47 protein-coding genes and 2 riboswitches (1 of these 49 only partly in view) are annotated in these 57,671 nt (G+C 75.7%); of the genes, 23 read left to right on the top strand and 24 right to left on the bottom strand.

All coding sequences use genetic code 11. The features are described 5' to 3' along the window. The 9 genes from ACF07S_RS21610 to ACF07S_RS21570 all read left to right on the top strand — a co-directional run. Positions 1 to 1,513: the 3' end of an amino acid adenylation domain-containing protein gene (locus tag ACF07S_RS21610; RefSeq protein WP_391974844.1), read on the top strand. 2,705 nt of this gene lie to the left of the window's left edge; the window shows 1,513 of its 4,218 coding nt (coding positions 2,706-4,218); its start codon lies off the left edge, out of view; the stop codon is at positions 1,511 to 1,513. Then, positions 1,510 to 8,208 carry an SDR family NAD(P)-dependent oxidoreductase gene (locus tag ACF07S_RS21605; RefSeq protein ID WP_391974843.1) on the top strand — a complete coding sequence of 2,233 codons (6,699 nt, stop codon included), beginning with the start codon at positions 1,510 to 1,512 and terminating at the stop codon, positions 8,206 to 8,208. Before ACF07S_RS21610 ends, ACF07S_RS21605 begins: the two co-directional genes overlap by 4 nt. Before the next feature lie 45 nt (positions 8,209 to 8,253). After that, complete coding sequence (locus ACF07S_RS21600) at positions 8,254 to 9,819, top strand: ABC transporter substrate-binding protein (protein WP_391963395.1); 1,566 nt, start codon at positions 8,254 to 8,256, stop codon at positions 9,817 to 9,819. Then, positions 9,816 to 10,799: an ABC transporter permease gene (locus ACF07S_RS21595; protein ID WP_391974842.1), complete on the top strand. Its 984-nt coding sequence runs from the start codon at positions 9,816 to 9,818 to the stop codon at positions 10,797 to 10,799. Before ACF07S_RS21600 ends, ACF07S_RS21595 begins: the two co-directional genes overlap by 4 nt. Positions 10,800 to 10,867: 68 nt before the next feature. Then, positions 10,868 to 11,653 (top strand): ABC transporter permease, encoded by a 786-nt coding sequence (locus tag ACF07S_RS21590; RefSeq protein WP_391974841.1) that lies wholly within the window; start codon positions 10,868 to 10,870, stop codon positions 11,651 to 11,653. After that, positions 11,650 to 13,299, top strand: coding sequence for an ABC transporter ATP-binding protein (locus tag ACF07S_RS21585; RefSeq protein WP_391974840.1), 1,650 nt, complete (start codon positions 11,650 to 11,652; stop codon positions 13,297 to 13,299). The genes ACF07S_RS21590 and ACF07S_RS21585 overlap by 4 nt, the downstream gene beginning before the upstream one ends. Further along, positions 13,277 to 14,671, top strand: a complete 1,395-nt coding sequence (locus tag ACF07S_RS21580; protein WP_391974839.1) for a class I SAM-dependent methyltransferase — start codon at positions 13,277 to 13,279, stop codon at positions 14,669 to 14,671. Before ACF07S_RS21585 ends, ACF07S_RS21580 begins: the two co-directional genes overlap by 23 nt. Then, complete coding sequence (locus ACF07S_RS21575; protein WP_391974838.1) at positions 14,668 to 16,080, top strand: methyltransferase; 1,413 nt, start codon at positions 14,668 to 14,670, stop codon at positions 16,078 to 16,080. Before ACF07S_RS21580 ends, ACF07S_RS21575 begins: the two co-directional genes overlap by 4 nt. After that, positions 16,077 to 18,188, top strand: a complete 2,112-nt coding sequence (locus ACF07S_RS21570) for a condensation domain-containing protein (protein WP_391974837.1) — start codon at positions 16,077 to 16,079, stop codon at positions 18,186 to 18,188. The genes ACF07S_RS21575 and ACF07S_RS21570 overlap by 4 nt, the downstream gene beginning before the upstream one ends. Positions 18,189 to 18,234: 46 nt before the next feature. Here the strand turns inward: ACF07S_RS21570 and ACF07S_RS21565 are convergent, their stop codons facing one another. Beyond that, positions 18,235 to 19,158, bottom strand: coding sequence for an NAD(P)/FAD-dependent oxidoreductase (locus tag ACF07S_RS21565; RefSeq protein WP_391963388.1), 924 nt, complete (start codon positions 19,156 to 19,158; stop codon positions 18,235 to 18,237). A gap of 113 nt (positions 19,159 to 19,271) precedes the next feature. Between ACF07S_RS21565 and ACF07S_RS21560 the strand changes: the two genes are divergently transcribed. Further along, positions 19,272 to 20,360, top strand: a complete 1,089-nt coding sequence (locus ACF07S_RS21560; RefSeq protein WP_391974836.1) for a saccharopine dehydrogenase NADP-binding domain-containing protein — start codon at positions 19,272 to 19,274, stop codon at positions 20,358 to 20,360. 50 nt (positions 20,361 to 20,410) lie between these two features. Here the strand turns inward: ACF07S_RS21560 and ACF07S_RS21555 are convergent, their stop codons facing one another. The 3 genes from ACF07S_RS21555 to aztA form a co-directional block, all read right to left on the bottom strand. Beyond that, complete coding sequence (locus ACF07S_RS21555; RefSeq protein ID WP_391963386.1) at positions 20,411 to 20,839, bottom strand: Fur family transcriptional regulator; 429 nt, start codon at positions 20,837 to 20,839, stop codon at positions 20,411 to 20,413. Between the two features lie 16 nt (positions 20,840 to 20,855). After that, complete coding sequence (rpmF, locus tag ACF07S_RS21550) at positions 20,856 to 21,026, bottom strand: 50S ribosomal protein L32 (protein ID WP_391963385.1); 171 nt, start codon at positions 21,024 to 21,026, stop codon at positions 20,856 to 20,858. A 224-nt stretch (positions 21,027 to 21,250) separates the two neighbouring features. Then, positions 21,251 to 21,994 (bottom strand): zinc ABC transporter ATP-binding protein AztA, encoded by a 744-nt coding sequence (aztA, locus tag ACF07S_RS21545; protein WP_391974835.1) that lies wholly within the window; start codon positions 21,992 to 21,994, stop codon positions 21,251 to 21,253. Positions 21,995 to 22,009: 15 nt separating this feature from the next. Here aztA and aztB point away from each other — a divergent pair, with 15 nt between their 5' ends. The 4 genes from aztB (at position 22,010) to aztD (ending at position 26,404) form a co-directional block, all read left to right on the top strand. Next, positions 22,010 to 22,867 carry a zinc ABC transporter permease AztB gene (aztB, locus tag ACF07S_RS21540; protein ID WP_391974834.1) on the top strand — a complete coding sequence of 286 codons (858 nt, stop codon included), beginning with the start codon at positions 22,010 to 22,012 and terminating at the stop codon, positions 22,865 to 22,867. Positions 22,868 to 22,887: 20 nt separating this feature from the next. After that, positions 22,888 to 24,156: a hypothetical protein gene (locus ACF07S_RS21535; protein WP_391963382.1), complete on the top strand. Its 1,269-nt coding sequence runs from the start codon at positions 22,888 to 22,890 to the stop codon at positions 24,154 to 24,156. Then, complete coding sequence (aztC, locus tag ACF07S_RS21530; protein WP_391963381.1) at positions 24,153 to 25,112, top strand: zinc ABC transporter substrate-binding protein AztC; 960 nt, start codon at positions 24,153 to 24,155, stop codon at positions 25,110 to 25,112. The genes ACF07S_RS21535 and aztC overlap by 4 nt, the downstream gene beginning before the upstream one ends. A gap of 89 nt (positions 25,113 to 25,201) precedes the next feature. Continuing rightward, positions 25,202 to 26,404, top strand: a complete 1,203-nt coding sequence (aztD, locus tag ACF07S_RS21525) for a zinc metallochaperone AztD (protein WP_391974833.1) — start codon at positions 25,202 to 25,204, stop codon at positions 26,402 to 26,404. A gap of 64 nt (positions 26,405 to 26,468) precedes the next feature. Here aztD and ACF07S_RS21520 read toward each other — a convergent pair whose 3' ends face one another. The 7 genes from ACF07S_RS21520 to ACF07S_RS21490 all read right to left on the bottom strand — a co-directional run bounded on the left by ACF07S_RS21520 (position 26,469) and on the right by ACF07S_RS21490 (position 33,107). Continuing rightward, on the bottom strand, positions 26,469 to 27,398 hold the full coding sequence (locus ACF07S_RS21520; protein WP_391974832.1) for an ABC transporter permease: 930 nt from the start codon (positions 27,396 to 27,398) through the stop codon (positions 26,469 to 26,471). Beyond that, complete coding sequence (locus tag ACF07S_RS21515) at positions 27,385 to 28,182, bottom strand: ABC transporter ATP-binding protein (protein WP_391963378.1); 798 nt, start codon at positions 28,180 to 28,182, stop codon at positions 27,385 to 27,387. The genes ACF07S_RS21520 and ACF07S_RS21515 overlap by 14 nt, the downstream gene beginning before the upstream one ends. Before the next feature lie 54 nt (positions 28,183 to 28,236). After that, positions 28,237 to 29,340, bottom strand: coding sequence for an aliphatic sulfonate ABC transporter substrate-binding protein (locus ACF07S_RS21510; RefSeq protein ID WP_391974831.1), 1,104 nt, complete (start codon positions 29,338 to 29,340; stop codon positions 28,237 to 28,239). Between the two features lie 411 nt (positions 29,341 to 29,751). Beyond that, positions 29,752 to 30,210 (bottom strand): RrF2 family transcriptional regulator, encoded by a 459-nt coding sequence (locus ACF07S_RS21505; RefSeq protein ID WP_391963376.1) that lies wholly within the window; start codon positions 30,208 to 30,210, stop codon positions 29,752 to 29,754. 132 nt (positions 30,211 to 30,342) lie between these two features. Then, complete coding sequence (locus tag ACF07S_RS21500; protein WP_391974830.1) at positions 30,343 to 31,575, bottom strand: acyl-CoA dehydrogenase family protein; 1,233 nt, start codon at positions 31,573 to 31,575, stop codon at positions 30,343 to 30,345. A 381-nt stretch (positions 31,576 to 31,956) separates the two neighbouring features. Beyond that, a complete protein-coding gene (locus ACF07S_RS21495; protein ID WP_391974829.1) occupies positions 31,957 to 32,376 on the bottom strand; it encodes a hypothetical protein in 420 nt (139 codons plus the stop codon). Between the two features lie 86 nt (positions 32,377 to 32,462). After that, positions 32,463 to 33,107 carry a sigma-70 family RNA polymerase sigma factor gene (locus tag ACF07S_RS21490; protein WP_391963373.1) on the bottom strand — a complete coding sequence of 215 codons (645 nt, stop codon included), beginning with the start codon at positions 33,105 to 33,107 and terminating at the stop codon, positions 32,463 to 32,465. A gap of 158 nt (positions 33,108 to 33,265) precedes the next feature. Here ACF07S_RS21490 and ACF07S_RS21485 point away from each other — a divergent pair, with 158 nt between their 5' ends. The 4 genes from ACF07S_RS21485 (at position 33,266) to ACF07S_RS21470 (ending at position 37,700) form a co-directional block, all read left to right on the top strand. Further along, the gene (locus ACF07S_RS21485; protein ID WP_391974828.1) at positions 33,266 to 34,255 is read left to right on the top strand and encodes a MerR family transcriptional regulator; all 990 of its coding nucleotides are present in this window, start codon (positions 33,266 to 33,268) and stop codon (positions 34,253 to 34,255) included. A gap of 144 nt (positions 34,256 to 34,399) precedes the next feature. Beyond that, the gene (locus ACF07S_RS21480) at positions 34,400 to 34,891 is read left to right on the top strand and encodes a hypothetical protein (RefSeq protein WP_391974827.1); all 492 of its coding nucleotides are present in this window, start codon (positions 34,400 to 34,402) and stop codon (positions 34,889 to 34,891) included. Then, positions 34,888 to 36,111 (top strand): lycopene cyclase family protein, encoded by a 1,224-nt coding sequence (locus ACF07S_RS21475; protein WP_391974826.1) that lies wholly within the window; start codon positions 34,888 to 34,890, stop codon positions 36,109 to 36,111. Before ACF07S_RS21480 ends, ACF07S_RS21475 begins: the two co-directional genes overlap by 4 nt. Further along, positions 36,108 to 37,700 carry an FAD-dependent oxidoreductase gene (locus tag ACF07S_RS21470; RefSeq protein WP_391974825.1) on the top strand — a complete coding sequence of 531 codons (1,593 nt, stop codon included), beginning with the start codon at positions 36,108 to 36,110 and terminating at the stop codon, positions 37,698 to 37,700. Before ACF07S_RS21475 ends, ACF07S_RS21470 begins: the two co-directional genes overlap by 4 nt. A 70-nt stretch (positions 37,701 to 37,770) precedes the next feature. Here the strand turns inward: ACF07S_RS21470 and ACF07S_RS21465 are convergent, their stop codons facing one another. From ACF07S_RS21465 to ACF07S_RS21450, 4 genes are read right to left on the bottom strand one after another with little or no spacing between them, the layout of a single operon-like run. Then, positions 37,771 to 38,775: a DUF5914 domain-containing protein gene (locus ACF07S_RS21465; protein ID WP_391963368.1), complete on the bottom strand. Its 1,005-nt coding sequence runs from the start codon at positions 38,773 to 38,775 to the stop codon at positions 37,771 to 37,773. Further along, a complete protein-coding gene (locus tag ACF07S_RS21460; protein WP_391974824.1) occupies positions 38,772 to 39,767 on the bottom strand; it encodes a phytoene/squalene synthase family protein in 996 nt (331 codons plus the stop codon). Before ACF07S_RS21460 ends, ACF07S_RS21465 begins: the two co-directional genes overlap by 4 nt. Then, positions 39,754 to 41,325, bottom strand: coding sequence for a phytoene desaturase family protein (crtI, locus tag ACF07S_RS21455; protein WP_391974823.1), 1,572 nt, complete (start codon positions 41,323 to 41,325; stop codon positions 39,754 to 39,756). The genes ACF07S_RS21460 and crtI overlap by 14 nt, the downstream gene beginning before the upstream one ends. After that, the gene (locus ACF07S_RS21450) at positions 41,322 to 42,464 is read right to left on the bottom strand and encodes a polyprenyl synthetase family protein (RefSeq protein WP_391963365.1); all 1,143 of its coding nucleotides are present in this window, start codon (positions 42,462 to 42,464) and stop codon (positions 41,322 to 41,324) included. The genes crtI and ACF07S_RS21450 overlap by 4 nt, the downstream gene beginning before the upstream one ends. Before the next feature lie 450 nt (positions 42,465 to 42,914). Here ACF07S_RS21450 and ACF07S_RS21445 point away from each other — a divergent pair, with 450 nt between their 5' ends. Beyond that, on the top strand, positions 42,915 to 43,352 hold the full coding sequence (locus ACF07S_RS21445) for a nuclear transport factor 2 family protein (protein ID WP_391963364.1): 438 nt from the start codon (positions 42,915 to 42,917) through the stop codon (positions 43,350 to 43,352). A 91-nt stretch (positions 43,353 to 43,443) separates the two neighbouring features. Here ACF07S_RS21445 and ACF07S_RS21440 read toward each other — a convergent pair whose 3' ends face one another. The 8 genes from ACF07S_RS21440 to ACF07S_RS21405 all read right to left on the bottom strand — a co-directional run bounded on the left by ACF07S_RS21440 (position 43,444) and on the right by ACF07S_RS21405 (position 51,802). Then, on the bottom strand, positions 43,444 to 44,265 hold the full coding sequence (locus ACF07S_RS21440) for an ABC transporter ATP-binding protein (RefSeq protein WP_391963363.1): 822 nt from the start codon (positions 44,263 to 44,265) through the stop codon (positions 43,444 to 43,446). After that, positions 44,262 to 45,380, bottom strand: a complete 1,119-nt coding sequence (locus ACF07S_RS21435) for a FecCD family ABC transporter permease (RefSeq protein ID WP_391963362.1) — start codon at positions 45,378 to 45,380, stop codon at positions 44,262 to 44,264. The genes ACF07S_RS21440 and ACF07S_RS21435 overlap by 4 nt, the downstream gene beginning before the upstream one ends. Then, a complete protein-coding gene (locus ACF07S_RS21430; protein WP_391974822.1) occupies positions 45,377 to 46,402 on the bottom strand; it encodes an ABC transporter substrate-binding protein in 1,026 nt (341 codons plus the stop codon). The genes ACF07S_RS21435 and ACF07S_RS21430 overlap by 4 nt, the downstream gene beginning before the upstream one ends. A 27-nt stretch (positions 46,403 to 46,429) precedes the next feature. Continuing rightward, positions 46,430 to 46,612: riboswitch (cobalamin riboswitch) on the bottom strand. 51 nt (positions 46,613 to 46,663) lie between these two features. Continuing rightward, entirely contained in the window at positions 46,664 to 47,413 is a 750-nt protein-coding gene (locus ACF07S_RS21425) for a class I SAM-dependent methyltransferase (RefSeq protein WP_391963360.1), read from the bottom strand. After that, complete coding sequence (locus ACF07S_RS21420) at positions 47,382 to 48,650, bottom strand: MFS transporter (protein WP_391963359.1); 1,269 nt, start codon at positions 48,648 to 48,650, stop codon at positions 47,382 to 47,384. The genes ACF07S_RS21425 and ACF07S_RS21420 overlap by 32 nt, the downstream gene beginning before the upstream one ends. Further along, the gene (locus ACF07S_RS21415; RefSeq protein WP_391963358.1) at positions 48,643 to 49,896 is read right to left on the bottom strand and encodes an ATP-grasp domain-containing protein; all 1,254 of its coding nucleotides are present in this window, start codon (positions 49,894 to 49,896) and stop codon (positions 48,643 to 48,645) included. The genes ACF07S_RS21420 and ACF07S_RS21415 overlap by 8 nt, the downstream gene beginning before the upstream one ends. Continuing rightward, entirely contained in the window at positions 49,893 to 50,915 is a 1,023-nt protein-coding gene (locus ACF07S_RS21410) for a cysteine synthase family protein (RefSeq protein ID WP_391963357.1), read from the bottom strand. The genes ACF07S_RS21415 and ACF07S_RS21410 overlap by 4 nt, the downstream gene beginning before the upstream one ends. Further along, the gene (locus ACF07S_RS21405; protein ID WP_391963356.1) at positions 50,912 to 51,802 is read right to left on the bottom strand and encodes a hypothetical protein; all 891 of its coding nucleotides are present in this window, start codon (positions 51,800 to 51,802) and stop codon (positions 50,912 to 50,914) included. The genes ACF07S_RS21410 and ACF07S_RS21405 overlap by 4 nt, the downstream gene beginning before the upstream one ends. A 138-nt stretch (positions 51,803 to 51,940) precedes the next feature. Further along, positions 51,941 to 52,093: riboswitch (cobalamin riboswitch) on the bottom strand. 355 nt (positions 52,094 to 52,448) lie between these two features. Between ACF07S_RS21405 and ACF07S_RS21400 the strand changes: the two genes are divergently transcribed. From ACF07S_RS21400 to ACF07S_RS21385, 4 genes are all read left to right on the top strand, one after another. Next, the gene (locus tag ACF07S_RS21400; RefSeq protein WP_391963496.1) at positions 52,449 to 53,435 is read left to right on the top strand and encodes a ferric reductase-like transmembrane domain-containing protein; all 987 of its coding nucleotides are present in this window, start codon (positions 52,449 to 52,451) and stop codon (positions 53,433 to 53,435) included. Between the two features lie 157 nt (positions 53,436 to 53,592). Further along, positions 53,593 to 53,793, top strand: a complete 201-nt coding sequence (locus ACF07S_RS21395) for a DUF2191 domain-containing protein (protein WP_391963355.1) — start codon at positions 53,593 to 53,595, stop codon at positions 53,791 to 53,793. Between the two features lie 307 nt (positions 53,794 to 54,100). Beyond that, complete coding sequence (locus ACF07S_RS21390; protein ID WP_391974821.1) at positions 54,101 to 54,922, top strand: HEAT repeat domain-containing protein; 822 nt, start codon at positions 54,101 to 54,103, stop codon at positions 54,920 to 54,922. Continuing rightward, complete coding sequence (locus tag ACF07S_RS21385; RefSeq protein ID WP_391974820.1) at positions 54,916 to 56,028, top strand: MerR family transcriptional regulator; 1,113 nt, start codon at positions 54,916 to 54,918, stop codon at positions 56,026 to 56,028. The genes ACF07S_RS21390 and ACF07S_RS21385 overlap by 7 nt, the downstream gene beginning before the upstream one ends. Positions 56,029 to 56,279: 251 nt before the next feature. Here the strand turns inward: ACF07S_RS21385 and ACF07S_RS21380 are convergent, their stop codons facing one another. Further along, positions 56,280 to 56,660, bottom strand: a complete 381-nt coding sequence (locus tag ACF07S_RS21380; protein WP_391963352.1) for a hypothetical protein — start codon at positions 56,658 to 56,660, stop codon at positions 56,280 to 56,282. Positions 56,661 to 57,671: the final 1,011 nt, after the last annotated feature.

Genomic DNA, 57,671 nt, shown 5'->3' with positions numbered 1-57,671 from the left:
GGGCCAGAGCTTCTTCGTGCTCGACGAGGACGGCGGGCCCTGTCCGGTCGGCGAGGCGGGCGAGCTGTTCATAGGCGGCGACGGACTGGCCCGCGGCTACACCGCCGACCCGGCGCAGACGGCCGAGCGGTTCGCCGTCCACCCCGTGCTGGGCCGCCGGCTGTACCGGACCGGCGACCTCGGCCGGTGGACCGCCGACGGCACCATCGAGTTCCTCGGCCGCGTCGACCGGCAGGTGAAGATCCGCGGGCACCGCATCGAACTCGGCGAGGTGGAGGCCGTGCTCGCCCGGCACCCCTCGGTGCGGCAGTGCGTGGTGTCGTCGGTGCGCGGGCCCGACGGGCGGCCCCGGCTGGTCGCCCACCTCTCGTCCCGGGGCGCCGGCGAGGCGCCCACGGCCGAGGAGCTGGCGGACAGTCTGCGCGAACGGCTGCCCGACTACATGGTGCCCGGCAGGTTCGTCATCCTGGACCAGCTCCCGGTCACGGCCAACGGCAAGATCGACCACGCGGCGCTGACCGCGGCGGCACCGGTCGCCGCGCCCGGTGCCGCACCGGCCGGGTCACCGGCCGCGGACGCCGGTGCGGCCGGGGACGCCGCCGCACCGGCGGGTGACGCCGCAGTGTCGTCCCCGCACGCCGATGTGCCGTTCCCGCGCGCCGACGGACCCTCCGCGGACGCCGGCTCCGATGCCGATGTCCATGCCGTCGGCGCCGGACGGAGCGGGCCCGCCGCGGCCCCGCGGGCGGAAGCGGCCCCCGCCGGCGGCCCGGTGTGGGTCGCCGCCGCGGTCGCCGAGGCGGCGGCACTGGGACTCGACACCGCGCTCGTGGTCCGGCCCGGCAGGCTCCGGCCGGACGACGCGCTGGAGGCGTCCGCCCGATGGCTGCGGCACGTCGCGCGTCTCACCGGCTCCGCCGTCGAGACGCGTCTGCCCGCCGGCGGACTCGCCGAAGTGGTCTGCGCCCCGTCCGGCAGCGGGACCACGGAGCCTGCTGCGGCCACCGTCACGGCACCCGCCACGCCGTCCGGCGTGCCCGGCCCGGAGCGCGGCGCCACGGACGGCGGCGCGCAGGCGCCCACGGAGCACCGTCGGCCCCCGCGAGGCCGCCGGGCCGGCGCGGACACGCCCGTGGACCCGGAGGTGCTGGACGCGCTCACCGCCGTCCTGGCCGACTTCACCGACGTCCCCGTCACGCCCGACAGCACCTTCGGCGCCCTGGGCGCGACCTCGCTCACCCTCGTCCTCACCCACCGCAGGCTCCGCGAGGGCATCGCGCCCCGCCTCGTGCTGGCCGACATGTTCGAACACCCCACCGTCGCCGCCCTGGCCGCCCGCATCACCGCGCAACGCGCCCCGGACACCCCCGTACCCGATGCCACCGGGGCCGTGAGCACCGGCGCACACACCACGGGCCCCGCCCCCGTCCTCACCGTCCCGCAGCCCGAACGCCCCGCGCGCAGAAGCTCCCGCCTCGCCGCACGCGCCCTCGCCGAGGAGACCACGCGATGACCGGACCGTCCTCCCCCCGGGGCCCCGTGGCGGACGCCGGGCCCGGACACCCGGCCGCCGGCGACGACCTGATCGCGGTCACCGCCCTGGACTGCCGGTTCCCCGGCGCCCCCGACACGGCGGCCTACTGGGACCTGCTGGCGGGCGGCCGCAGCGGACTGACCCGGCACGACGAGCGGGACCTCGCCGAACGCGGCGTCCCCGAAAGGCTGCTGGCCAACCCGGCACACGTACCCGTCAGCGGACTCATCGACGGACAGGACCACTTCGACCCCGAGCCGTTCGGCCTGACCGACGCCGAGGCGGCCCTGATGGACCCCCAGCAGCGGCTCTTCCTGGAAGCCTGCCTGCGCGCCCTGGAGAGCGCCGGGCACGGCGGCGGCGCCGGGGCGGGCGCCGTGGGCGTCTTCGCCGGCGCCGCCCACAGCGACTACCTCGCACGCAACCTCGCCGACCGCTACGCCGCCTCCGCCACCGACCCCGTCGGCAGCCTCCAGGCCGCCCTCGCCGGGGTGGCCGACTACCTCCCCCTGCACGTCGCGCACCGCCTCGCGCTCACCGGACCGGCCGTCGCGGTCGGCACCGCCTGCTCCACCTCCCTGGTCGCCGTGCACCTCGCGGCGCAGTCCCTGCTGGCGGGGGAGTGCGACACCGCCCTGGCCGGCGGCGCCTCCCTGATCGTGCCGCAGGGCCGGGGCTACCTCCACGTCCCGGACGGGATCTTCTCCGCCGACGGGCACGTCCGCACCTTCTCCGCCGAGGGCACCGGCATCGTGCACACCCAGGGCGTCGGCGTGGCCGTCCTGCGACGGCTGCGCGACGCCCTCGCCGACGGCGACCCGGTGCTGGCCGTACTGCACGGCTCCGCCGTGAACAACGACGGCGGCGACCGCACCGGCTTCACCGCGCCCTCGCCGCGCGGACAGGCCCGTGCCGTCTCCGAGGCCCTCGCCGTGGCCGGCCTCACGCCGAGGGACATCGGCTACGTCGAGGCCCACGGCACCGCGACCCGCCTCGGCGACGTCGTCGAAGTCGCGGCGCTGCGCCGGGTGTTCGGCGACACCGGCCCGGCCTGGTGCGCGCTGGGCTCCGTCAAGAGCAACATCGGGCACGCCAACTCGGCCGCCGGGATCGCCGGCTTCGCCAAGACCGTACTCGCCCTGCACCACGGCGTGCTGCCGCCCACCCTGGACGCCCTGCCCCTCAACCCCGATCTGGGCCTGGACGGCTCGCCGTTCACCGTCGTCCACGAGGCCACCGACTGGCCCGGCCACCGGTACGCGGGGGTCAGCTCCTTCGGCATCGGCGGCACCAACTGCCACGTCGTGCTGGGCAGCGCCCCCGTCCGCCCGGAACCCCCGGCCGACCCGCGCCCGCAGCTCGCCCTGCTCAGCGCCCACCGCGACGACGCCCTCACCCGCCTCGCCGAGTCCACCGCGACCGCCCTGCGCACCACTTCGGCCGCGACCGCTGACGCGGCCCACACCCTGCACACCGGCCGTGCGACCCTGCCGCACCGAGCCGCCGCGGTCCTCACCGGGCACGCGGACGCCGACGCCCACGCCCTGCGCACCGCTCCCCGCCGCACCCCCGGCCCCACCCCGCCGCGGATCGTGCTGGCCTTCCCGGGCGGCGGCGCCCAGTACGCGGGCATGGGACGCGAACTGTGCGACCAGGAGGAGGAGTTCGCCCGCACCGTCGCCGAGTGCGCCGCCCTGTTCGACGACGGCACCGCCCCCGGCCTCACCGCCCTGGTCACCGCCGGCCCCACCGACGAACAGGCGCGCCGGCTGCTGCGCGACCCCGCCCACGGGCTGCCCGCCCTGTTCACCGTCTCCCTCGCCGCCGCGCGCACCCTGCGCTCCTGGGGCGTCGAACCGGACGCGGTGGTGGGCCACAGCCTCGGCGAGTACGTCGCCGCCGTCCTCGCCGGCGCCCTGACCCTGCCCGACGCCGCGACCCTGGTGGCGGTCCGCTCGCGGGGCATGTCCCGGGCGGCCGGGGGCGGCGTGATGCTCACGGTCCCGCTGGCCGAACGGCAGACCCTGGACCTGCTCGCCGGCCACCCGGAACTCGACCTCGCCGCCGTCAACGGCCCCCGTTCCTGCGTGGTGTCGGGACCCGTCGCGGCCGTCACCGCGCTCGAGCACACCCTGGCGGCCCGCGGCGAACGCACGGTACGGCTCTCCCTCGACGCCGCCGCCCACTCCCGCCTCGTCAACCCGGTCCTGCCCGAACTGCGGGCCGCCGCCGGGTCCGTCCGCCCCCGCGTCCCGCAGATCCCGCTCGCCACGACCCTCACCGGGAAGCTCCTGGACACCGCGCCCGGCGCCGACCACTGGGTGGACCACCTGCGGTCCACGGTCCGCTTCTCCGACGCCCTGGCGGCGGCGCTGGGCGACGGACCGGCCGTGCTCGTCCAGGCGGGACCCGGCAGCGCGCTGCTCCAACTCGCCCGGCAGCAGGACGACCCGCGGCTCCTGGCCACCCTGTCCACCTTCCCCGACCGCGACGAGCCCCGGGGCGGGCGCGCCGCGCTGCTCGCCGCCGCCGGCGAGCTGTGGACGCACGGCGTCCCCCTGGACGCCGCCGCCCTGCACCGCCCGGGACGGCGCCGCGTCGCCCTGCCCGGCCTGCCGCTGACCGGCCGCAGACTGTGGATCGACCCGCCGGCCGCGCCCCCGGCGCCCGGCGCGGCGGACGGCCACGGGCACGCCGCCCCCGACGAGTCCGAGCCCTTCCAGCTGCCCGTCTGGCGGCGCACGCCCCCGGCCGGAACCGGCCGCCCGGCACCGCGCGGCCGCTGGCTCGTCGACGGCCCGCCCGGTTCCCCGCTGCCCGGACGGATACGCGCCGCGCTCGACGCCGCCGGAGCCACCCCCGTCACCCTCGAGGAGGCGGCCCAGGACCCCGACACCGCCTGCGAGGGCGTCCTCGTGACCGGCCCGCACGGCACCACCGGCGAGGATCCGGCCGCCACCGTCACCGCGTCGGTCCTGCGCTACGCGGAGGTGGCGCGCGTCGCCGCCCCCTGGGCGCACCGCGCCTGCCTGCTGCACCTCAGCCACGACGCCCAGCAGGTGGAGAGCGCCGACCGCCCGCAGGCCCACGCCGCCGCCACCCTCGCCGTACCCCGCGTCCTCGCCCAGGAGTTCCCGGGACTGCGCTGGCGCGCCCTCGACCTGCCGGCCGGGCCGCCCGACGCGGCGGACCTGGACACCGTGCTCGCCGAGGCCGCGGACCTGGCGTCCGGCGGCCCGAACGGAGCCGAGTGCGCCCTGCGCGGCGGCCAGCGCTGGCTGCGCGGCATCACGCCCTGGCGCCCCGCCGCCGGCCCGGCCGCCCCCGAGGGCGCCACCGGAACGGCCGTGGTGCTCGGCGGACTCGGTGACGTGGGCCTCGCCCTCGCCGCGCACCTGGCCCGCTCCGGCCGGCGCGTCGTGGTGACCGGCCGCACCGGCCTCCGGCCGGACCCGCGGCCCGGCAGCGACGACGCCGAACGGGCCGAGACCGTACGCCGGCTGAAGGCGTCCGGCGCCGACATCGAGGTCCGTGCCGCCGACGCCGCGGACAGCGCCGCCACGGCCGCGCTGCTGCGCGAGCTCACCGACCGCGACGGCCCGCTGGACCTGGTCGTGCACGCGGCCGGCGTGGTCGCCTCCGCCGCCGTCGCCCCGCTGCGCGCCACCGAGGAGCACACCGTGCGCGCCCACGCGCACGCCAAGGTCACCGCCGCCCTGGCGCTGCGCGCCGCCGTGGACGGGCTCGACCCCGACCGCCGCCCGGCGACCGTCCTGCTGATGTCCTCGGCGACGGCGTTCGTCGGCGGCCTGGGCCTCGCCCCGTACGCCGCCGTCAACCGCTACCTGGACGCGCTCGCCGAACACGAGCGGACCACGGGCCGGGCCACGCCCCGCTGGATCAGCGTGGCCTGGGACGGCTGGCGGGTGGGTCCCGGGCAGAGCGAACGCACGGTGGCCTCCCGGCACTCGATCGGCCTGGCGGACGGCATGCGCACCGTGGACCGGCTGCTCGCCCTCGCCCGGGACGGCCACGCGCCCGCCTCCGTGGCGGTCTCCCCGGCCGACCTCGGGCCCCGCACCGCGGGCACCCCCACCGCCGTACCCGCCCCCGCGGACCGTACCGTGCGGGCGTCCGCCGGCACCGCGTCCGGTTCCGTCGCCGAGGCCGAACTCGCGGCGCTCTGGTCGGAGTTGCTCGGCTTCCCGGTGACCGACCGCGACGCCGACTTCTTCGCGCTCGGCGGCCACTCCCTGCTCGCGACCCGGATGCTGGCCCGGCTGCGCGACGACCACGGCGCCGACCTGCGGCTGCAGGACCTGCTGGCCCGGCCCACCGTCGCGGCCCTGGCCCCGCTGCTGCCCGGTACCGGTCCCCGGCCCGCTCCCGCGGCGGCCCCGGACACCCCGGAGGCGGCCGGCGACGGCCCCCGCGAGTTCCCCCTCACCCGCGTGCAGCACGCCTACTGGGTCGGCGGATCGGGCGGCTATCGCCTCGGTGACGTCCCCTGCTCCTTCCACCTGGAGTACGACTGCCCCGGCCTGGACACCGACCGCTACGAGGCGGCCTGGAACGCGGTCGTCGCCCGCCACCCGATGCTGCGCGCGGTCGTCTCGCCGGAGGGCCGCAACCGGGTGCTGGACAAGGTGCCCCACTACCGCATCCGCGTCCAGGACCTGACGAAGGACGACGACACCGCACGCGCCCGCAAGCTGGAGCGCGTCCGTGAGCGCATGGTCCGCCGCGAACCCCGCCCGGGCCGCTGGCCCCTGGTCGACATCCGGGCCGCCCGGCTGCCCGGCGACGTCGTCCGCCTCTTCGTCAACGTCGACGTCCTGGTGTGCGACACCGCCAGCTATCTCATCTGGGACCGCGAACTGCGCGTTCTCTACAACGACCCGGACGCCCGGCTCCCCGCGCTCCAGACGACGTTCGCCGACTGCGTGGCCGCGCTCCGGGCCCGCGCCGACAGTCCCGAGCACGCCCGGGCCGCCGCCTACTGGCGCGCGCGGGCCGACGGCCTGCCCGGCGCGCCCGCCCTGCCCGTACGCGCCCGGGACCTCAGCGAGCGCCCCCGCTTCACCCGGCGCACCGACCGTCTGGAACCGCACCTGTGGGACGCCCTCAAGGCGGAGGCCGCCCGGCGCGGACTGACCCCCACCGCCGTCCTGCTCGCCGCCTACGGCGAGGCCCTCGCCCGCTGGTCGGGGCAGGACCGGTTCGCCGTCACCCTCACCCTCTTCGACCGGCCGTCCCACCTCCCCGGGGCGGACGCCGTGGTCGGCGACTTCACCTCGCTGATGCTGCACGAGGTGGACCGCTCCGGCGCCCCGTCCTTCGCCGACGCCGCCGGCCGGGCCCAGCGCACCCTCTTCGCGGACCTGGACCACCGGCAGTTCTCCGCCCTGGACCTGTTGGCCGAGAAGTCCTCGCGCACCGGCCGCACCGAGTCCGTCCCCGTGGTCTTCACCAGCGCCCTGGGCCTGTCCGGCCCGCTCGGCGGCGGGCACGACCTGGACTGGGCGGGCACCCCCGTCCACGGGGTGAGCAGCACCCCGCAGACCTGGCTGGACCACCAGGTGATCGAGCAGCACGGGGCGCTGCTGCTCCAGTGGGACGTCCTGGACAACGCGCTGCCCGCCGACGAGACGGACGCCGCCTTCGCCGCCTACGCCGCGCGCGTGCGCCGGCTCGCCGAGGCCCCCCACGCCTGGGACGACCCGCAGGACCCCGGCCCCGCACCGCGTGCGCCGCGCCGCCCCGCCCGCCGGGACACCGCACCCGCCGGTACTCCCGACGCCGACGCCGCCGTACCGCTGCACGACGGCAACGGGGACCGCCCGCTGTTCCTGATGCACCCCTCCGGCGGCGACATCCTCTGCTACGGCGAACTCGCCCGCCTCCTCACCGACGGCCGGCCCGTGGTGGCCCTCACCGACCCCGCCCTCACGGGCGGCACCGGTCCGCGCACCATCGCCGAGATGACGGACCGCTACCTCGCCGCGCTGCGCTCCCACCAGCCCTACGGGCCCTACCTGCTGGGCGGCTGGTCGATGGGCGGCACGGTCGCCCACCAGATGGCCGTGGAACTCCAGCGGCGCGGTGAGCGGACCGACCTCCTCGTCCTGATCGACTCCAACACACCGGACCGCATCAGGGAGCTGGGCGGCACCGACGCCGCCGAGGACACCGCCTTCGCGGCCGTCCGCTACCTGCGCTCACTGGAGGCGTTCCTCGACCTCGACCTCGGCCTCGGCGCGGACGCGAAGGCGGTCCGCGAGGCCCCCGGCCCGGACGCCGTGCGCCATGCCGTCACCGAACGGCTGCGCCTGGCCGGCCTGCTGGGCCCTGCCGACACCGCCGACGCCCGCCTGGAGGTCTTCGAACGGCACCTGAGGGCGCTGGCCGGCCACCGCGCCGGCCACCTCACCGACCCGGACACCCGGCTGCTGCTCATCGCCGCGTCCCGGCCGTCACCGCACAACGCGGGCGTCGGCATGGGCGTCGACGACGCCGGGGACCTGCCCGCCCTGGGCTGGCTGCCGCACGTCTCCGGTCCGGTGGACGCCCACACCGTCGACGGCCACCACTACTCCCTGCTGCACGACCCCGCCGTACGCCGCACCGCCGGCCTGATCGACCGGGCCCTGGCCGCCGTGCACCACGGCCGCTGAACCCGGTCCTCCCCTCCCGACCCGAACACCTCGCGGAAAGCAGCCATGCACCAGCACCCGTCTCCCCGTGCCCTCCCGGCCCGCAGATCCGCCCTCACCGCCCTGGCGGCCGTCGGCACCCTGCTGCTGAGCGCCTGTTCCACCACGCCCCGGGCCGACGTCCCGGCCGCAGCCGGGGGAACCCCCGCCGACGGCGGCACCCTGCGCTACGCCGTCGCCGGATCACCCGCCACCGCGAGCGACGACCCGCACGGCGGCCTCGGCAACGAGTCGGACGTCCTGCGGTTCGCCCTGGCGTACGACGTCCTGACCGTCCCCGGCGAGGACGGCAGGACCCGCCCCCGGCTCGCCACGTCGTGGAAGCCCAACGGCGCCATGAACCGCTGGACCCTCACCCTCCGCGACGACGCCCGCTTCACCGACGGCACCCCGGTGCGCGCCGCCGACGTGCTGTACTCGCTGCGCCGGATCGGCTCCAAGGCCGCCGAGAACTACGGCCGGCTCGCCGACTTCGACATGGCGAGGTCCACCGCGCCCGGCGAGCACACCGTCGTCCTCGCCACCCGCGCCCCGATGGCCGACGCGCCCAGGGCCCTGGAGTCCGTCACCTTCGTCGTGCCCGAGGGGACGAAGGACTTCTCCCGCCCGGTCCCCGGCTCGGGCCCGTACCGGGTGGAGCGGACCGGCGCCCAGAGCGCCGTCCTGACCCGCAACGACGACTGGTGGGGCGAGCGCCCGCACCTCGACCGGATCGAGATCCAGGCCGTCGCCGACCCTCAGGCCCGCGCCGGCGCCGTCGCCTCCGGCCAGGCCGACGTCGCCGGCAGCGTCAGCCCCGCCGCCGTCAAGAGCGCCGGCGGCTCCGCGAAGGCCCGGGTGGTGCGGCGCGACGGCGTCACCGAGTACCCGTTCGTCATGCGGCTGGACACCGAGCCGTTCGACGACCCCCGGGTCCGCGAGGCGTTCCGCCTCGCCGCCGACCGCAAGGCCCTGGTCGACACCGTCTTCCTCGGCTACGGCAAGGTCGCCAACGACCTCCCCACCCCCTACGACCCCTCCACCCCGGCCGACCTGCCGCAGCGCACCCGTGACGTGGCCAGGGCCAAGAAGCTGCTGGCGCAGGCCGGTCACGCGGGCGGGCTGTCCGTCACCCTGCACACCACCACGTCCTACCCGGGCATGGACACCGCGGCCACCCTCTACGCCCAGCAGCTCGCCGACATCGGCGTCGACGCGGAGGTGAGGGTCGAGCCCGCCGACACCTACTGGACCGCCGTCTACGCCAAGAAGGCCTTCTACACCGGCTACTACGGCGGCATCTCCTTCACCGACCTCACCCGCGTCGGACTGCTGTCCGACTCCCCGACCAACGAGACCGCCTGGCGCAGCAAGACGTTCGACGACGGCTTCGCCGACGCCATGGCCACCGCGAACGAGAAGCGGAGGCGGGAGCTGCTCGCCGGCATCCAGCGCGAACTGTGGAAGGACGGCGGCTACGTCGTCTGGGGCACCGGCGACGGCCTCGACCTCGCCGCGCCCGGCGTGCGGGGACTGCCCGACGGTCCCGGCTTCCAGCGCATGTTCATCGACCAGGTGTGGATGGCCGAGTGACACCGCGCGCCCTGGGCCGTGCCCTGCGTCCGGCCGGCCGTGCCGCCGCCCTGACCGTCGCGGCCACGGCGGTGGTCTTCACGGCCACCGAACTGCTTCCCGGAGACGCCGGGGAGCTGCGGACGGCGGGCCGTGCCTCCGCCGAGGACATCGCGGCCGAGCGGGACCGGCTGGGGCTGGACCGGCCCGCCGTGGTGCGGTACGGGGACTGGCTGTCCGCCCTGGTCCGCGGGGACCTGGGGCGCTCCCTGGCGAGCGGCCGGCCGGTGGCCGCCCTGTTCGCCGAACGGCTGCCCGCCACCGCCGTGCTGGTCGCGGTGGCGCTGGCCGTCACCGTGCTGCTGACCGGGGCGGCGCTGACCGTCGCGTACCTGCGCGGCGGACGGGGCGGCTCGGCCGCCACCGGACTGGCCGCCGTGCCGCAGCCGGTGTACGCGGCGGTGCTCGGCGCCGTCCTGGCCGGGCTGCTGGGCTGGCTGCCTCCGGTGTCCCTGCTCCCGCCGGGCGGCTCGCCCCTGGCCGATCCCCGGCTCCTGGCGCTGCCCGCCCTCACCCTCGCCCTGCCGTCGGCCGCGTTCGCCACCGTCCTGCTGCGCGGCGCGCTCGGCGACGCCCTGCGCCGGCCTCATGTGGCCGACGCCCGGCTGCGCGGACTGCCCGCGCCGCTCGTGCTGCACCGGCACGTCCTGCCCTTCCTGTACGCCCCGGCCCTCCAGGTGACGGCCCTGCTGGCCGGCGGCCTGGTCGCCGGGACCGCCCTCGCGGAGACCCTGTTCGGCTATCCGGGCACCGGCCAGCTGCTGGTGTCCGCCGTCGCGGTGCGGGACGTCCCCGTCGTCCAGGCCGCGGCCCTCCTGCCGGCCGTCGTGCTGCTGCTCGGGATGCTCGCGGCCGACCTGGCGGCCCGCCGCACCACGGTGCCCGCCCCGGCACGGCACGCCGCACGGGCCGTGCCGGACCCGGCGGGGAGGACCGTATGAGGGTCCGGAACGCACCCCGCCCGCCGCGAACCGCCCGCGCCCCGCGCAGCCGCGGCGCGTCCCTCCCCGTGTCCGTGCCCGTGTCCGTGGTGCTGGCCGCGGTGCTGCTGGTCTGCGTGCCGCTGGGACGATACGCCGCCCCGCACCCGCCGGAGCGCACCGTCGCCCCGCCCTGGGCGCCACCGAGCGGACAACACCTCCTGGGCACCGACGTGCTGGGGCGCGACGTGCTGTCCCGGGTCCTGGCCGGGGGCACCCAGCTCCTCGCCGTCTCCCTGCTCGCCGCTGCCGCCGCCGTCGTCTGCGGCACCGCCCTCGGTCTCGCCGCGGGCTGGGCGGGCGGCCGTACCGGCCGCGCCGTGCGCGCCCTGTGCGATGTGCTGCTCGCGGTCCCCGCCCTCGTCCTGGCCCTGGTACTGGCGACCGCGCTGCCCGGGGCCACGGCGGTCGTGGTGGCCGCGGTGCTCGCCGGGGCGCCGCTGACCGCGCGGGTCGTCGCCACCCAGTGCGCCCATCTGCGGGACAGCGGACATGTGCACGCCGCCGTCGAACGCGGCGAGCGCGCACCGGCCGTCCTCCTGCACGAGGTGCTGCCCGCCCTGCGCCGCCTGGTCGCCGCCGACGCCGGGCTGCGGCTGGTGACGGCGCTGCAGATCGCGGCGGCCCTCGCCGTCCTCGGCCTGGGACCCCGGCCGCCCGCACCCGACTGGGCGCTGATGCTCAGCGAGAACCTGCCCGGCGCCGCCCTCAACCCGTGGGCGCTGCTGGCACCGGCGGTACCGCTGGCGGGCTGCGCCTGGGTGTTCGCGGCGGCGGCCCGCACCGCCGCCGGCGCGCCGGGGGAGACGGCATGACGGCACAGAACCCCGCCCCGCCGCCCCTGCTCGCCGCCGAGGGGCTGACCGTCCGCCGCACCGCCGACGGCGTCACCGTGCTGCCCCCGGCCGCCCTGAGCGTCGGCGACGGGCAGGTGCTGGCGGTCACCGGTCCGTCCGGTGCCGGCAAGTCCACCCTGCTGCACGCCCTGCTCGACGCCCTCCCCGGCGGACTGCACCGCTCGGCGGGCACGGTGCTCCGGCGCGGCACGGTGGTGCCGCCCGGCCGTGCGGCCCGGCGCTGGCGGCGCGCCCGCACCGGCTGGCTGGGGCAGGACCCCGCCACCGCGCTCCACCCGCTGTGGCGCGTCGACCGGCTGATCGGGGAGGAGTACGGCGGCGACGCCGCCGCACGCGCGCTCCGGGTCGCCGAGCTGATGGACCGCCTCGGCCTGCCGCCGCGGCTCGCCGGCCGGCGGGCCGCGGAGCTGTCGGGCGGCCAGGCCCAGCGCGTGGCCCTGGCCCGTGCCCTGTGCGCCGACCCGGAACTCCTCGTGCTGGACGAACCCACCTCGGCCCTGGACCGGGCCACCGCCGGGTTGGTCGCCGACGCGGTACGGGCCCGGCGGGGCGTTCCGGGCCGGGGCGTCGTCCTGGTCACCCACGACACCTCACTCGCCGCCGGACTGGCCGACGTGACATTGCGGCTCGGGACCGCCCCGGGCGCGTCCCCGCGCGCGGTTTCCGGTCCGTCCCCCCGGCCCGCCCCGGCACCGGGAGCGGCCCGTCCCGGGCCGGACGCGGCCCGTCCCGCATCGGGAGCAGCTCGTCCCGTACCTGATGAACCGTCCCGTCCCGTACCGGCTGCGGCCCGTCCCGTCCCGGAACCGCCCCGTCCCGCCGGCGCGACGGCGTCCCCGGCCGTCTGCGTGCTCTCGGCGCGGGGCCTGACGCTGCTCACCCCCGACGGCGAGCCGCTGCTCGACCCCTGCGACCTGGACCTGCCCGCGCACGGCTGGCTGGCCGTCATGGGACCGTCCGGCAGCGGCAAGACGACCCTGCTGCACGCCCTCGCGGGCCGCCGTCCGCCCGCCGCAGGGCAGTTGCTGCTGAACGGGAGTCCGCTGCCCGCCGCGGCCCGCGCCCGCGGCCCGCGCGAGCTGCGGGCCGTCCAGCTCGCCGGCCAGGACACTGTCACGGAACTCAACCCGGCGCACACCGCGGCCCGTTCGGTGGCCCGCCCGCTGAAGGTGTTCCACGGCACCGGCACGTCCGTCGGCCGGGAACGGGCCCGCGCGCTCCTCGCCGCCGTCGGACTGCCCGCCGGGCTGTCCGGCCGCCGCCCGGCCGCGCTCTCCGGCGGCCAGCGCCGCCGGGTCGTCCTCGCCCGCGCCCTCGCCGCCGGCCCCGGCGTGCTCCTCCTGGACGAGCCCACCGCCGGCCTCGATCCGGCCTCGGCAGGCGTCGTCCTGGACCTGCTCGACGGTCTGCGCGCGAGCGGCACGGCGGTCCTGACCGTCACCCACGATCCCGCCACGGCCGCCCGCGCCGACCGCGTCCTGCACCTGACCGACCGCCGCCTCACCCCGGAACCGCACCCGGAGCCGTCCCCGGCATCCGGCCGGCCCCGCGACGAACGACACGAACGAACGGAGCACCCCGGTGTCCGACCGCACCACGGCTGACCACCCCGGCCGCATCGCCGGCCTGCTGGCCGCCCACCCCTGGGTGGCCGGCGCCACCCCCGCACCCGACGGCGGCGTCCTCGTCGTCCCGCACCCCGACGCCGTGGCCGCCGTGCCCGAACCGGGCCCCCTGCTGCGCGAACACCTCGAACAGTGGGCCGAGGTCTACGAGTTCGTGTACGAAACGGGGGAGGGCCGGCACGCCGACGACCTGGACCTGTCCGGCTGGCGGGCGTCCGACACCGGAGCGCCGCTGCCCGAGGCCCACATGCGCGACTGGGTGGACCGCACCGTGGACCTCGTCCTCGCCCAGCGGCCCGCGCGGCTGCTGGAACTCGGCTGCGGCACCGGCCTGCTCGCCCACCGCCTGCACCCGCGCCTCGCCGGCTACGCCGGCACCGACGTCGCCCAGGTCGCGGTCGACCGTCTCACCGCCGCCCGGCTGCCCCGCACCGCCTTCGTGCGGGCCGCCGCCCACGAGACGGCCGCGCCCCACGTCCGCGACGCCATGGACACCGCGTTCGGCCCCGGGGCACGGCCCGACTGTGTGCTGTTCAACTCCGTCACCCAGTGCTTCCCCGACCTGGCCTACCTGACGGCCGTCGTGCACGGGGCGCTGTCCGTCGTCGAGGACGGCGGCACCGTGATCATCGGGGACATCCGCCACTCCGGCCTGCTCCTGGACCACTTCACCCGCGTGGAACGGGCCCGCGACCCCGAGGCGGACGACACCGCCGTCGCCGCCCGCGCCGCTGCCGCCGCCGCGGCCGACGAGGAACTGTCCTTCGCCCCCGCCGCCGTCGCCGCCGCCCTCGCCGAGCAGCCCCGGCCGGTCCGCATGAGCGTCCACGCCCGCACCATGGCCGAGGACACCGAACTCACCCGCTACCGCTACGACATCGTCCTGCGCGTCGGCCCGCACCCGGCCGGACCGGCCGCGCCCGCGGTGCGCCGCGCACCCTGGGACGCACGCCGGGCGGTCGGCACCGGGGAGGAACTGCGCGCCGCCCTCGACGCGGCGCTCGAGGGCACACCCGTCGTCGTCCACGGCATCCCCAACGCCCTGCTGTGCGACGCGCCCGGCGCGGTCACCCCGTACGCCCTGCGCCGGGCCCTGCACGGGACGGACGCCGCCGTCCTGCTCGACTCCGCGGATCCCCGCATGCTGGCCGTCGCGGCCCCCGCGCACTGCGCGCCCGCCGCGGCCGAGCACGCCCCGGCCCCCGCCGGCCCGGCCGCCCACGAACCGTTCCCGCTCTTCGTCCGGCGCCGTCTGCCCGAGCTGCTCCGCGACCACCTGCGGCGAGTGGCGCCGGACACCGAGCCCCCGGTGATCACCGTGACCGATGGCACCGAGGGCGGCCCCGCGTGACCGGACCGCTCACCGGCCCCGGACTCGACGGGCTGCCCGGCGTCACGGACTGGCAGCTGCTGCCCGGCGATCCCCGGGACACCCTGCTCGTGGCGGGAGGGCCGCCGGCGGCGCGCGGGGACGCGGCGCCCGGCCCGGACGCCGTCCGGGCCGAGGCCGACGGGGACGCCGCCGTGCTCGGCACCGACCTGGCGGCCCTCCCCGCGGCGATGCGCCGGCTCGACGAGACGGCAATGCTCACCATGGCGCGGGTCCTGGACCGCACCCGTCTGTTCCGCGACGGCGGCCGGGCCACCACGGAGGAGGTCCTCGCCGCCCTGGCCGCCGCACCCCGGCACGCCTGGATCGTACGGCGCTGGCTGCGCACCCTCGCCGCCGAGAACCGGCTCACCACCGACCCGGCGACCGGCCGCCACCACGCCCTGCGGGTGCCCGACCGCCGCGACCACGCCCGCGCGCTGCGCGAACTGGACGGCGCCTGCCGCGACCTGGGCTACCCGCCGGCCATGACCCGGTTCTTCCGGGCCGCGGCCGAACGACTCCCCCTGCTGCTGAGGGACGGTGCCTCCCTGCAGGAGGTGCTCTTCCCCGACGGCGGGACGGACACCGCGCGCGGCAACTACCGCGACAGCGCCCCCAGCCGGTGGGCCAACCACGCCGCCGCCTCCCTGGTCGCGGGCGAGGCCCGGCGCCGGGCGGCGGGCCGGCCGCTGCGGGTGCTGGAGGCGGGCGCGGGAGTGGGCGGCACCACCGGCACCGTCCTCGAAGCCCTCGGTGACACCCCCGTCGACTACCTGTTCACCGACGTCTCCCCGTTCTTCCTGCGAACGGCCAGGGACGCCTTCGGCGGCCACCCCGGACTCCGGCCCGCCCTCTTCGACATCCAGGCCGACCCGCTCGCGCAGGGCTTCGAGGCGGGATCCCAGGACGTCGTGCTGGCCGCGAACGTCCTGCACAACGCGCGGCACACGGGCCGGTGCCTGGCGGCCCTGCGGGAACTGCTCGCGCCCGGCGGCCTGCTGGTCGTGATCGAGTCCTGCGAGGAGCACTACCAGGCGCTGACCTCCATGTACCTGCTGATGTCGCCCGCGGCCGACGAGCGGGGCTGGTTCACGGACCTGCGGCAGGGCCAGGACCGGGTCTTCCTCACCGCCGGCGAGTGGACCCGGCAGCTCGACGCGGCGGGCTTCGACCCGCTGCCCGTCCTGCCGCCCGACGGCCACCCGCTGGCCGGCGCCGCGGGGCAGCGCGTCATCGCCGGCCGCGTCCGCCCCCACGACGGCAGACCCGACCCCGCCCGCGTCCGCGCCGCGCTCGCCGGCCGGCTGCCGGCCGGCGCCCCCCTTCCCCGGGTCCACGCCGTGGACCACATCATCCGCACCGACACGCCGACTGGAGCCACCCGTTGACCTCCCCCACCGCACCCTCCCCCACCGCACCCTCCCCCACCGCACCCTCCCCCACCGCACCCGAGCCCACCGCAGCCGAGCCCACCGCAGCCGAGCCCACCGCAGCCGAGCCCACCGCAGCCGCGCACACCGCACCGGCCGATCTGGTCGACGCCGTCCGCGCCGTCTGGGCCGACGCCCTGGAGACCGACCTCGCCCACGTCCCGGCGGACGCCAGCTTCCTCAGCCTGGGCGGCGACTCCGTGCTGGCCGTCCGCATGGCCGCGATGCTCCGCAAGCGGCTGGGCACCCCGCTGGCCCTGGCGGACGTCCGGGTCGAGCAGAACGCCGCACAGCTCGCCGCCCTCGTCCACGAACGCAGCACCGGCTCCGGGACCGGCGCCCTGCGCCCGCTGCCCCTGGACCTGCGCCGGCGCCCGGACCCGGAGGAACCGTTTCCCCTCCTGCCGCTCCAGCAGGGCTACTTCGTCGGCCAGCAGGACGCCTGGGAACTGTCGTACCGCTCCGCCCACCACTACGTGGACATCGGCCTGGAGGACATCGACGCCGACGAGGCCCCCGAGGCCCTGCAGGACGCCCTGGAGCGGCTGGCCGAGCACCAGGCCGTCCTGCGGGCCCGCATCCTGCCCGACGGGCGGCAGCGCATCCTGCCCCTCGACGACCCGGAGGCGGTACCGCGGCTGCGCGTCACCGACCTGCGCGACGCCGACGAGGAGACGGCCGCCGCCCGGCTCGCGGAGATCCGGCACGAGATGAGCACCGAGGGGCCCGACCCGTCCCGGGGCTGCGGCCTGGACATGCGCCTGACGCTGATGCCCGGCGACCGCGCGCGGCTGCACTCCTCCACCAGCCTGCTCATCATCGACGGCTGGTCCTCCGGTGTCTTCTACCGCGACCTCTTCGCCCTGGTCTCCGACTACAACGCCGTCCTCGCCCCCCTGGACATCGACTACGGCGACTACGTCACGACCCTGCGCGACCTGCCCGGCACCGAGGCGTGGCAGCAGGACCGCGACTGGTGGTGGGACCGCCTCGACGGCTTCCCCCTGCCGCCCGCCCTGCCCCTGGTGGCCGACCCGGGCGAGGTCCGCCCCACCCTGATGGGCACCCGGCAGGCCGTGCTGGACCCGCGGCGCTGGGAGGCGCTGCGCCGTCTGTGCACCGAGCACGGCGTGACCCCGTCCGCGGCGATGTTCGCCGCGTTCGCCGCGGCGGTCGCCCGGGCCTGCGGCCACCGCCGCTTCCTGCTCAACACCCTCCAGCTGAACCGGCTCCCGCTCCACCCCGACGTGTCCCGGCTGGTGGGCGCGTTCTCCTCCACCATGCTGCTGCCCGTGGACCTGCCCGAGGCGCCGGTCTTCGCCGACCTGGCCACCCGTGCCCAGGGGGACATCGGCGACGCGCTCGCCCACAACCTGATCACCGGCGTGGAGGTCTCCCGCGAGCTGGGCCGCCGCCGGGGCACCCACCGCCCGGTGGCCCCCGTCGTCTTCCAGTCGACCCTGGGCGTCGACGCGGCGCTGGGCAGCGAGGTGCCCCAGGAGGCCGGCCCGCTGGGCGAGATCGACCTGCTGAGCCACCACCAGCAGTTGAGGACGCCCCAGGTCGCGCTCGAAGTGCGGCTGTTCGAGCTGCGCGGCGAACTGGTCGTGGTCTTCTCGCTGGTGGAGGAGTTGTTCGCGGGCGCGGACGTCGACCGCATGTTCGCCGACCTCATGGCCACCGTGGAGTCGCTGACCGAGCCGGAGGGCTGGTCGGCCGTGGTGGCACTGCCCGGGGCGGTGGACGCCGAGCAGACGGACACCGCCCGCCGGGCGCCCGGCGGGCGTCTGTCCGTGCCCGCGGCCGGGGCCGGCGGAGCGGAGCCCGGCCCGCCCCGGGACGAGGCGGAACGAGCCGTCGCCGCGCACTGGGAGAAGCTGCTCGACTGCCCGGTGGACGAGCGCACCGCCGACTTCTTCGCGCTCGGCGGCGACTCGCTGCTCGCGGTGCGCATGCTCGCCTCCCTCGCCCGCGAGGGACTCGGACGGGTGACCCCGCGCCGCTTCCTGCGGCAGCCGACGGTCGCGGGCCTCGCCGCCGCGCTCGGCGCGTCCGACGCGGGGTGAGAGGGGTGCGGCGGGGACCGGACCGTCCCCGCCGCACCGCTGCCCGTCAGCCGCCCAGGCCGGCGTCCTCGCGGAAGAGTTCCTGGTCCAGCCAGACCGCGGCCCGGGCGCCGTCCGCCGCCCCGGTGACCACGAACGTGAGGGCGTCCGGCAGTGCCTCGAGCCGGGCGGTGTCCCCGGCCGCGTACACACCGGGCACGGACGTGCGCTGGAACTCGTCCACCCGCACACACCCGTCCGGCAGGACGCGGCAGCCCAGCCGTTCGGCGAGCGCGGAGTGCTGACGGGTCGGCGCCCGGTGGTACACGGCCTGCCGCTCCAGCACCCGGCCGTCGGCGAGGACGAGGCGCAGCGCCCCGGCCTCGCCCTCGATCCGGTCGACGGCCGTCTCCTCGACGGCGATCCCGGCGTCCGCGAGCCGGCCCGCGGCCTGCTCGGGCACCGGATGGCCGTCGGTGCACACGATCACGTCGTCGCTGAACCGGTCGGCCACGTACAGCGCCTGCATGACCTGCGGCAGTTCGTGTCCGAGGACGGCCAGGCTCATGCCGCCGGTCTCCCAGCCGTGGCAGAACGGGCAGTGGTACACCCCCCGGCCGAACAGCGCGGCCAGTCCGTCCACCTGCTCGTCGAGCACGTCGACCTGTCCGGTGGCCAGGACCAGTTTGCGGGTCCGTTCCACCGTGCCGTCGGCCAGCGTCAGGGCGAATCCCGACTCCTCGGACACGGCGTCGGTGACGGTGGCCCCGCGCACGGCCACGTTCGGGTAGGCGGCGAGCTGTTCCCGGCCGATGCGGCGCAGTTCGGCGGGCGGGAACCCGTCCCGGCTGAGGAACATGTGCATCGCCGCCGCGGGCGCGTTGCGCGGACTGCCCGAGTCCAGCAGCAGCACCCGCCTGCGCTGACGCCCGGACACCAGCGCCGCGTTGAGGCCCGCGGGCCCGCCGCCCACCACGATCACGTCGTACATCTGCAGTCACTTCTTCCGTAGCGCGTCACTGAATGGCTACGATAATAATTATCATTTTCATATAGCCCTTGACGGCACAACAGCCCTTGACGGCACAACAGCGAGGAACACGGGTGCAACACACTTCAGCCATCGGCGTGCTCGGCGGTTACGGGGCGGTCGGCAGCGCGGTCGTACGGCGGCTCCACCGCGCGGGCACCCACCCGCTGCTGGTGGGCGGACGCGACCGGGACCGGGCGGAGGCCCTGGCCGCCGGCCTCCCCGGGGGCGGACCGGAGGCCGGCGGCATGGCCGTGGACCTGACCGACGCCGGCTCCCTGGACCGGTTCGCGGCGCGCTGCCGACTGGTCGTCAACTGCGCGGGCCCCTCCTACCGCGTCCTGGACGTCGTCGCGCGGGCCGCGCTGCGGCACGGCGCGGACTACGTCGACGCGGCGGGCGACGACCCGGTCCACACCCTCCTGTCGGCCGACGGGGGTGCCGCGCGCTGGGCGGCGGACGGCCGCGTGGCCGTGCTCTCCGCCGGAGCCCTGCCGGGCCTGTCGTCACTGCTGCCCCGCGCGCTCGCCGCGCGCACCCCCGGGGCCACCGCCCTGGACGCCTACGTCGGCGGCGTGGCCCCCCTCACTCCGGCCGCCGCCGGCGACGTACTGCTCGGCCGGGGGCCCGAGCACGGCACCCCGGCGGCCGCCTGGCAGGACGGCCGAACGCGCGAACGGGCGCTGGCCCCGCGGCGGGGGGTACGCCTCGACGCCTTCCCGGCGGCCGTCGACGCCTTCCCCTACCTGTCCACCGAGGCCGTCCGGCTGGCCCGCGCCACGGGGCTCGACCGGGTGCGCTGGTACACGGTCTTCGGCGGCGAGCGCCTGGCCGGGGAACTGGCCATGGCGTGGGCGCTGGACACCACGGACACCGCCGGCCTGGTGGCGGCGGCCGACGAGGACGTACGGCGGCACGGGGAGTGGTACGGGCAGGAGTTCCACCTGTGGAGCGGTACGGCGGACGGACCGCCGGCCGCCAGGCTCGTCCTGCGCACCGCCGACTCCTACGAACTGAGCGGATTCCTCTCCGCCGCCGCCGCTCTGCACACGCTCCGCGGCGAGGTCGCCCCCGGTGTGCACTTCGCGGCGGACGTGCTCGATCCCCCGCGGGTCGCCGAGGACCTCGCGGCCGACGGCGCGGCGGAGCTGAGGATCCGGTGAACGGCCGACGGCGCGCGCCCCGCCCGCTCCACGGGCCGGGGCGCGCGCCGTCAGTGGCCGGCCCGCGCGGGGCGGCAGCGCGCGCACACACCCGTCAGTTCGACGGTGTGGTCCACCGCGTGGAAGCCGATGTCCCGCGCGGTCCGCGCCACCCAGCGTTCGACCTCGTCGGAGTCGACCGCCAGGCTGAGGCCGCACTCGCGGCAGACGACGTAGTGCCGGTGGCCGTCGTCCGGCCTGGGCCGGTAGAGCCGCTCGCCGTCTCCGTCCCGCACCACGTCGACGTTGCCGGCCGCCTCCAGCAGGCGCAGGGTGCGGTAGACGGTGGTCAGGCCCACCGTCACCCCGTCCGCCGTCAGCGCGGCGTGCAGGGCCTGGGCCGAGACGAAGGTGTCGCGGGCGTGCAGGGCCCGCAGGACGGCGGCCCGCTGCCGGGTCGCGCGCCATGGAGGCCCGGCAGCGCGGTGACGGGCGGGCACGGTGAGGGCGTCCGCGTCAGCCCTCGGGGCGCAGCAGGCCGCGCCGGTAGGCGCGCACGAGGTGCTGCGGGACCCGGTGGGTCACGCCGTCCACCGTGACGGGGACCAGGCTGGGCGTGCTCGCCTTCCACTGGGCGCGGCGGTGACGGGTGTTGCTGCGGGACATCTTGCGCTTGGGCACGGCCATGGGGGCGTTGCTTCCTTCCGGGGGAACGGTCACGGAGCGGGTGCGGACCGGGTCGTGCCGCACCGCCGCACGGGAACGCGTCGGCCGTGTCGCGCGGACGCCGGCCTCACCGTCCGTACGGCCAGCATAGGACAACGGTTTTCATTTGCGATAGGCGGGGCGGTCGCGCAGGGCCGGGTGGGGTGGGGCGGTCACGGCGCGGCCGGGTCCGGCCGTCCCGTCCCTCAGGCCGGCTGCCAGATCCGGGCGAGCGCCGAGGGGGTGATGACCTGTCCGGGGTGCCCCTGGCCCAGCAGCCGGCCGTCGCGGAGCAGGAGGCAGGCGTCCGCCGAGCGCGCCGCCTCCAGGTCGTGCGTGGCGTGGACGACGCTCACCCCGTCGGCGGCCAGTTCCGTCAGCAGCGTCGCGATCCGGTCCCGTGCCTCGGGGTCGAGCCCGGTCGTCGGCTCGTCCAGGAGCAGCAGGTCCGACTCCTGGGTGAGGCCCTGGGCGATCAGGGTGCGCTGGCGCTGCCCGCCGGACAGCTCGCCGAGCTGACGGGCCGCGAGGTGGGTGATGTCCAGCCGCTCCATGGCCGTGTCCACGAGGGCGCGGTCCCGGCGGGTCAGCCGGCGCCACGGTCCGCGGTCGCCCCAGCGGCCCATCTCCACCGTCTGCCTGACCGTCAGCGGCAGCGCGTCCCCGACGGCACCGCGCTGGGGGACGAACGCCGGTGGCCGGTCGCCGGCGTGGTGGAGTTCGCCCGCTGTGGGGTGGATCACGCCGGCCAGGACTCCGAGCAGGGTGGACTTCCCGCTTCCGTTCGGGCCGACGAGCGCGGTGACGGCGAACGCCGGTATCTCGGCCTCGAGTTGACGGAGGACGGGGCGTCCGGGATACCCGGCGGACAGTCCGGTGAAGCGGACGCGGGGTGTCCTTTTCTCGGCCGGGTCGGGGGAGGGGTCCGGTGTTATGAACATGGTTTTCATTGTAGTGTGCTCGCCATGGAGTGGTTGACGGGTCCCTTCGAGGTGACCTTCGTGCAACGGGCCCTCTGGGGCGGGATGCTGGTGTCGGCGATCTGCGCCCTGGCCGGTACCTGGGTGGTGCTCAGGGGGATGGCCTTCCTCGGCGACGCCATGTCCCACGGGCTGCTGCCCGGGGTCGCGCTCGCCGCGCTGTTCGGCGGCAACCTGCTGGTGGGGGCGCTGCTGAGCGCGGCCGTCATGACGGCGGGCGTCACCGCCCTCGGCCGCACGCCGAGGCTGTCCCAGGACACCGGCATCGGCCTGCTCTTCGTGGGGATGCTCTCGCTGGGCGTCATCATCGTGTCGCGTTCGCAGTCCTTCGCGGTCGATCTGACCGGATTCCTCTTCGGCGACGTCCTCGCCGTCCGGGAACAGGACCTGATGCTGCTGGGCGGGGCGCTGCTGCTGGCCCTGGCCGTCTCGGTGCTCGGTCACCGGGCCTTCCTGGCCCTGGCGTTCGACCCCCGCAAGGCCCGGACGCTCGGGCTGCGCCCCCGCCTCGCCCACGCCGTGCTGCTCGGCCTGCTGGCCCTGGCCATCGTCGCCTCCTTCCACATCGTGGGGACACTGCTGGTGCTGGGACTGCTCATCGCTCCGCCGGCGGCCGCGCTGCCCTGGGCGCGCAGCGTGCGGGGCGCCATGGCCCTCGCGGCGCTGCTCGGCGCCACCGCCACCTTCTGCGGCCTGCTGCTGTCCTGGCACCTGAGCACCGCCGCCGGCGCGACCGTCTCGGCTCTCGCGGTGGTCCTGTTCTTCCTCTCGCACCTGGCATCCGGTCTGCGCCACCACCGCCGTGCGCGCCGAGGCGGCGTTCCCGCCGCGGCGACCGACTGAAAGAAACCCGAGGCGATCCCTTGTCTGCCCCCACGTCCGCCCGCACGTCCGCCCCCAGGAACGCAACCGCCCGAAGGTCGGCCGCGCTCGTCGCCGCCGCCGTACTCGTCACGAGCTGCTCCGGCCGGGACGACGACGCGTCCGCCCCGGCGGCGGGCCCTTCGGCGCCGTCCGCCCCGCACGGGTACGTCGAAGGCGCCCAGGAGCGGGCCGAGCAGCAGTCCCGGCTGCTGCTCAACGACCCGGCCACCGGAGACACCCGGGTGCTGGACCTGATCACCGGAAAGACGCACGAGGTGTCCCGGACCCCGGGCGCCGCGGAACTCACCACCGACGGCCGGTTCGGCTACCTCCACACCGCGGACGGCACCCGGGTCCTCGACGGCGGCGCCTGGATGGTGGACCACGGCGACCACGTGCACTACTACCGCGCGGCGATACGCGAGGCGGGCACGTTCCCGGCGGGCACCGGAGCGCGGGTCCGCAGCGACGCGGGCGTGACCGCGGTGACCGACGAGGACGGCCGGACCCGGCTCTACCCCCGGACCGGTCTGGAGAAGGGCCGCGTCGGCTCCCCGCGCACCCTGCCCGGGACCCACGCGGCAGCCGTCGTACCGTACGCGGAACACCTCCTCGCCCTCACCGGCGACGGCGAGGGCACCGCCGAACTCGCGGTGTACGACCGCGAGGGCCGGCGCGTCGCCTCGCCGGACGCCCGGTGCGAGGACCCGCGCGGCGACGCCGTCACCCGGCGCGGAGTCGTCCTCGGATGCGCCGACGGCGCCCTGCTCGTCCGGGAGGACGACGGGGAGTTCACCGCCGAGAGGATCCCGTACGGCGGGGACGTACCCGAGAGGGAACGGGCCGGCGACTTCCGCCACCGGGCCGGCAGCGACACCCTCACGGCGCCCGCCGGGGAGCGGGCCGTATGGGTCCTCGATGTCACCGAGCGCACCTGGACCCGGGTGCGGACCGGCCCCGTCGTCGCCGCCAACACCGCCGGCGAGGGCTCCCCGCTGCTCGTCCTGCAGACCGACGGAGCCCTGCACGGCTACGACATCGCCACCGGCCGGCACACGTCCCGGACGAAGCCGCTCCTGACGGACACCACCGCGACCGGCACCGACGCGACCGGCGGACCGGTCGTCGAAGTCGACCGCAGCCGCGCCTACCTCAACGACCCCGGGGGCCACCGCGTGTACGAGATCGACTACAACGACGGCCTGCGCATCGCGCGCACCTTCGACCTGGACATCGAGCCGGCCCTGATGGCGGAGACCGGACGATGACCGCGCCCGCCCGGACCACCCCGCGACCGCGCCGCCTGCCGGCCGTCCTGGTCGCCCTCGCCTGCGCCGGCACGGCCACCGCCTGCGCGAGCGGCGACGACCGGCCCCGCGTGGTGGTGACGACCAACATCCTGGGCGACATCACCCGGGAGGTCGTCGGCGACGAGGCCGACGTCACCGTACTGATGAAGCCCAACGCCGACCCGCACTCCTTCGGCCTGTCCGCCGTCCAGGCCGCCGAACTGGAACAGGCCGACCTCGTGGTCTACAACGGGCTGGGCCTGGAGGAGAACGTCCTGCGGCACGTGGACGCCGCCCGCGAGTCCGGCGTGGCCGCCTTCGAGGCCGGCAAGGCGGTGGACCCCCTCACCTTCCGGGCCCACGACGACGGCGGCCCCGAGGACGAGGCGGGGCGGCCCGACCCGCACTTCTGGACCGACCCCGACCGCGTGCGCAAGGCCGCCGGCCTCATCGCCGACCAGGTGATCGAGAACGTGGACGGCGTGGACGAGCAGGCGGTCCGCGACAACGCCGGCCGCTACGACGGACAACTCGCCGACCTGACCACCTGGATGGAGAAGAACGTCGACCGCATACCCGAGGAACGGCGCGCACTGGTGACCAACCACCACGTCTTCGGCTACCTCGCCGACCGCTTCGGCTTCCGGGTGATCGGCGCGGTCGTCCCGAGCGGTACGACGCTGGCCTCGCCCAGCTCCTCCGACCTGCGCTCGCTCACCGAGGCCATGCGCGAGGCCGGGGTGAGAACGGTGTTCGCCGACTCCTCCCAGCCCAAGCGGCTGGCCGAGGTCCTGCGCACGGAACTGGGCGACCGGACACGGGTCGTCGAGCTGTACTCCGAGTCGCTGACCGAGAAGGGCAAGGGCGCCGGCACCTATCTGCAGATGATGCGCGCCAACACCACCGCCATCACCGACGGCCTGACGGGCGGCTGAACCCGCGCCACCGCGCCCACACCGGCCGAACGGCCCTCCACCACTTCGCACCCGACGCCGCGCACCCGTGCGGCCCGAAAGGAAAACCAGTGAACAAGCCGATACGTACCAGGGCGCTCACGGGCACGGCCCTCACCCTGGCGGTCTCCGTGGTCCTGACCGCCTGCGGAGGCGGGGACGGCTCCTCCGGCGACGCCGAGGCGGCGAAGGAATCGCCGGGTGCCAAGGCCGTCGCGGTGAAGGACCCGCTGGTCGCCACGTTCGACGGCGGTCTGTACGTCCTGGACGGCGAGAGCCTGAAGCTCGCCAGGACCATCGAGCTGCCCGGCTTCAACCGCGTCAACCCGGCCGGTGACGAGGACCACGTCGTCGTCTCCACCGACGCCGGCTTCCGCGTCCTGAACGCCGCCGAGCAGGCCTTCACCGGCATCGAGTACGAGGGCGCCAAGCCCGGGCACGTCGTGCGCCACGCCGGCAGGACGGTCCTCTTCACCGACGGCACCGGCGAGGTCAACGTCTTCGACCCCGCCGACCTGGCCTCCGGCAAGAAGCCCGAGGGCCGCACCTACGCCTCCGCCGAGGCGCACCACGGCGTCGCCATCGAGCTGAGCAACGGCGAACTCCTCAGCACCCTGGGCACCGAGGAGAAGCGCACCGGCGCCCTGGTCCTGGACAAGGACAACAAGGAGATCGAGCGGAACGAGAACTGCCCCGGCGTCCACGGCGAGGCCGCGGCCAAGGGCGAGGCCGTCGCCGTCGGCTGCGAGGACGGCGTGCTGATCTACAAGGACGGCGAGTTCACCAAGGTCGACGCCCCCGACGACTACGGCCGCATCGGCAACCAGGCCGGCAGCGACGCGTCCCCGGTCCTCCTGGGCGACTACAAGACCGACCCCGACGCCGAACTGGAGCGGCCCACCCGCATCTCCCTCATCGACACCAGGACCGGGAAGCTGCGCCTGGTCGACCTGGGCACCAGCTACTCGTTCCGCTCGCTGGGCCGCGGCCCGCACGGCGAGGCGCTCGTCCTCGGCACCAACGGCACCCTGCACGTCATCGACCCGGAGACGGGCAAGACCGAGAAGAAGATCCCCGTCGTCGGCGAGTGGCAGGAGCCCCTGGACTGGCAGCAGCCCCGGCCCACCCTCTTCGTCCGCGACCACACCGCGTACGTCTCCGAGCCGGGCAAGCGCGCGCTGCACGCCGTCGACATCGAGTCCGGCGAGAAGCTCAGGTCCGTGACCCTGCCGAAGAGCACCAACGAACTCTCCGGCGTCACCGCCGGCCACTGACGGCCGGACCGGCCCGCGCGAGGCCCCGGTGCACCCGGCGCGGCCGGGTGCACCGTCCGGCGGCTCAGCGGGTGACCAGCAGGCCCCGGCCGCGCAGGACCCACCGCTCCAGCGGGCTGAAGACCAGCAGGTCGACGGCGATGCCGACGACCAGGATCAGGAAGATGGCCAGGAACACCTGGGACATGCTCGAGTTGTTCCGTCCGTTCTCCAGCAACTGGCCCAGACCGATGCCCAGATCCGGAGAGGAGGCGATGATCTCGGCGGCCATCAGCGACCGCCAGGAGAACGCCCAGCCCTGCTTCAGCCCCGCCAGGTAACCGGGCAGTGCCGCCGGCATCACGATGTGCCAGGCCCCGCGCACTCCCGTGGCGCCCAGCGTCCGGCCGGCCCGCAGGAACAGCGGCGGAATCTGGTCGATGCCCGCGACCAGGCCGTTCGCGATCGACGGGACGGCGCCCAGCAGGATCACGGCGTACATCATCGAGTCGTTCAGGCCCAGCCAGATCACGGCGGGCGGCACCCAGGCCACGGACGGCAGGGACTGCAGACCGGACAGGATCGGGCCGAGGGCCGCCCGCACGAACCCGACCCGCGCGACCAGCAGGCCCAGCGGCGTACCGATGGCGAGCGCCATGAGGAAGCCGAGCAGCCCGCGGGAGACGCTGGTCCAGATGTAGTCGAGCAGCGTGCCCTGCAGCCAGGCGGCGCGTACCTCGTCCCACACCGCGGACGGGGCGGGCAGCTTGTAGTCGGGGGCGACCTGGGCCCACACCAGCACCTGCCAGGCGACCAGCACCAGGGCGACGGCGGTGACCGGTGGCAGCACCTTGCGCACCAGGGTCTCGCGCAGCGGCGTACGGCGGATCTGTACCGAGTCCAGGGCGTCGAGCCCGGCCTCCAGGCCGGCCAGGGCGTGTGCGTCGCGCGGCTCCCCGGCCGCCGTGCCGTCCTTCGCGGGGCCGGAGCCGGCGTCGGTGTCAGTGCTGGCCATGGCGGCGGATCTCCCCACGCAGTTCCTCGGTGATCTCGGCGGACAGGGCGGCGACCGCACCGTCCTCGATGCGGCGCGGCTGCGGAATGCCGACCGTCCACTCCCGGGCGATCCGTCCCGGCCGGGACGACAGCAGCACCACGCGCTGGGCCAGCTTGACCGCCTCGCGCACGTTGTGCGTCACGAACAGCACCGACAGCCCCGTCTCCCGCCAGATGCGCGTCAGTTCGTCGTGCAGCACGTCGCGGGTGATCGCGTCCAGCGCGGCGAACGGCTCGTCCATCAGCAGCAGCCGGCTGTCCTGGGCCAGTGCCCGGGCCAGCGCGACGCGCTGGCGCATGCCGCCCGACAGTTCGTGCACCCGCTTGCCGTGCGCGTCCTTCAGCCGTACGAGTTCCAGCAGCCGTTCCGCCTCCGGCCGGCGCTCCGGCTTGGCGACCCCGCGCAGTCTCAGGGCGAGTTCGATGTTCTTGCCCGCGGTCAGCCACGGGAACAGGGCGTGCTCCTGGAACATCAGGGCGGGCCGGCCGTCGGTGGCGATCGAGCCGGCCGACGGCAGGTCCAGCCCCGCCACCAGGTTGAGCAGCGTGGACTTGCCGCACCCGGATGCTCCCAGGAGGGTGACGAACTCGCCCGGCGCGACATCGAGCGTGATGTCGTCCAGTACGAGCTGCCGTCCGCCGGGCGTGCCCGGCGCGGGGAAGGACTTCGAGACGTGCTCGACGCGGGCGGCGTACGTCACCGCCGTGGCGTCCTCGGTGGCCCCGGTGATCGTCGCGGCCATGGTCGTCACCTCCTGGGAATTCATCGGGTCGGGGGCTCGCTGTTCGTCGTCCGGCTACCGGGCGCCGAGTCCGGCGTCGCCGACCGGCTCCTCGCCCTCGGCCTCCAGGACCTTGTTGAGGGGCGCGAGGTCGTAGATGCCCTTCAGGTCGGGCCGGTCCAGCAGGCCCGCCTTGACCGCGTGGTCCGCCTGGCTGCCGAGGGTGGCGGCCAGCGGGTCGTCGAGGAAGGTGATGGACTTCCAGGCCGGGTCGAGGACGTCGGCGGGCAGCGCCTTGCCCGAGAGCTCCTTCAGCGCCGTGTTGGCGGAGGCCTTCGCCTTCTCCGGGTTGGCGTTGATCCACCGGTTGGTCCGCACCGACCCGCGCAGTACCGCCTCGACGACGTCCGGGTGCTCCTTCAGGAACGTCTGCGACACGATGATGTTCGTGATGACGAACCGGTCGCCGGGCCAGAGATCCGACTCGTCGAGCAGCACCTTCGCGCCCTCGGCGACCAGCTTGGACGCGGTCGGCTCCGGTACCCAGGCGCCGTCGACGGAGCCGGATCTGTAGGCGTCCGGGGTGATCTTGTTGTCGGTCCGGACGACGGAGACGTCGCCCTTGCCGCTCTGGGCGTCGACCTTCCAGCCCTGGTCCGCGATCCAGTTGAGGAACGCGACGTCCTGGGTGTTGCCGAGCTGAGGTGTGGCGATCCTCTTGCCCTTGACGTCCTCGAGGGACTCGATCTTTTCCGGGTTGACGACGAGCTTCACGCCGCCGGAGGCGGAGCCGCCGATGACGCGCAGGTTCCTGCCGCCCGACTTGGTGTAGCCGTTGATGGCGGGGGAGGGGCCGATCCAGCCGATGTCGATGGAGCCGGCGTTCAGCGCCTCGATCTCGGAGGGGCCGGCGTTGAAGGTCGAGGTCTTGACCGCGGTGCCGCCGAGTTCCTTCTGGAACAGGCCCTCCTGCACGCCCACCAGCGCCGTGGCGTGGGTGAGGTTGGGGAAGTAGCCGATCCGCACCTCGGCGGCGGAGAGCTTCTCGGCGCCCGCCGCGGCCGCGGGCCGCTCGTCGTCGGTGGCCCGGGAGCCGTATCCGCAGGCGGTCAGCAGGAGGGGGAGCGCCGTCAGGACGGCGATGGTGCGCAGGGCGGCGAGCGGTCTTGCGGCAGACACGGAGGTGTCCTCTCAGGAAGGGGCGATCGGGAGTACGGGGGCGAGCGGTGCGGCCGCGGGCACGCACCGGTGCTCCGCCCGCCGGTCCCCGGTGGCAGCCGGGCGGGCGGACGGGGGTCCGTGCCGGGGGGCGATGCCGGCGGCTCGCGGACGGTGCGGCGGCGGATTCTCAGACGGGCCGACAGAGCGCGGCGGAGGTACGGCCGTAGTCGATGTGGCGACGCGAGGTCAGCAGGGGCAGCGGCAGCACCGCGCGGTCGAGTGCGCGCATGACCGTACCTCCCGGTTCCCTAGCTTTCCTACCTGGATGCTGGGGATCGTGGCAGAAAGTGGCGCCCGCCCCAAGGGGGAGTTCACATGCTGGACGGCGCCGTCCCGGCGATCGGGATCGGGGGTGTCCACCCCGGTGGGTCAGGGGTTCACCCAGGCGTCCGGTGCCTCGGTCAGCGCGGACACGCCGGCGGGCAGCCGGGCCGACGCGACGTCGTCGAGCGACACTCCGTCCAGGATCTCGCGCACGTTGGACCGCAGCGCGATCCACAGGGGGAGCAGCGACTCGGCGGGGCCGCTGTAGGACAGCTCCGGGGGGCGGACCCCGCGCACCGAGACCAGCGGTCCGTCCACGACGCGGATGACGTCGGCGATGCTGATGGACCCGGCGGGCCGGGCCAGCCGGTAGCCGCCGTTGCCGCCGCGCTGGCTGAGGACGAGGCCGCCCCGGCGCATGTCGTTCAGGATGCTCTCGAGGAACTTGTGCGGGATGTCCTGGGCTTCGGCGATGGCCTCGGCCTTGAGCGGCCCGTCGTCCCGTGACGCGGCGAGCTGCAGTGCGGCACGTACCGCGTAGTCCGCCCTGGCTGAGATCCGCATGGGCCCATTATCCCGTAACGCCGCGCAGGGCACAGCCGCGGGTGGCCGCGGACGGCCGGGCGGGCGGTGCGGTATGCGTGCGCGGTCGAGCGCGGGCCCCTCGGGGCGGCCGGCGCGGGCCCGGCCCCGGCGTCAGGACGGCGACGGGCCGAACGGGGGGTGCACGCCGTTGAGGAAGTAGTCGCCGACATCGCGCAGCCGGTGGGCGACGGGCTCGTACAGGGTGTGGGTCCGGGTGTTGCGCCAGAAGCGGTCCATACCCAGCAGCGAGGAGGCGGAGCCGGAGCCGATGACGTCGAGGGCGCGGGTGGTGGACTCCTGCGCCGCCCGGGAGGCGGCGGCCTCGGCCATGGCGACGAGGACGGAGATCTCCGCGTACTCGTCGTGGGTGAGGTCCTCGCCGCGCCGCAGCCCGCCGTGCACCGCCTCCACCGCCTGGCCGGCCAGCGCGGACGCGGAACGGGTGAGGAGGGTCAGTTCGCCGTAGGAGGCGAGGACCTGGGGGTCGTGGGGTGTGCCGGCCGGCCGGGCGGGATGCCGGAGCGCGTGGCCCGCCCTGCTGTACTCACGGGCCTCGGCGAGCACCCCCTCGGCCATGCCGAGCAGGAGGTGGACGGAGACGAGACGGCCGACCGGGGACGCCAGGGCGGCGAAGGGCGACAGGACGTCCTCGTCCGCGGCCAGGGGGCCGAGCACGTCGTCCGCGGTGACCGTCACCGCGTCGAACTCCACGCTGCCGCCCGCCGCGAGCCGTTGGCCGAAGGTGCCGGTGTCGTCGTCGGTCCGCACGCCGGGACCGGCCGGGTCCACGACGACGGCGAGCGTCTCGCCGCTCCCGGCCCGCACCGCCCGCACGGCGAGGCGGTCGGCGACCAGGACACCGGTGGCGTAGCTCTGCCGGCCGTCGAGCACCTGACCGCCGGCCGTCACGGACAGCGTCGGCAGCGGTTCCCGGCGGGTGAGACCGCCGCCCCAGTACCACTGCTCCGCCGCGGACCGCCGCACGATCCTCGCGGCGAGCGCCGGTTCGCCGAGGAATCCGGCGCTCCACGACACGAGGTAGTGACAGCCGAGCAGTTGGCCGATCGCGCCGTCGGCCGCACCGATCTCGCGCACCACGGCGTAGGCGGTCGGCCAGTCCGCACCGCCGCCCCCGGACCCGGCCGGCGCCAGGAGCGTCAGCAGTTCCGCCTCGCGCAGCCGGGAGACCTCGTCGAACGGAACCGCGCCCGCCCGCTCCCGGGCCACCGCGTCCGTGGCCAGGTCGTCCGCCACGTCGCGGGCCACGCGCAACCAGTGCGCACGCCCGGGCCCCTTCGGGCCGGACGGCGAGACGGGACCGGACGGCGCGGTGGCAACGCCCATGGCGGGGTCTCCTCAAGATCGGTGGCGGGACGCGGTACCCGGTGTGCCGCCGCCCACCGGGCGGAGCGGGCGCGGCCGGGCCGGCGGCGGACCGTGCGGAGCGCTGGGGGCAACAAGGGCGGTGGTCATGGCGTACGTCCCTCGGGAATGTGCCGGGCCGTCGGGCGCGGTACACGCGCGCCCGACCGGCGGCACATGCGGTCGGCGGGTGCGAGAACGGCGGGGCGGACGTGTGGACCGCGTGCCTCACGCGCGACAGCGGGCGGCGCCGGCGACGTGACCGAAGCCGACATGCCGACGGCGGACGAGTCGCTGCTGTGTGCGGGACATGTGCATCATCCTGCGCACCCCACCGAACCCCGTCAAGGCTTTCCTAGTAATTCAATAGGAAAAGCGGCCGGGGTCTCGCGGTGATGCTCGCCGTGGCGCCGATGTCCGGCTTCGGGAGCGCCAGCGGACCACGGCGGTCCCGGCGAGCAGGCCGAAGCCGAGTGCGGCGCGGACGCCCCGGCCGGTGCGGCGTGGCACGTCCGGCACCGTGGGCGGGCCGCCCGCCGCCGTGGCGGTGCCGTCCGTCTCGGACAGTCGCCGGGCGATGCCCCGCCAGACCCGCTCCGGTGGAGTGGCCGGCAGGTCCCCCTCCCCGACCCCGCGCGCGGCGGCGACGACGTGGGTCAGCCGGTTCAGTTCCGCCCGGCAGGGCCCGCACGCGGCGATGTGCCGCAGGGCGTCGGCATCGTCGTACGGGACGCCGTGTCCCAGTGCCAGGTCCATCAGGTGCGCGGGATCGACATGCGGCACCGTCGCCCTCCTGTTCGCGTGCTTCGTGGCGTACGGACGCGTCCACCCGGTCTGCGGGCGCCTGCGGCAGGACACCCGCGACGGGTCTACGCGGCGTGCTCCTCGGCGCGGCCCTGTTCGATCCCCTCGCGCAGCCGCAGCAGGCCGCGACGGGTGTGGCTCTTGACCGTGCCCAGGGGCAGACCCGTGCGCGCGGCGATCTGGGCCTGGGTCAGGTCCTCGTAGAAGGCCAGGCACAGCACCTCGCGCTGACCGCGTGGCAGCCGGGAGAGCGCGTCGACCAGGAGCACCCGGTCCAGGACGTCCTCCGGCGCCCCGGCGCCGGGCCGCCGCCCGCCGGCGTCGTGCGCCACCGTGTCGAGCACGGTGAGGCGCTTCGTCCGGGCCGCCAGCGCGTCGACGATCTTGCGGCGGGTGATGCCGACGACCCAGCCGCCGAGGGGCCCCCGCTCCGGGTGGTAGCCGTCCCGTCCGCGCCAGGCGCCCAGGAACACCTGCTGCGTCACGTCCTCGGCCTCGTGCGTGTCGCCGAGCGAGCGGGTGGCCATGGTGTGCACGAGTGAGCCCCAGCGCCGGTAGATGGCCGCGAAGGCGCAGGGGTCGGCGGCACGCAGACCACGGGCCAGTTCCTCCTCGTACCGCGCCTCCCGCTCCCGCCGCGCCTCCTGCGCCTCCTGCGCCCTCTGCGTGGCAGGCGGGCGGACGCCGGTGTGTCGCGTGTTCGTGGTCATGGCCTGTTCCTCCTGCCGTCTCCGCCGTGCGGGGCGGGGCCGCCGGCCGAGCGGGTGCGCTCGGCGTGTGCGCGGTCGCCACCGGCGCGTACGGCCCAGTGTCGGGAGCCGAAACGACGCACACAACGTGCGTCGGTTGTGCGTCGTAAGGTGGCGGCATGAGGACGGACACGGGCGGGGACGACGAGGCGGACGCGAGGCGCGGTGGCGGACTGACCACCGGCGAGGTGGCCAGGCGCCTCGGGGTGGCGCCGACCACCGTCCGGTCGTGGGACCGGCGCTACGGACTCGGCCCCGACGCGCACACCGGAGGCCGGCACCGCCGCTGGACCGCCGCGGATCTGGCCCGGCTGGAGCGGATGTGCGCCCTGACGGCGACCGGGCTGCCGCCCGCCGAGGCCGCCCGCCTGGTCCTCGGCGAAACGGCGTCCCCCGCGCCCGGGAGCGCCGCTCCCGCCCCGCGGCCGGCGGCCCGCGGACGCAGCCGGGCCGGCACCGGCCTGCGCCTGGGCGACGTGCGCCAGGAGTGCAGGGGAGTCGCCCGCGCGGCCCTGCGTCTCGACGCCGCCGCGCTCGACGCGCTGCTGGAGGACGCGATCGAGGAGCACGGCCTCGTCGCGGCCTGGACGGAGGTGATCATGCCGACGCTGCAGGCGGTCGGCCGCAAGTGGGAGAACTCGGGGGAGCGGTACGTCGAGGTCGAGCACTTCCTGTCCTGGCACGTCTCCGGCGCGCTGCGGCGCCACGCGCCGCTCGTGGCGGCCGACCGGCCCGGTGCCACCACGGTGCTCGCCTGCGTGCCCGCGGAGAACCACACGCTGCCGTTGGAGGTGCTTGCCGCCGCGCTGTCCGAACGCGGCCTGCCGGTCCGCATGTTCGGCGGCGCGCTGCCCGTCGAGTCCCTCGTCGCCGCGGTACGCAGGACCGGACCGGCCGCGGTGGGGCTGTGGGCGCAGTCCCGCACCACGGCCAGCCGGCCACTGGCCCGGCATGTCTCGGAGATCGAGTGGGGCGTGCGCGGCGCGCGCAGGAGACCGGTCGTCCTGACGCTCGGCCCCGGCTGGGCCGGTCGGACCGATCCGGGGCTGCCGCATCCGCCGGGACTGGCCGAGGCCGTCGCGGCGGTGGAGGCGGCGGTGAGCAGGTGAGGTGACTCCGCCCGGCGGGTACCGGGCCGTGGTGGCGTCCGGCCGCACCGGACGGAACGTGCTGGGGTGGGACCGCAGGGGAAGAACACCACGCACGGCCCGAGGTGCCGAGGCCGGTGCCGGAGGAGCCGGAGGAGGAGGAACATGACCGGTCACCACCACCGCGGCTCCCCGGACACGGTCGCCGTCGCAGCGGGTTCCGCCGGTCCGGCCCGCGCGCCGGACCTGCGCCGCTCCTGCTGCACCGTCGAGGGGGCCCGGCCCGCACCTGACGGTCCGTCGGCCTCGCGCGCGGCGCATCCGCCGGCGGACGACGCGCGGAACAGGAGGAGCGAAGGCGGGTGCGCCCGCCCCTGTGATCGGAAGTGGACCGTGGACCTCGACGGCGCGCGCGTGCCGGTGGCCGGAGCCACCGGCGTCCCCGGTGGTGCCCGCACCGCCGAACCGGCCGGGCGGGGAGCGCGGCCGGCGCTCGCCGGGCACGGCCCGGCCCACCGGGCCCTGGCCGCCCGCGCTCACCCGGGCGCCCCCCACGTCGTGCGTGACGCGTACGACCCCGCTGCCCGCGACCGTGCCGTACACGACGCGACGGCCGCCCCGGACGGGACACCCGTCGCCGAACGGTGCGCCGGGTGAGCCGGCGGCCCCCCGTGCCCGGCGCGACGTCCGACGTGGTCATCGTCGGCGGCGGCGCGGCCGGACTCAGCCTCGCCCACCGGCTGACGGCGCCCGGTTCCCCCACCGTCACCCTCGTGGACGCCCCGGACGGCCCGCTGCGGCCCCCCGAACGGACCTGGTGCTACTGGGACCGGGGCACCGGCGACTTCGACGAAGCGGTCAGCGCCTCCTGGCCGCGGCTGCGCGTCCACGGCACCGACGGCCGCGCCGTCACCGTGCGCCCCTCCCCGCTGCGCTACCGCATGCTCCGGTCCACGGACTTCGAACGGCTGGTGCACTCCCGGCTGGACACCGCTCCCCACGTGCGCGTCCTGCGCGCCACGGCGGACGCGGTGCGCAACACGGCCGACGGCGCGGAGGTGCGCTGCACACTCCCCGACGGCCGGACGCTGTCCCTGCGCGCCCGCCAGGTGTTCGACTCCCGTCCCCGGCACGCCCTCCCGGCCGCCCGCACCCAGCTGATGCAGCACTTCCGCGGCTGGTTCGTGCGCACTGCCACGGACCGCTTCGATCTCGGGACCGCCGACCTGATGGACTTCCGCGTACCGCAGCCGCGCCACGGCCTCGCCTTCGGCTACGTACTGCCCCTGGCACCGGACCGAGCGCTCGTCGAGTACACCGAGTTCTCCCGGCACCCGCTGACCACCGGGGCGTACGAGGCGGCGCTGGCCCACTACAGCCACACCGTCCTGAAGCTCGGCGCGTTCGGCGTGGAGTCGGCGGAGCAGGGCGTCATTCCCATGACCGACGCGCGCTTCGCCCGCCGCACCGGTCCCGCCGTCTTCCGGATCGGGACCGCCGGCGGTGCCACCCGCCCGGCGACCGGCTACACCTTCGCCGCCGTGCAGCGGCAGAGCCGGGCCGTCGCCGCCGCGCTGCGCGCCGGCCGCACGGACGTGCCCCCGGCGTACGGGCGGCGGGCACTCGCCATGGACGCGGTGCTGCTGCGGGCCCTGGACACCGGGCGGATCGACGGCCCGGACTTCTTCACCGGACTGTTCCGCCGCGTCCCGCCGCACCGCCTCCTGCGCTTCCTCGACGGCGACACCTCCCCGTGGGAGGAGTGCGGCATCGGCCTGCGCACTCCCGTGTGGCCGATGCTCCGCACCGCCGTCGAACTCCCCTTCCTGTCCCGCCGTCCGCACCCCGCCCCACGAACCGGAGAGAGCCCCCGATGACATCGACGCCCGGCCACGACCCGGCACGCGTCCCCGCCCCCACGTCCCGGCGTACGGCCCGGCGGGGCCGCGACCGCAAGGCCGAGACCGTGCCGCCGGCGCCGGGCCGGGACCGGTTCGACCGCGGGGACGCGCCCGGCGTCGCCGTGGCCGGGGGAGGGATCGCCGGTCTCGCCGCGGCCACCCTGCTCGCCGAGCGGGGCGCCCGCGTGACGCTCTACGAGCGCGAGGAGTCGCTCGGCGGCCGCCTCGCGGGCCACCGGATCGACCTCGCCGACGGGTCCGGGGCGACCATGAGCCGTGGCTTCCACGCCTTCTTCCGCCAGTACTACAACCTGCGCGGACTGCTGCGCCGGACCGATCCCGCACTGGACCGTCTCCGGCCGCTGCCCGACTACCCGCTGCGGCACAGCGGCGGACTGACCGACAGCTTCGCCCGGGTCCCGCGCACCCCGCCGTTCAGCGCCCTCGGCTTCGTCGCCCTGAGCCCCACCTTCGGCTGGCGCGACCTGACCGCGATGGACGCCCGGGCCGCGCTGCCGCTCCTCGACGTCCGCGTACCCGAGGTCTACGAACGCTTCGACGCCATGAGCGCGACGGCGTTCCTGGAACGCGTCCGCTTCCCCGCGGCCGCGCACCACCTGGCCTTCGAGGTGTTCTCGCGCAGCTTCTTCGCCGACCCGCGGGAACTGTCCGCGGCGGAACTCCTGCTGATGTTCCACATCTACTTCCTCGGCTCCGCGGAGGGCCTGCTCTTCGACGTGCCGGCCGAGCCCTTCCCGCAGGCCCTGTGGGAGCCGCTCGGCGACTACCTCCAGCGCCTCGGCGCGGACATCCGCACCGGCACACCCGTGCACGAGATCCACCCGGGCGACGGCGGGGGAGTGGAGGTCCGCACCGACGGCGCCGTGGACCGGCACGACGCCGCGGTCCTCGCCCTCGACCCCGGGGCCCTGCGGGAGCTCGTCGCCGCCTCACCCGGTCTCGGCACCCCGGCCTGGCGCGACGGCGTCGCCGCCCTGCGCACCGCGCCGCGCTTCCTGGTCTCCCGGCTCTGGCTCGACCGGCCGGTCCGCGCCGGACGCCCCGGGTTCCTCGGCACCAGCGGCTACGACGGCCTCGACAACATCAGCGTCCTCGAACGCTACGAGGGGGAGGCCGCCCGCTGGGCCGCCCGGACCGGCGGCTCGGTCGTCGAACTGCACGCCTACGCCGTCCCCGACGACGCGCGGCCGGAGGCGGTGCAGAACCGCCTCCTCGAGAGCCTGCGCCGGGTCTACCCCGAGACACGCCGGGCCCGTCTCGTGGACGCCCGGCACGAATGGCGCGCCGACTGCCCCCTCTTCCCGGTCGGTTCCCACGCCCGGCGGCCCACCGTGGCGACTCCCCACCCCCGGGTGACCCTGGCCGGTGACGCGATCCGCTGCGACCTGCCCGTGGCGCTCATGGAACGCGCCGCCACCACCGGGTTCCTGGCGGCCGGCGCCCTGCTCGCCGGCTGGGGCGTGCGGGGACAGGTGCTGTGGACCGTCCCCCGGTCGGGCCGCTCACCCGCGCTCCGGGCACTCGGCAGGCTCGGGAGCCGCTGAGCCGGCCCGGCCGCGGTGCGCCGGGACGCGGGGGAGACACGCCCGCGTCCCGCCGCACCGCCGCCGCCGCTCACCCGGGGAACCGTCCCGTGCTGCGCAGCGCCCAGCGCCGCTCCGCGTAGGCGAGGTCGTCGCGCCACAGCCGGCCGGCCGTCCGCCGCATCAACGGGCGCAGCGCGGGCGCGGCGGCCCGCGCGAGGGCGAAGCCGCGCCGGTCCGAGGCGGCGACGACCGCTTCGACGACGGCGGTCCGCGGGCGCGCGTCCGCCTCACCGGTCAGGGGCGTGGCGTGCGTCTCCACCACGGACGTGGCCCCCTCCCCCTCCGTGATGCGCATGACGACCGTGCGGGGCCCGGGCGCGGTGAACTCCGCCCGGACCGGCACCACCAGACGGCCGGTCACCCGGAAGGAGACGTCGACGACGAAGACGTCGTCCTCCTCCCGCGGCGGCCGGGCCACCGTCAGGTCCACGAAGGAATACGGGTGGAACCACGAGCCGTGCCACGGGTCGAGGCGGTTGGCGACCACGTCCTGCGGCTCGCACCGGCCGACCGCCGTGAAGACGGCGTCCACCCCGCCGCCCGCCGCCGGCCGCACCGGCACCAGGGGACGGTCCGTCGGTTCCTCGCCGCCGACCGCGTCCAGCCGCACCCACACCAGCACGCCGTCGTCGTACACCGGATACGGATCCCAGCCGGCGAACGACCCGCCGTCCAGGGCCAGTCCGTGCCAGTGGCAGACCAGCGTGCCGCACACCACCCTGCTGTCCCGCAGGGGTGCGCCGAGGTGCGGGCAGGACCCCGGCCCCGCGCGCAGCCCACCGGTCCCCGACCGCCACAGCACGACCTCGACACCGCCCACCGTCCTGCCGCGGGGGCGGCCACCGGCGCGTACGTCCCGGGAGGCGCCGACGACGAACCAGTTGCCGGCAGGACGGGCCGACGCCCGCTCGAGCGCGTCGGCGATCAGTGCCGGGCGCGCCTGCCGCCAGGTCGGCGTCTGCCTCGCCCAGGACGACCGGCGGCGCCGCCGCAACGGCGGGGTCCAGCCGGGCCGGTCCGCTCGCCCGCTCACTTCACGGCTCCCTTCCGCTCGAGCGCCGCGCCACCCGCGCGGGGGTCCCGGCGCGCGGTGCGCGCGCGCCGTCGCGCGGCGGCGATCCCTACCGCCCCGGCGGCCGCCGTGGCCGCCCGCCGCCGGAGCGGGACCACCGCACGGCGGTGCAGCACCGTGTACCCCTGCTCGGCGATCGTGTCGAGGATGCCGCCGTACAGGACGAAGGCGGTGCGGACGCAGGGGCGCGTGAGCGGGTCGAGCAGGGCGATGCCCGGTTCCGCCAGCCGGTACACCCCTCTGGTCAGGGCCTCGGCGGCGACCAGGGCCGCGCGGATGCGCGGGTCGGTGCGGCCCGTACGGCGGCTCCACTCCAGCAGCGGCCGGTCCACGCCGTGGGCGGCGAGCAGGTCCGCGGGCAGGTAGATCCGGCCCCGGTCCAGGTCCTCGCCCACGTCCCGCAGGAAGTTGGTCAGCTGGAACGCCTCCCCGAGGGCCGCCGCGTGCGGCGCCGCCTCCTCACGGGGCACGACCGTGCCGAGCACCGGCAGCATCTGCAGCCCGATCACCGCGGCCGAGCCGTGCATGTAGGCCCGCAGGTCGGCGTAGGTCGGGTAGTCCGTGACGTGCAGGTCGCTGCGCATCGAAACCAGGAAGTCGGCGAACAGCGTGTGCTCGATGCCGTACCGCCCGGCGGTGTCGGCGACGGCCCGGACCACCGGCTCGTCCCCCTCGCCGGTGCGCAGCCCGTGCGCGAGGCCGCTCTCCAGCTCCCGCAGCAGCCGGTCGCGTTCCCCGGCCGTCCGGGACCGGCCGAGGTCGTCCACGATGTCGTCCGCCCAGCGGGCGAAGCCGTACAGCGCGTGCACGGCCGGCCGGCGTTCCACCGGGAGCAGACGGGTGGCCAGGAAGTACGTCCTGCCGTGGCGGGCGTTGAGCCGTCGGCACCGGGTGTAGGCGGCGCGCAGGGCTGGATCGGTGATCCCGGCGGCGTCCAGTTCACGACGGGTCATGGGCGCCTTCCACGGCCGGTGCGCCGGGCCGGGCGCGGCGCGCCCCCGGACCGGGGCGAACGGAACGCCTGCCCGGAGCACCGCCGGTGACACGGGCGGCGGCGAGCTTGCCGCTGATGAGCACCGTCGGCACGCCGACGCCGGGAGTGGTTCCGCAGCCCGCCAGCACGACGTTCTCGGCGGAGCGCACCAGGTTGCGCGGGCGAAACGGGCCGGTCTGGGCGAAGGTGTGGGACACCGAGAACGGACTGCCCGCCGCGTGCCCCTGCGCCGCCCAGTGCAGCGGCGTCACCAGATGCTCCTCCCGGACGCTGGCCGCGAACCCCTCGAGGCCACGGCGCTCCAGCTCGGCGACCAGGCTGTCGCGGTAGCGCGGCCCCAGGTCGCGCCACGCGCCGGCGGAGGGGCCGACCTCGGTGTTCGGGCAGGGCGCCAGGACGTAGTGCAGATGCCTGCCCGGCGGGGCCAGACCGGGATCGTGCGTCGTCGGCCGGGTGATCAGCAGGGACGGGTCGCTCATCAGCCGCCCCGTGCGGGTCAGCTCGTCGAAGGTGTCCTCCCAGGCGGCGCCGAAGGAGAGGGTGTGGTGGGCGAGGCCCGGCCAGGTGCGGTCGGTGCCGGCGTGCAGCACGACCGCGGACGGCGAGTGGCGCAGCCGCACCGGGCGCTTCGGGGCGCCGCCCAGCAGCCGGTGCGCGGCGGGCAGTTCGCAGGTCAGCACCAGCGCGTCGCAGGTGATCCGCTCGCCCGAGGCCAGCCGCACGGCGCGGACCCGGCCCGCCGAGCGCTCCAGCCCGGTCACCTCGGACGACCAGCGCAACCGCGCCCCCGCGCCGGCCGCCGCGTCCGCCATCGCGCGCGGCAGCGCGTGCATGCCGCCCTTGGGGAACCAGACGCCGGCCACGGTGTCCATGTAGGCGATCACCGCGTACGCCGCGAGGGCCCTGGCCGGGGCGACACCGGCGTACAGGGCCTGGAAGGAGAAGACGCGGCGCAGCCGGGGGTCGGCGAGGAAGCGGCCGATGCGGCGGTCCAGCCGCCCGAAACCGCCCAGTGCCGCCAGCCGTGCCAGGTCCGGGTGCAGCAGCTGGAACGGCGAGTCGAAGTTGGTGTCGATGAAGCGCCGCATCTGCGCCCGGTACAGCCGCTCCAGCCAGTCCCGCAGCCCCCGGTACCCGGCCGCCTCGGCCGGTCCGGCGAACCGCCTGACCTCGTCCTCCATCGCCTCGCCGTCGGTGTGCACGTCGAGTGAGGTCCCGTCGGCGAAACGCGCCCGGTAGGCCGGGTGCAGGGCCGTCAGCTCGACGTGGCGGCCGAGGCCGTCCCCCACGGCGGCGAAGGCCTCGTCGGCCAGGTGCGGCATCGTCAGCACCGTGGGGCCGGTGTCCATCTCGTACCCCCCCAGGCGTACGCGGCCCGCCCGGCCGCCGGGGCCCGCGTCGCGTTCGACGACCGTCACCCGGCGGCCCGCCCCCAGCAGGTGCAGCGCGCAGGCGAGCCCCGAGAGTCCGGCGCCCACCACCACCACGTGGTCCGTCGGACCGGGTACCGTCCTCACGCCGCCTCCCCGGTGCGCTCCGGGGCGAGGCCCGCCGCCCGCCCGACCAGCGCGGCGAACTCCCGCCGCAGAGCGGGCTCCGCGCCGGTCCGGGCGAAGTGCCGCAGGCTCGTCGCGGCCAGTTCGGTGATCTTCGACTCCACGACGGCCCGCGCGCCGGTGCGCTCCAGCGACGCGCGCATCCGCCGCACGGCGTCGTCCGACGAGGACGGCGCGCCCGGGGCGAGCAGTTCGGCGGCCTCCTCGTCGCCGGAGTTCCCGGCGAGCCTGAGGCCGACGGCGAGCAGGTAGGTGAGCTTGCGCGTGCGCAGGTCGTCGTCGGCCGGCTTGCCCGTCCGGGCCGGGTCGCCGAAGGCACCGAGGAGGTCGTCGCGGAGCTGGAAGGCCAGACCGGCGCACCGCCCGGCGGAGCGCAGCGCGTCCAGGACGGGCGCGCCGGCGCCGGCCAGGGCCGCACCGAGCGCCAGTGGCCGCTCGACCGTGTAGAGGGCGCTCTTGAGGGTGGCGATGGTCACCGCCTCGTCGACGCCGGACGCCCCCGTGGCCTGCGCGTGCAGGTCCCGGTACTGCCCGGCCACCATCTCGCGGCGCATGGCCTGCCACTCGCGGTGCAGCCGCGGTCCGTGCGGCGAGCCGAGCGCCGTCTCGGTCAGCAGGTCGTCCGCCCAGGCCAGGGCCAGGTCACCGGCGAGCACCGCGGCGGACGCCGCGAACGCCTCGGCCGGGCCGGTCATCCGTGCGGCCCGGTGCATCCGGGCGAGGTCGACGTGCACCGCGGGCGCGCCGCGCCGCAGCGTCGAGCCGTCCATCACGTCGTCGTGGATGAGCGCACAGGCCTGGAGGAGTTCGAGGGCCGCGCCCGTGCGCAGCACCGCGGTGGGCTCGCCCGATCCGCCGGCGGCCCGCCATCCGCACCAGGCGAACGCGGTGCGCAGCCGCTTCCCGCCGCGCCGGACCAGGGTGGTGACGCGGTCCGCGACATCGCGGGCGAACACCGGATCGGTGTCGCGGGCGGCCCCCAACCCCTCGTCGAGGACGCGCCCGAGTTCCGCCTCGACGGCCCGGGCGGCGTCGCGGGCCGTGAGCGGGCCGTCGACCGGCCTGACCGGTTCGGCCACAGTGGACCGCAGTCCCAGCATGCACAACCCCTTCTCACTCTCGGTCACCGGCACACCAGTGCTTCTGCCGAGTGACCTTGCACGGATGCGCTGATTCCCGACCGGTACGCCGGTCGTCCCGGACGGCGGTCACCCCACCGGCGCAACGGCGGCGGAGCCGTGCGCACGACGCGTCCCCGCGCCGTCGCGGCCACGGGCGCTCCCCGCGGACGTTCGGTGCTGCCACGCGTGTTCCTCCCGGACGTTCGGTCCGACATCCTGACATGTCAGATCATGGCCGCAGCGGCGTGACCCCGCCCGTCGCGACGACATGATCGGCGGGTCGGCGGCCCGGGACCGGAGCGTCCGCCGGGGTGGGCCGCCCGCCCGCACCGGCCGCCCGGAGGTGCTGGCGCCGGCCGGTCGATGCCGGTGATGATGGCGCTCCCGCCGCGTCGGCCGGACGCGGATGCCGAATCGGAGTGATGATTCATGACCCCCGCCGCACCCACGACCGCACGCGCCGTGGTGGAGGAGCTGTTGCGCCGGATCGGTGAGGGCGATCCCGGGCGTATCGCCGAGATGTACGCCGAGCGGGGCGACTGGAAACTGGACTGGCCGGAGGCCGAGCACGGCCGGGCCGCCACCCCGTGGATCCGTCACCGCTCCACCCGCGCCGATGCCGCCGCCCACTACCGCGAGCTCGCCGAGCACCATGTGCCCGGGCAGGCGGCGACCGAGATCGAGCGCATCCTCGTCGACGGCGACGACGTGGTCGTGCTCGGCGAGATCCGGCAGACCGCCCGCTCCACCGGCCGTGCCTACCGGGCGCGGTTCGCCCTGCACCTCACCGTCCGGGACGGGCTCGTCACCCGGCACCACGTCTACGAGGACAGCCTGGCCGTCGCCCAGGCGTTCGCGGCGGGGTAGCCGGGCCCGCCGTGGACCGCGCTGAACGGCGGCCCGGTCCACGGCGGCCCCCGCCGGCGCGCCGGCGGGGGCCTGGTACCTCGAGGAGGAGTCAGCCCCGGAGCGGCGCGGGGGGAGCCGGGCGGTCCGCCCGCCGCGTCCCGCCGGGCAGGAAGGTCACGTGCGGGGCGCCCGTGCCCGGATGGACGGCCACCTCCGCCGCGACCCCGTACACCTCGGCCAGCAGCCCGGGGGTGAGGACCTCGGCGGGTGGGCCCGAGGCGGTCACCTCGCCGTCGTGCAGGACGTAGAGGCGGTCGCAGTAGTAGGCGGCCAGGTTGAGGTCGTGCAGGGCGAGCAGCACGGTCGCGGACAGGTCGCGCAGCGCGTCGAGGACGTCCAGCTGATGGCGGATGTCGAGGTGGTTGGTGGGTTCGTCGAGGACGAGCAGGGTGGGCCGCTGCGCGAGGGCGCGGGCGATGAGCACGCGCTGGCGTTCGCCGCCGGAGAGCCGGTCGAAGGGCCGGCCGGCCAGGTGGGCGGCGTCGACCGCGGCGAGCGCGGAGTCGATGAGTTCGGCGTCCTCGGGGGTGTCGCCCGCCAGCAGCCGTTTGTGCGGGGTGCGGCCCATCGCCACGACCTCGCGGACGGCGAGGTCGACGCCGGCCCCGGGTTCCTGCACCACCGCCGCCACGGTGCGGGCCACCTGCCGTACCGGCAGCGACCAGGCGTCGGCGCCGTCGACGCGGACCCGGCCGGCGTCGGGGCGCAGCACGCGGTAGACGGCGCGCAGCAGGCTGGACTTGCCGCTGCCGTTGGGGCCCACCAGCCCGATCGTCTCGCCGGGACGGGCGGTCAGGGACACGTCCCGCACCAGGACGCGCACACCGGCGCTGATCGTGACGCCGTCGACGCGGAGGTCGGTCGCGGTCATGCCACTCCCCGGTCGGTGCCGCGCCGGGCGTCCCGGCGCATCAGCCACAGGAAGAACGGTCCGCCGCACAGCGCCGTGAGCACGCCGACGGGGATCTCCATCGGCGCGGCGACCGTCCGCGCGGCCACATCCGCCCAGACGAGGAAGACCGCGCCGCCGAGCGCGGCCGTCGGCAGGACGCGGCGGTGGTCGCCGCCGACGAACAGGCGCACGATGTGGGGCATCATCAGTCCGACGAAACCGATCGGCCCGGCCGCCGCCACCAGGACGCCGGTGACCAGGGAGAGCAGGACGAACAGGCGGGCGCGGAAGCGGGCCACGTCCAGCCCCATCGTGGTGGCGGCCTCCTCACCGGCCAGCAGCAGATTCAGGTTGCGGGCCTGCGTCATCAGGACGCCGATGCCCAGGAGCACGGCCAGGCCCGGCAGCCACAGCGCCTCCCAGCCGACGCCGCCGAGACCGCCGAGGGTCCAGGCGAGCACCGCGCGGGTCTCGTTGCCCCGGTCGGTGGTCAGCAGCAGCAGGTCCAGCACGGCGGTGAGCACCGCGGCGATCGCCACCCCGGACAGCACCAGCCGCATCGAGGAGATGCGTCCGCCGGTGCGGGCGGTGGCGTAGACGAGCAGCAGCGCGCCCAGCGCGCCCGTGAACGCGGCGGCCGACAGCGACAGCGGCCCGAACACGCCGACCCCGAAGACGATCACCGCGACCGCGCCGAGGGACGCCCCGGAGGAGACCCCCAGGAGGTAGGGCTCGGCGAGCGGGTTGCGCACCAGGGCCTGCAGCGCGGTGCCCACGACCGCCAGCCCGGCGCCGGTCACCGCGCCGAGCAGCACGCGCGGCGCCCGCACGTCCAGCACGATCGTCTCGCGCGCCCGCGACCACTCGGGCGCCGTCCGGCCGGCGCCCAGCGCGTGCGTGACGATGTCCCACACCTGGCCGGGCGGCACCTCCACCGAGCCGATCGCCAGGCCCGCCGTGGCGGAGGCCCCGAGCAGCGCGGCCAGGACGACGAGCGTGACGACCAGGGACGTGCGGCCCGTTGTCGCCCGCCCGGCGGACGTCTCGGGCGGCGCGGCCGGCCCGGCGGGCGCCTCGACGGCGGGGCGGGTCACCGGAAGCTCCCGGGGTGCAGTCCGCGGGCCAGGTCCTCGACGGCGTAGGCCGAGCGGATGCCGACCAGGGTGGAGGTCAGCGGCAGGACGACGAACCGCTCGTTGCGCACGGCGGGCACGTCGGCGAGGGCCGGCTGGGAGCGCAGGAACTCCTTCTTCCGCTCGACGCTTCCGGCGCCGGCGTAGTCGTAGACGGCGATGACCTCGGGCCGGCGTTCGACGACCTGCTCCCAGGAGACGTCCCCGAAGACGTCGTCGAGGTCGCCGAACACGTTGCGGCCGCCGGCCAGCCGGATCAGCTCGGTGCCCAGGCTCCTGCCGCCCGCGGTGAAGGCGCTCTTGTCGCCGCTGTCGTACACGAAGACGGGCACCTCGGGCTCGCCCCCGACCGCGGCGGCGGCCTCGCCCACCCGGCTCCGCAGATCGGCGACCAGCCGCTCGGCCCGGCCGGGGACGCCGAAGATCCGGCCGACGGTGCGGATCTCGGCGTAGGTGTCCTCCATCGTCACCCGCTTCTCGCCGCAGTACTCGCGGTTGAGGTGGGTGTCGATGCCGGCGTCGGCGAATGCCGTGCGGGAGCGGCCCTCGTTCTCGGCGAAGGCGCTGCCGTAGCCGCCGTAGACGAGATCGGGTTCGGCGTCCAGCACGGCCTCGAAGGACGGTTCCCTCTCGGCCAGTTGCGGTACCTCCTCGAAGTCCCGCCTCAGCTCGGGCAGGACGGCCGAGTCGGGGAAGGCGGTGCCGACCATGCGGTCCTTCAGGCCCAGGGCGAGCATCAGCTCGGCGGGGTGCTGGTGGATGGTGACCACCCGGGCCGGCGGCCTGTCGTACGTCGTGCGCACACCGCAGTTGTCGATGGTGACGGGAAAACCCTCGGGGGCCGCCGCGGCGGCCCTCCCTTCGTGCGCGCCGTCGCCGGACGGGCCGCAGCCGGCGGTCAGCAGGGTCGCCGGCAGGACGACGGCCGCGACCGCGGCGCGCAGGGACCGGCGTGTGCGGGCAGGGATGAGCAGGGGGGACACGTGAAGCCTCCTGGAGTCCGCGCTCCTCGGAACGGGCCCGCGACAGGCCAGTGTCCTGACTCCCGGATCGACGTTCCCCCGGCCTTCCCGCGCGGCGCGCAGTGGCGTGTCGAGGGGGTGCACTCCCCGGTCACAGTGGCGGGACCGTGCCGGATTCGCACCGGCTTCCTGTCTCCCGTCGCGGCGATGACCTGGTGATAGTACGGTTCCCCGGCCCGGAGGTGAAAGGGCGCGCGGATCACCCCGCGCGCCCGGCAGCCGTCAGCCTCCGCGGACCGCCCGCAGGACGAGCCGGTCCGCGTTCTCGTCGTAGGGACGGCCGTCGAAGCCGCCGAAGACCTCCACGTGCTCGAACCCCGCCTCCTCGGCCATCCGCCGCAACTCCACCGCGCTGTACACGAACCACACCAGTGTGGCGCGCGTCACCCGCTCGCCCCGGACCAGCACCCAGTCGCTGCGCAACCGCGCCCAGTCGTCCAGCACGGTGTCGGTCTGCACCATCAGGTCGTCACCGCGCCGCACCACTTTGGGCGGGGTGACCCTGCGGGCCAGCAGTTCCTTGCCGGCGAGGTCCAGGACGAGGGTGCCGCCGGCCGCCAGGCAGTCGTGCATGACGCGCAGCACGCGCGCGTTGTCGGCGGGGTCCTCGAAGTACCCGAAGGACGTGAACATGTTGAGGACGACGTCGAAGCCGCCCGGCTGCTCGAACCGGCGTGCGTCGGCCCGCACATGGGTGACGCGGGCGCCGGCGTCCGCCGCCCGCTCGCGCGCGCGCTCCAGCATGGCCGGGCTGAGGTCCACCCCGGTCACCCGGTGGCCGCGAAGGGCGAGCGGCACGGTGAACACCCCCGGCCCGCAGCACAGGTCCAGCACCCGGGACCCGGGCGCGAAGGCCAGCAGGGGAGAGGTGTCCAGCAGCTCCTCGGCCTGGGCGTGGCGCTGTTCGGAGAAGAGGAAGTCGTGGAACTCGGTCCAGAAGTCATCGTCCTGGAATCCGCCCGTCCGTGTCATGCGGTGTCAGTGCTCCTTCGTCGTCGCCGTGGGGGAGGGGACGCCGGGCCGCGAAGCGGCGCAGCGTCAGCAGGAGAGGGGGAAGCAGCAGGCACTGCGCGGCGGCGAGCAGCCAGAACGACCCGGTGTGACCGGCGCGTTCGCCCAGGCCGTAGAGCTGACCGCCCAGCACTCCGCTCGCGCAGGCGCCCAGGCCCGCGGCCAGCCGCTGCTGGCCGAAGACCACGGCGTCGGAACGGGGGCTGTGGCGCAGTGCCTCCAGGTCGTTCTTCAGGAACAGCACGATGTCGCCCAGGGTGATCAGCGCCCCGCCCGCCAGGAGCGCCGTCCGGGTACCGGCCGCCAGCACGGCCAGCCCGGCTCCCAGCGCCGTGAAACCGGCGGCCAGGGCGAGGGCGTACGGCATCCGCCGGATCAGGCCGGACGCGAGCGGCTGCACGATGATGACCAGGGAGAAGCAGAGCAGCAGCACCATGCTGTAGAAGGCGCCGGAGGCACGCTCGACGGCGTACACCGCCAGGAAGTGCTGGAAGTGGAAGTAGAGGTAGAACGCCAGTGCGTTGGCGGCGAACGGCAGGACGGCCACGCCGGTCAGCAGGCCCGGCCGGGCGGTGCCCGCGGCGGACGGGCGGCGGTCCTCGCCCACTTCGGGGAGCCGTGCGTGGCCCGCGGCGACCGCGAGGAACAGCCCGGTGACGACCGCGAACAGATGGCCGGGCGAGGACAGCACGAAGGGCCCGGCCACCAACGGGCCCACCGCCATGCCCGCGTTGAGCGCCGCGTTGCCCGCCGACAGGAACGCCGGGCGGCGCTCCTCGTCCACGCCGTGCACCAGGTACGCCTTGTTGGCGGGCAGGTAGAGCGCGGCGCCGCAGCAGGTGAGGACCAGCGCGCCGACGGCCAGCGGCGGCCAGCGCAGCGCCGCCAGGAAGCCGGCGAATCCGGCCGTGCGCACGACCAGCGCCCAGAGCATCGTGCGGCGCAGCCCGATCCGGTCCGCCAGCGCCCCGCCGACGACGCCGCCGGAGAACTGCACGAGGGACGCCACGGCCAGCACGACGCCGACCGCGCCGAGGCCCATCCCCAGCCGTTCGTGCAGGAACACCGACATGAACGGCAGGACCATGAAACTGCCGAGCGGGATCAGGAACGAGCTGAGCAGCAGGAAGCGCAGCGGACCGTCGAGCGGGAACAGCGTCCCCCGCGACGTCCCCTCCCGCCGGGCGCGTTCACCCACCGGAGGTCTCCGGGCGGGCCGGCTCGGGGAACGGCGCGGTGAGGACGCGCAGGGCGCCCGCGGCGGCCACCGCCCGGTGCGTGGCGAGTTCGGCGGTCTCGGCCTCGGCGTAGACGATGCCCGCGTACCCGCGGCTGTCGTCCAGGTGCTCGACGCGGTCACCGACCGACTTGACCGGGTACCAGGCGGGCGAGCCCGGCATGTCCGCCAGCCGGTCGAGCCCGGCGACGCCGGTGAACACGCCGGGCGCGGCCGGGTAGCCCAGGACGAAGGCCACGGCCGGGCCGCCGGGCGGTTCGACGTCCATCAAGGCGGGGCGGCGGCCCAGCGCGGCCTCGATCATCGCCTCGTACACGTTGACGCCGAGCGCCCGGCACAGCCCCTCGCCGACCAGCGCGCCCCCGATCCTGGGATTGATCTCCACCACCTCGGGACCGCCGGCGGTCAGCACGAACTCCACGTGCGCGAAGCGGTCGGTGTACCCGATGGCGGCCAGCACCTCGCCGAGCCACCGCTCCAGCGAGGCCCGCCGCGCCTCCGGGAAGGCCACGGGGAAGGCGGTGATCTCCTCGCGGAAGTACGGCTCCGGCGACATGAGCCTGCTGGAGACGCCGAGGAGACGGGTACGGCCCGCCCAGGTGAGGGTCTCGGCGCTGTAGACCGGGCCGCTGAAGTAGGGCTCGGCGAACAGCCGGCCCTTCAGGTCCCGCCGCGCCGCCTGGTACAGGGACCGGTCCAGTTCCCGCTCGTCCCGCACCAGCCAGACGTTCTGGCTGCCGGTGCCCGCCGTGTCCTTCAGGATCGCCGGCAGCCCCACCTCCTCGAGCACCGGCTTCCGTGCCTCCGCGGCCTCACCGGCGGCCTCCACGGCCCGTCCGCGCGTGAGGCCGGCCTCGTGCAGCCGGTTGCGTACGGCGGCCTTGTCCCGGGTCAGCCGCAGCACCGCGGGGTCGAGCCCGGGCAGGCCCAGGCGCGCGGTGAGGTCGGCCCCGACCAGTGTCCAGGTGTCGGTGGAACTGATCAGACCGCGCAGGTCCGGGGTCCGGCGCAGCAGCCCGGCCACCCGCTCCACGTCGAAGGTGTCGGTCTCGAGCACGTCGAGGCAGCCGGCGGGCAGCCGGTCCAGTTCGTGGGCGTAGTACGAGGGATCGCGGGTCAGCAGCAGCAGCCGCTCGCCGAACAGGCCGGCGGCGCGCGACAGGTGTCCGAGTCCGAAGGTCAGCGACTCCAGGCAGACGACGGTCACGCGGCACGCTCCTTCCAGCGCGCCGGGCACGCGGCCCGCCGCCACTCCAGCCTCGACCAGGGCATGGTCATCCCCTCCGGGTCGCGGACCTCCACGGGTTTCAGCGCGGCGGGGTCCAGGGCCTGCGCGTGCCGGGCGAAGACGCGTTCCACGTAGCGGTGGCCGGTGTCGGCGCCGATCACCACGTGCAGCCGGTCGGGGTGACGACGGGCCTCGTACGTCGCGGCCAGGTACCCGGCGCCGGTGGACAGCCCGGCGAAGACGGCGTGGTCGCGCAGCAGGGCGACCGCGCCGGACATCGCGTGGGTGAAGTCCAGCCAGTGCACGGCGTCGTAGAGGTGGTGGCGGACGTTGTCGAAGACGATGGACGACCCGATGCCGGCGATGATCGCTTCCGGGTCGTGGTGGTCCTGACTGCCGAAGGTGACGCTGCCGAAGGGCTGGACGCCGACCAGCCGCACGGAGGACTCCGCGGCCCGCAGACGCTCCACGATGCCGCCGGTCGACGCGCCGGATCCCACTCCGCCGACGACGGTCAGCGCGGTGGAGGGGAACGCCGCCGCGATCCGGTCGGCGACCTCGTGGTAGCCGAGGTAGTGGATGTCGTCGTGGTACTGGCGCATCCAGTGGCAGTCCGGGCGTTCGGCCAGGATCTCGCGCACCCGCCGCACCCGTAACTCCTGGTCGAGTTTCAGGTTCCGCGACGGCCGGACCTGTTCGACGACGGCGCCGAGGATCTCCAGCTGGGCCAGTGTGGTGGCGTCGACGGTGGTGGAGGCGACGATGTGGCACCGCATCCCGTACCGGTGGCAGGCCAGCGCGAGCGCGTAGGCGTAGATGCCGCTGGAGCTGTCGATCAGGGTCTGGCCCGGGCGGACCGTGCCCCGGCCGAGCAGATGACGGACGGCGGCGAGCGCCGAGTAGATCTTCATCGACTCGAACCGGAGCAGGACCACCGTGTCGGTGAGCCGGACCAGGTCGGGGACCTTCAGGGCGTCGGCGATGTGGGGGTGGATCACCCGTAGCCTCCTTGGGCGAAGGAACACTGGTGGCCGAGCGAGTGGAAGAACGCGGACAGTTCGGACTTGACGTCGGCGCCCGGGCGGCGCACGAAGAGGTAGCCGGTCAGACAGCCGGTGTGCGCGACGAAGACGCCGTCGGCGTCGAACCGCTCGCGGTGGGCGAGCAGGCTGCCGAACGTCGCCTTGGGCAGCACCTCCTGGGACAGCGCGGCGCTGACGGTCGCGGCACGGGCGACGACGGCCGGATCGGCCGAGTCGAAGCCCTTCAGCAGGTCGGCGAGGCACCGCTCGTACGCCTCCCCGCGCCGCCGGTAGTGCTCCAGCAGCGGGGCGGTCACGGCGGCGGTGTCCACCGTGCCGGGTTCGGTGACGAAGGCGGTGTGGAAGCCGATGCCCGTGCCCAGCCGTCGCACCACCCGGTGCCGGCCGCTGAGGTACAGCGCGAACTCGTCGAGGAAGACGCTGTCGGCGCGCTCGATCCCCGCGAGGATCCCGAGCACCACGTCCAGGTCCCAGGGCAGGGAGAACAGACGGAAGAGACAGCGCAGCGTCGCCACGACGTCCGCCGTGGAACTGGCCATCCCCACCCCCACCCGCAGGTCGGAGTGGCTGCTCCAGTCACCCGGCGGCAGCGTGAGGCCGTAGTGCTCCAGGAAGAGCCGGGCCGCCGTCGCCGACTTCTCCCCGAGCGCCGGCCGCGGCGGGCCGGTCGGGGGCCCCGGCGTGAAGAACACCGAGGAATGGCGGTCCACGGGGAAGGACACCACCGCGATGTCCGGATCAGGGCTCGCCCGCAGCGGGCCCTGGTACAGCTCACCCAGGGTGCCGTGGCAGACGCCTGCCAGGGTGCCGCGGCCCGCCCGCACTCGTTGGCCCGTGCACACGTTCTCCTCCGTCCCGAGTCCCGCACACCGACAGGGAAGGAGGCGTGGCCGTACGCGTGACGTACGACCGTCCGTACCGCCGACCCAGTCCACGAGGTCACCGTGCACATCCCGCGCGTGGCGCACGGGCGCAGTGGCAGGTCTTCGGACTCGCGGGCACGTCCGCCGGACAACCGCGGACACCTACCGGCCGTCGCTTCCCCGGCCCTGGCCCGGGCCCAGTGTCGTTGACGGCGTTCGTTCCCACTCACCGCTGCGGGACAGTCCCGGATTCGCACCGGGTTCCCTCTTGCGCCGCGCCCTCGGACGTCCGGGCGGACGGAAGGCACGAACCGACTGCGTGCATCAGCGTAGGGGCACCCGCGTCCCCGCGACAGGGGAGTGACCGCGGTTGTCCTGAATGTTGGGTGGGGCGGGAGGGCACGGGACGGTCGCGCGTGCCGCGTGCTGCGGGGGAAACCCGTGGTGCGCACCGGGCCCGGCGGGGTGCCGGAGGCGGTGGCCGCAGCGGTCCGGCGGGCCGTCGGCCGCCGTCGTCCCGATGGCCGGATCATGACTCGGCGCCCCGTCGCCTCCTCGGCCAGACTGGTCGCCCCACGACACACACGCACCGTCTCAGCGGCGGCCGGTCCCCGGGAGGCCCATGATGCTGTCAGGCGCGAGGCCGGAGGAGGACGGGGCACGGGCGGCGTCCGGCCGGGACCGGCCGCCTGCCGAACGTGGTGCCCTGCGCGCCGACATGCGGTCCGCCGTGCCCGACGCCGGTGCGGCGGTGGTGGTCACGGCGGCCGTCTTCGCGCTGCTGTACGCGCGCATGGAGTCGGGCGACTCGGACACGGTCGCGGTCATGCCGTTCATGGACGACCCCCGCACCTACTGGATGTACCTGCTCAGTCAGGCGTTCGGCTGGTCGGCCCTGCTGTGGGCCTGGGGCACGGTGGTGCTCGGGCTGCTGCTGTCGGGACCCGGGCCCGCCCCGCTGCCGGTTTCCCGGCAGGTGCTGGAGCGCTGGCACCGCACCACCAGTCTGACCACGACGGCTCTGATGTCCGCGCACGCCGTGATGTTCGCGGCGGAACTCGTCCGCTACGAGACGAAGCTGGACTGGGCCGAACGGCTGTGGGTGGGCTTCGCGGACTCCTTCGTGCCCGGCTGGTACGACTCCGGTACCGGCCGGATCGCCATCCCGATCGGCCAGGGCGCCCTGTACCTGGCGATTCCGCTGGGGCTGCTGTTCTACGTCCGGCACCGCATCGGGGCGAACACCTGGCGCCGGCTGCACCGGTTCGTGATCGTCGTGTACGTGCTGAGCGTGTGGCACACGCTGCTGTACGGGACCAGCGTCTGGTACGGCGGGTGGCCGCGCACCGTGCTGTGGCTGCTGCAACTGCCGGTCGCGGCGCTGCTGTTGCTCCGGCTGCTGCGGCCCGCCCGGAGAGCCGGACGGCTGGGGGCGCCCGGGGCCCGCGACGGCGTGGCCTGGCCGGCCTGGGTGACGCGGGCGGCGGGCCGGGTCGCCGCCGGAGCCGTCGTCGTCGGTCTCCTCGTCGTGGTGGCGTCCGGCCACGACGGCGGACGGGACCGCCCGGCCGAGCCCCCCGCGACGTCCCCGCACCCCCAGGAGACGGAGTGACCGGGCCGCCCCGCCGTTCCCGGCCCCCGTTCCCGCCCGGGTGACGGCATCCCCTCCTTGGCGACCCCCACCAGCCCCTGTGCGTCGGGTTCCTGAGGGCCTGCCACCCGGCCCCGGGCGGCTAGAGTGCGGATACGTCGCGATCAAGGGGGAGACCATGGCCAAGATCAACGTAAGTCTCGACGCCGACCTCGTGGTGGAAGTGATGGTCCTGTCCGGGATCGGCTCGCCCCAGGACGCGATCGAGGTGGTCGTGCGGGACTACATCGCCCGCGGCCACCGCACGGAGGCCCGCACCGAGCTCAGGGACCAGGGTCTGCGGGAGGTGGACGCCAAGCCGCAGGAACCGCAGGGCTGAGTCCCGCCGCCCCGCGTGCCGGCCGGCCCCGGCGGGCACGGGGCGGGCACTTCTCCCGGAGCGGGGACCGCGGCGGGCGACGGACCCCCGCGCCTCCGGCCGCGCGACCGGCCGGCGGTCACGGGTCCGCCTCGCGGCCGCCCCGCGGAGCATCCCGGTCGGGACCTCCGGGAACGAACCGGTGGACAGGGTCACCCGCCGCCCGCGCGGCGACCGGCAGCCACTCCCACCGGCGTCGCCCGTGACCGGACGCTCTCCCGGTCCGCCGGTGACGGGCTTGACCTTGACACCGTGACAAGGTGTCGACTTGGGTGCGGAGGTGGTCCCGATCGACTCGACCGACGAAACCCCGCGGAACACTCGCATGGCCGGCGCCCTGTGCGCCGAGGACTCCTCGGTCCGGCTGCAGGCGGCCCTGGCGGTCGGCTCGCACCCCGACCCGGGCCTCCTGGAGATCCTCGTCGAACGGTGCGCGCTCGAGCCGGACTTCTTCGTGCGGGACATGCTGTCCTGGGCACTGACCCGTCTCCCGCCCGGGATCACCCTGCCCCGGATGCGTCAGGAACTCGGCTCGGAGCGCCGTCAGGCCCGCAGTCAGGCGCTGCACACGCTCTCCAAGATCGGCGACAGGAGCGCGTGGCCCTGGATCACGCGCGACATGCTGCGCGACGCCGACGACGAGGTGGCGCGGACCGCGTGGCGCGTCGCGGTCGCCCTCGTGCCCGAGGACGGGAAGAAGGACCTGGCCGACGAACTGGTCGTGCAGCTCGGCCGCGGCGACCGCGATGTGCGGCTGAGCCTGAGCCGGTCCCTGGTCGGCCTCGGCGAGGTGATCGGGCCCGCCCTGGAGAAGGCCGCGGCCCACCCCGACCCGGCGGTGGCCACGCACGCCCGTGCCACGGAACTGCTCCTGAGGGACCCGGAGTCCGGATTCGACGCGGCCGTCGACGAGGCGAGGCGAGCCGTCACACTCGGCCCGGAACGGGCCGCCACCGCGGCCACCGCGGCTTCGGCCGCGTGCGGAGTCGCCGGGACCCCGGAGACCCCGGAGACCTCGGGGACCGCGCGGACCACCCGGGCGACCGGGCCGGCGGAGACCCCCGAGGGTGCGGAGGCCGCGGATTGCTGATCGGTGAGGTGGCCCGCCACTCGGGGGTGAGCGCCCGGATGCTCCGGCACTACGACGCCCTCGGCCTGGTGCGTCCGACCGGTCGTACCGTCGGCGGCTACCGCGCGTACTCCGCCGAGGACGTCCGCAGGATCTTCCACGTGGAGGGCCTGCGCTCCCTCGGCCTCTCGCTCAAGCAGATCGGGCGCGCGCTGGAGGACCCGGCCTTCACGCCGTCCACCTTGGTCGGCGACCTCATCCGGTGGACGGAGGACCGTCTGCGGCGGGAACGGGAGCTGCTCGAGCGGCTCCGCGCGATCGACGCGTCGGCGCCCACCGGCTGGCGGGACGTCCTGTGCGTCGTCGACCTCATGCGGGGGCTCGGCTCGACCAGCGCCGCGCGCAGGCAGCAGACCGTCCTGGCCCGGCCGGATGGTTCACCGGTCCCCGCCGGGCTGCTGGCCGAGGCGGTCCTGACCGAATCCGACCCCGTCGTCGCGGGCGCCCTGCGCTGGGCGCTCGCCCGGTCGGGCGGCGACGGTCTGGCGGCGCTGGCCGCCGGCGTGCGCTCGCCGGACGTCGACGTCCGGCGGCGCGCGGTGCCGGCGATCGCCGGGATGCCCGAGGCCCCGAGCACGACCGCGGTGCTCATGGAGGCGCTCGGGGACGCGGACACGACGGTGCGCGGGCACGCCGCCCTGACGTTGGGCAGGCGTGGCGTGACCGCGGCCGTGCCGGCACTCGTCGGCATGGTGGTCGAGGGCGCCAACGACGTCGACGCGGCGGAGGTCCTCGCAACGCTGTCCCGGCTCCCCGGGTGCGCGGACCGGATCGTGACCGCGCTGGCCGACGAACTCGCCGCGCCCACCGCGGACTCCGCGGTGCGGATCCGCCTGGCCCAGGCGCTGGTCGAGCTGTCGGGGACCGGGGGGCAGCGGATCCTGCGCCGGCTGGCCCACGACGACGACCGCACCGTCGCCCTCGTCGCCTCGGCCTTCGTCGGTGTTCTCGGTGGGCCCGGAGTTCCCGGCGTTCTCGAGGGACGGTCGCCCGACGACGGAGACGACGGAGACGACGGGAGCGCTGATCCCGCGGTGCCGGCACCACCGGGCACCGGCCCTCCGTGAGCGCACCGCGAGGCGGCGAGCGGTGCGCGCCTCCTCGGCCGGGGCACCGGCTGCCGCCGGGAACCGCCGTCGACGGTTGTGCGCACGGAGCCCCGGGGGCCGGCCCGGCGTGACGGACAGGCGGCCGGCCCGCCCCCGACGGAGAGCCGACGCGGAAACGGTCCGCCGACTTCGCCGGCGGACCGTCACGTCCTGCGGGGGCGTCGCGGGCGAGGCACTGCGGCGGCGCTGCGAACGGCTCCCCGGGACGGTCACCAGCAGGGGCTGCCGTCGTCCTCGCGCCACGACACGTCCGTGACGTGCATGGGCATGGTGAAGTAACTTCCGTTGCCCGCGCTGACACATGCCGTGTGCGCGGGCCCCTGCCCCTCGTCCCCGGCGACGACGTACGTCATCGTGACGTCCCGGGCCGTGTTGTTGTAGAAGATGTGCCCGAGAGCGCTGCCGGACCATTCGGTCTCGGTCGCCAGCGACGGAGGCGTGTCGGTGTCTCCGTACCACCACTCGGGCCAGACGCAGAACGAGCCCTGCGGGCAGTTGCCGGGGGCCCACGCCGATGCGCTGGGCGCGGCTGCCATGACACCGAGGAAGGCTGCGGGTACCGCTGCGAGGGCGATGGCCCTGAGACGCATGAGGGGCTCCATTCTCGGGACGTGGCAGGCATGTTGGCAGCGTGGATATTGAAAGGTCAAGCGTCGTCTTCCGGCCTCCGGCCGCGGCGTCCGGAACCCGGCCCCGGCGGTTGACCGGAGCGCACTCGTCCGCCGCCCGGCCGGGGGCCGGGACCCGTACCTCGCGGCCGGATCGGGCCCAAGCGCGGAGGGGAGCCGCATCATGGCCGGTTTCCGGCTGGACACCCGCGCCGGGCGCACCGGCGCCCGGACGGCCTTCCGGGCGCCGCCGCCCGGCCCGCCGCCGGACGCGCCGACGCCGGCGGACGATGACGAGCGGCACGTTTGCCGCTCGCGGGGGTGCGTCGCACCGGCGCGACCCGGTGCTCCCCGAGTACCCGTCAGGGAGCCCGGGACCGGCTGGAGTCGAGGCGTGCCGTCGCCGAATCTGGCCGAAACCCACAGCATGGGAGCCCGGGTGTCGGAGGCGGACGGCGCGCCTGGCGGCGGCCACGGCCCGGTGCCCGGACGGCGCAATTCCTCGGTGAAACAAGGGGTTTGAGGGTGGAAGGACGGGATACACGGGTCTGGTCGTGGGTTGCCGACCGGCCATCTCCCCTTCGATTTCGGGGGGTTGCCATCCTGTGACCCAACGTGAAAACTGTGAGCGCGTTCGGCCCGGATGGATCGCGCCGAAGCGCCTTTTCAGCACGCAAAGTGCAGAATCATGGGACATGAGATTCCTGTGCGGGGTTGCCGCGCGGGAAGAGTCACTGGGGGATGTAGTGATGGCTGCTTTGCGCCCGAGGCACGTGCCGCCAGGCTGCGGCCGTGCGGGCTTGCCGACCGCACGGCGGACGTCCGGGACGCCCGCGACCGCGGCCCCGGCGTACGCAGCCCGTCCCCAGGTCTGCTGACGCCCGCGGCGGCCACGGGCCGTTGCGCGGGGACGGACGGGCGGGCCGCCCCCGAGCGCCGGCCGGGTCCGGCCGCGGGCCGGCCCTCCGGCGCGGAGCGAGCGGTGCCGCACGG

The sequence above is a fragment of the Streptomyces sp. NPDC016640 genome, from assembly GCF_043076215.1.
In the GTDB taxonomy this organism is placed as follows: Bacteria; Actinomycetota; Actinomycetes; order Streptomycetales; family Streptomycetaceae; genus Streptomyces.
Note: the sequence above shows the minus strand (reverse complement) of the source record. Positions and strands in the feature narration are given on the sequence as shown.

Coding starts and splice junctions, on each gene's coding strand:
- ACF07S_RS21500 (WP_391974830.1), bottom strand. CDS start 31,575: ATGGGCGTTGCCACCGCGCCGTCCGGTCCCGTCTCGCCGTCCGGCCCG.
- ACF07S_RS21605 (WP_391974843.1), top strand. CDS start 1,510: ATGACCGGACCGTCCTCCCCCCGGGGCCCCGTGGCGGACGCCGGGCCC.
- ACF07S_RS21515 (WP_391963378.1), bottom strand. CDS start 28,182: ATGGCCGCGACGATCACCGGGGCCACCGAGGACGCCACGGCGGTGACG.
- ACF07S_RS21395 (WP_391963355.1), top strand. CDS start 53,593: ATGGCCAAGATCAACGTAAGTCTCGACGCCGACCTCGTGGTGGAAGTG.
- ACF07S_RS21460 (WP_391974824.1), bottom strand. CDS start 39,767: ATGACCCGTCGTGAACTGGACGCCGCCGGGATCACCGATCCAGCCCTG.
- ACF07S_RS21400 (WP_391963496.1), top strand. CDS start 52,449: ATGCTGTCAGGCGCGAGGCCGGAGGAGGACGGGGCACGGGCGGCGTCC.
- ACF07S_RS21425 (WP_391963360.1), bottom strand. CDS start 47,413: ATGACACGGACGGGCGGATTCCAGGACGATGACTTCTGGACCGAGTTC.
- ACF07S_RS21565 (WP_391963388.1), bottom strand. CDS start 19,158: ATGTACGACGTGATCGTGGTGGGCGGCGGGCCCGCGGGCCTCAACGCG.
- ACF07S_RS21600 (WP_391963395.1), top strand. CDS start 8,254: ATGCACCAGCACCCGTCTCCCCGTGCCCTCCCGGCCCGCAGATCCGCC.
- aztA (WP_391974835.1), bottom strand. CDS start 21,994: ATGAAAACCATGTTCATAACACCGGACCCCTCCCCCGACCCGGCCGAG.
- ACF07S_RS21380 (WP_391963352.1), bottom strand. CDS start 56,660: ATGCGTCTCAGGGCCATCGCCCTCGCAGCGGTACCCGCAGCCTTCCTC.
- aztB (WP_391974834.1), top strand. CDS start 22,010: ATGGAGTGGTTGACGGGTCCCTTCGAGGTGACCTTCGTGCAACGGGCC.
- ACF07S_RS21490 (WP_391963373.1), bottom strand. CDS start 33,107: ATGACCACGAACACGCGACACACCGGCGTCCGCCCGCCTGCCACGCAG.
- ACF07S_RS21505 (WP_391963376.1), bottom strand. CDS start 30,210: ATGCGGATCTCAGCCAGGGCGGACTACGCGGTACGTGCCGCACTGCAG.
- ACF07S_RS21480 (WP_391974827.1), top strand. CDS start 34,400: ATGACCGGTCACCACCACCGCGGCTCCCCGGACACGGTCGCCGTCGCA.
- ACF07S_RS21440 (WP_391963363.1), bottom strand. CDS start 44,265: ATGACCGCGACCGACCTCCGCGTCGACGGCGTCACGATCAGCGCCGGT.
- ACF07S_RS21585 (WP_391974840.1), top strand. CDS start 11,650: ATGACGGCACAGAACCCCGCCCCGCCGCCCCTGCTCGCCGCCGAGGGG.
- ACF07S_RS21485 (WP_391974828.1), top strand. CDS start 33,266: ATGAGGACGGACACGGGCGGGGACGACGAGGCGGACGCGAGGCGCGGT.
- ACF07S_RS21445 (WP_391963364.1), top strand. CDS start 42,915: ATGACCCCCGCCGCACCCACGACCGCACGCGCCGTGGTGGAGGAGCTG.
- ACF07S_RS21450 (WP_391963365.1), bottom strand. CDS start 42,464: ATGCTGGGACTGCGGTCCACTGTGGCCGAACCGGTCAGGCCGGTCGAC.
- aztC (WP_391963381.1), top strand. CDS start 24,153: ATGACCGCGCCCGCCCGGACCACCCCGCGACCGCGCCGCCTGCCGGCC.
- ACF07S_RS21520 (WP_391974832.1), bottom strand. CDS start 27,398: ATGGCCAGCACTGACACCGACGCCGGCTCCGGCCCCGCGAAGGACGGC.
- ACF07S_RS21470 (WP_391974825.1), top strand. CDS start 36,108: ATGACATCGACGCCCGGCCACGACCCGGCACGCGTCCCCGCCCCCACG.
- rpmF (WP_391963385.1), bottom strand. CDS start 21,026: ATGGCCGTGCCCAAGCGCAAGATGTCCCGCAGCAACACCCGTCACCGC.